Source organism: Acidovorax sp. GW821-FHT10A04 (assembly GCF_059415825.1).
The window spans coordinates 55,461-111,604 of sequence record NZ_JBWKNZ010000008.1; the positions used below are offsets into that span (position 1 = coordinate 55,461).

Consider the following 56,144-nt stretch of genomic DNA (forward strand, 5'->3'; position numbering starts at 1 on the left):
ATTTGCATTGCTGCTATCGACAGTTAGCCAATTGTGTAACGGCGGGCGCGTTTCCACAATCACTCCATCCCTTGATTCCAGGAGCCACCCCATGACGAATGCCGCATCCACCGTCCTCATCCTCGGGGCCCGCGGGCGCCTGGGCCTTGCCGCCGTCCAGGCGTTCGCCCAGGCCGGCTGGCAGGTGCGTGCCCAGTTGCGCCCGGGCGCCACCGGCCCGGCCGTGCCCGGCGTGCAGTGGCTCGCCATTGCGCCAGAGGACACGTCGGCCCTGGCGGCCCATGCGCAGGGGGCCCAGGTGGTGGTGCATGCCATGAACCCGGCATACACCCACAAGGCCTGGCGGACGCAGGCGCCCGCGCTCATGGACGCCGCCATCGAAGTCACCCGCGCGCTGGACGCCACCCTCATGCTGCCCGGCAACGTCTACAACTATGGCCGCGCCATGCCGCCGGTGCTGCGCGAAGACACGCCGCAGACGGCGCTGGACTTCAAGGGCCGCATGCGCGTCCACCTGGAGCAGCGCCTGCAGGCCGCCACCCGCGACGGTGCCCTGCGCGCCATCGTGCTGCGCGCCGGCGACTTCTTCGGCAGCGGTGCGGGCAGCTGGCTGGACCTGGCGATTGCCAAGGACCTTGCCAAGGGCCGCATCACCTGGCCCGGCCCGCTGGACACCAGCCGGCCCTGGGCCTACCTGCCGGACCTGGCCCGCACCCTGGTGAAGGTGGCCGAAGCGCGCCACCGCCTGTCCGCCTTCGACACCCTGCACTTTGCCGGCCAGCAGGTCACGGCCCGGCAGTGGGTGCAGGTGCTCTCCGCCGTGGCAGCCGAGCAGGGCTGGGTGCCCGATGCCGGCGCCGTGCGCGTGGGCCAGCTGCCCTGGCCGCTGCTGCGCGTCGCCGGCCTGGTGCTGCCCACCTATGCAGCCCTGGCCGACGTGCGCTACCTCTGGAGCACCCCGCACCGCCTGGACAACACGCGCCTCGCCGCGCTCATCGGCGCCGAGCCGCACACCCCGTTCGAGCCTGCGGTGCGCCGCGCGCTCCATGACCTGGGGCTGCTGGCCCCGGCCCCTTCCCACGCCGCCCTGGCATGAACCGCAAGGAAAACTCCACCATGCAACGCCGTACCTTCATCCGCCTGGCCGGCGGTGGCACCATCGCCGCCGCGGTCATCACCCCCCTGGCTGCCTGCAGCTCCGGCCCGCACTACCCTGCCCAGGCCATCGAGGCTTGGCAGGGCCCCGTGGGCGAGACCGACCTGCGCCGCCGCGCCGTGGCCTATGCCATCACTGCGCCCAACCCGCACAACCTGCAGCCCTGGGTGGCGGACCTGCGCGAAGAGGGCGTGATCACCCTGCGCACCGACCGCGAACGCGTGCTGCCCGAGACCGACCCGCTGGGCCGCCAGATCCTGATCGGCCACGGTGCCTTCCTGGAGCTGCTGGTGCTGGCGCTGGCCCAGCAGGGCATGGCCAGCGAAGTCACGCTGTGGCCGCAAGGTCCGCTGCCGGCGCAACTGCGCAATTGGGATGAGCGCCCCGTGGCGCGCGTGGTGCTGCGGCCCGGCGGCGAGCCCGATGCCTTGTTCACGCAGGTGCTGCGCCGCCGCACGCCCAAGGTGGACTTCGACCTGGCCCGGCCCGTGGCCCCCGATCTGCTCCAGGCCTTGCTGGCCGGTGCATCCCGGCCGGGCAGCCCGCAGGCCGGTGGCACGGTGGAGCCTGCGCGCCTGGAGGCCTTGCGCGCGCTGTGCTGGCAGTCGGCACAGGTCGAACTGCGCACGCCGCGCACGATGATGGAAAGCATCCGCCTCACGCGCGTCGGCCCCTCCGAGATCCTGGAGCACCGCGACGGCATCTCGCTGAACACGCCGTTCATCCGTGCTGCGGCGGCGCTCGGCTTCTTCGACCGTTCCGCCCCGCCCGAGGAAGGCAGCGCGGGCTACAAGGGCGCCATGGACCGCTTCGAGGGCCACAGCCGCACGGCGATGGGCTTCGTGTGGCTGGCCGGCGGCAACACCCGCGCCGACCAGGTCGCGGCCGGCCGCGCCTACGTGCGCCTGCAGCTCAAGGCCACCGAGCTGGGCCTGGGCATGCACCCCATGAGCCAGGCGCTGCAGGAGTTCGCCGAGATGGCGCCGCACTACGAGCGCGCCCACCAGCTGGTGCTGGGGCGGGGTGCGCCGAAGGAGGCCAGCGATCCCACGGTGCAGATGCTGTGCCGGCTGGGCTATCCGCAGGGCGAGGTGCCCGCCACGCCCCGCCGGCCCATGGCACGGCTGCTGCAGACCTGAGGCTGCCGCGGGCTCAGGCCTGGGGTGCCACGTAGGCGATCAGGCGGCCCATGCGGCGTATCCACTCCGAGGTCACGATGAACTGCGGCTTCTCGCGCTTCACATAAGGGTCGATCTCGGGCGGGTTGTCGGCCGGGTAGGGGGACGTGTCGTAGACATCGCCCACATGCTTGCTGCGGTAGGCCGTGCCCGCGTAGGGCGCCGTGGGTCCATTGCCGCGGTAGGTGTTGACGATCTCGGGCACGGCCGAGGTCCAGTAGTTCTTGGTCCCCAGCTCGGTCAGCAGCGCCTGCGCCTCGCTGTCGGGCACCACCGGCGTGGGCATGGTGGCGCCGGTGAAGAGGTCGGGGAAATCCACCTCGCGGATCGAGAAATAGCGCGGCAGCGCGCGGGTGGCCCCCGTGGACCGCAGTGGGGAGCGCGCCACCATCTCGGCAATCGCCGCGTCGCCCATGCGGGCGAGCGACTGGTAGGTCGATTCCAGCCCGGCGATGTCGATCTGCCGGCCCGCCGAGTAGTGGCTGATGGTGTTGGTGTAGTCCTTGTCCGCGTAGTAGGCGCCGTTGTGGATGTTGGAGCCGTAGCGGTGCATGTACAGGCCGTCGTTGGTGCCCAGCTCCACGAAGGTGGGGTGGGTGCGCCCGCCGCCGAGCAGCGGATTGACCGTGGCCGCGTCCGCAGGCAGCGGGCAGGACTTGAGCCAGGCGATCGCCTCCGGGATGCGCGCCAGGTACTTCTTGTCGCCCGTGAGCTGGAAATAGTTGAACAGCTGGCGGATGTTGGTCTGCGTGGTGTGTGTCGCCAGTGAGCGCGGCTCGTAGCTGCGCGCGCCGGCGGGCGCACCCGCCGGCCGCCCCGCCGTGGGGCGCGAGAGGTGCTGCAGGCTCCAGCCGGCCTGGGGCCCGGGTTGCTGCATGAGGCGCATGCATTCCATGGCGCGCTGGATGTTGCCGATCAGGCGCGTCTCCCCCAGCGCCGTCACGCACAGGGTGAGGAACTTGATGTTCTCGCCCATCACGTCGTCGTTGAAGGTGACGTGCAGCGTGTAGTCGCCATCGGCCATGCCCACGCGCGCGCCTGCAGGCACCTGCTGCGGGTTGGGCAGCGGCATGCTGCTCACGGCCCCCGGGAAATGCGGGAAGCGCTGCGGCCAGCCCCCGTCGGCAATACCGTACTCGGGGCCGAACTGCGACTGCACCACGAAGTCGATGGCGCGCAGCAGCGGGCCGGAGAAGCGCACATCGCGCTTTTCCACGAACATTCGCAGCAGCAGCTGCGAGGCCACGGCCGTGCCCGCGTCGTCGAAGGTGGCGTTGCCGTAGTAGTGCTGGAACTCCTCGAGCCGCCAGCCGTTCTTGCCGATGGTGTCGTACCAGCGCTTGAGCGAGTCCTCGCCCGCGAAGTCATGGATGTAATTCCAACCGCCCGAGCGGTGCTGCGCCGCGACGATGGCCAGCGCCGTGCGCTCGGCCGCCTGGTAGTAGCGTTCATCGCCGGTGGCGTGGTAAGCATCGAGGTAGACATGGCCGACGGAGGGCGTGCCGGGCGGCTGGATCCAGCACATGGTGCGGTAGGCCTCCATTTCGCCAAAGGTCTGCTTGAGGTCGGGCGAATACGACCAGACGTAGCCGCCCTGGTAGGACACCACTTCGTCCATGTACTGGGCCGCGCGCTTGAGGCCGGCTGCGGCTTCGGCCCGGGTGCCGGTCAGGGGCGCCGGCCCGGAGTCGCCACCGCCGCACGCGGACAACAGCAGCGGGGTCAGGGTGGTGGCAATGGCAAAGTCTCTGCGCTTCATCGGTTGTCTCCTCGAAGGTTGGGAACAGGGGCTGGCTGGCACCTCGTGTGCCGCCGTCGCAGGCCGGCCCATGGGCTCTTGTCCTGCTGTTGTGGCGCATCCATGACAGATGATGTCGTACAACTAGGACGTGATTCTCTGCAGCGCAATCCGGCAGCGTGCTGGCGTTTACCCGAACCTCTTGTGTGTAGATGTTGCAGCAGAATGCGGTTGCCAGAGCCCGCTTGGCCGGGGATGGGTGCTTTTTCAGGCATTGAAAAAGCAAATGTTATATGACGTCGTATGAATTGGCGCATAACGGCCAGTGTCGAAGCCCTGGGGTTCGAACTGCCAGGCACCTGCAACCCAAGGAGGAGACCTGTGAACCGATGGACCCGATCCGGCATGGCGTGGCTGGGTGCCCTGTGCCTGGCCCTGCTGTGCGCCGAGGCCAGCCATGCGCAGGCACCCACGCGGCTGCGCGCATGGAACATCCACCCCGACGGTTACCCGGTGACCGAGGCCATGAAAGGCTTTGCCGCCCAGGTGGCGCGGGCCACGCAGGGCCGCTACCAGATCGAGGTGTTCTCCAACGCCACGCTGGGCGACCAGCCCAAGGCGGTGCAGATGCTCAAGAGCGGCGAGATCGATATTGCCGAGTTCAGCTCCGGCCCGCTGTCCGATGCGGTGCCCGGCATCAAGGTGCTGAACCTGCCGTTCCTGTTCACCGACTCAGCCCATATGTTCCGCCACCTCGATGGCGCGCTGGGGCAGCGCTTTGCCGCCAACCTGCAGTCCGCCGGCTTCGTGGTGCTGGGCTGGTACGACGGGGGCGGGCGCTCCTTCTATTGCGCCAACCGCGCGCTGGCCAGCATCCGCGACCTGGCGGGGGCGTCGATCCGCGTGCAGCAGTCCGAGGTGTTCATGGAGATGATCCGGCTGCTCGACGCCAAGCCGGTGGCCCTGCCCTTCAAGGAGGTGCTGGGGGGCTTCCAGCAGGGCGCCATCGACTGCGCGGAGAACAACATGCCCTCCTACGAGTCCACCGGGCACTTCAAGGTGGCCAAGAGTGTGTACGTGACCAACCATGTGATCTCCCCTGAGGCACTGGTGGTGTCCAGCGCGCTGTGGGCCAGGCTCTCGCCCGAAGACCGCAAGGCCTTCGCGGATGCGGGCGCCCAGTCGGCCCTCCTGATGCGCGAGCTGTGGAACAAGCGCGTGGCCCAGGCGCTGGAGAACACGGCCCGGCAAGGGGCTCAATTCGTGCGGGTCAAGGACGTATCGCCCTTCGTGCGGCGCATGGCGCCGCTGTACAACAAGTACATGACCGATCCGACCACGCGCGAAGAACTGCTGACCATCATTGCCAAGTGACGGTGCACCGTGGCGAGTGCGCCGGGGTCAGTGCGCCAGGCGCCGCCGGCACAGGGCCACGAATTCCTGCACCGCGCGCGACTGGGCCTGGCGCGGCTTGAAAGCCAGCAAGGCCCGAAAGAACAGGCCGTCGCCGGCCAGGGGCACGCTGCGCAGGCCCAAGGGCGCATGCTCGGCGGCCACCAACGGGTTGGTCACGGCCAGCCCCGCGCCCGCCAGTACCAGCGCGCACTGGGTCGCGCTGTACGGGGTCTCGACCACGAAGCGCGGCGTGATCCCCGCGCCGGCGAAGAGCCTCTCCAGCCGCTGCTGGGCCGGGTCGGTGGCCGACAGGCCGATGAGCGGCGCATCGCGCAGGTCCGTCAGGTCCAGCACGGCCTTGCGCGCCAGCGGGTGGCCGGCGGGCACCACGCACACGGCAGGCAGCTCGTAGAACGTGGAGGACACCAGTCCGCTGGTGTCCGCCTCGTCACCGAGGAAAGCCAGGTCCACGGCACCCTGGAACAGTGCCTCGCGCAGCACCTTGGAGCTGTCGACCATCAGCAGGCAGCGGGTGCGCGGGTAGTGGCGCTGGAACCCGGCCAGCACCCCGGGCATGATGCTCGCGGCCAGCGCGTGCAGGCAGCCGATGCGCAACACCGTATCCTCCAGCGACTGCAGCGCCACGATCTTGCGCTGCACCGCCTCCAGCCCTTCGTACACACGCTCGACCTCTTCCATCAGCGCATGCGCCTCGGGCGTGGGCACCAGGCGGCCCTTGGGTCGGTCGAACAAGGTGAGCTGGGCGCGCGCTTCCAGCTGCTGCAGCAGCTGTGTCACGGCGGGTTGGCTCACGTGCAGGGCCGCCGCTGCGCGGTTGGCCGAGCCCAGGCGCATGACCATTCGGAACACCTCGATCTGGCGCGTGCTGACCTCTTTGGCATCGTGCATGGGCAGGCTCATGATATAAGTTCTACTTAATTGAAGCGGCTGCCGGATGGTACTGCCCGCAGCCTGGGCTGGCTACGATGCAGCCATGAATACCGACATGCCCTTCGGCGCGGTGCCCTATCGCGGTGCTGCTCAGGAAGCCCCCGCGGGCATCCGCCAGAACCCTCGGCTGCGGGGACTGCGCTGCATCCACTGCGGTGCGCAGTACGCGCTGCAAGACCTGACCACGGGCTGCCCCGTGTGCCTGGCCCAGGGCACGCCTGCGAGCGTGGAGGCGGTCTACGGCGACCTGCCGCGCACCTTGGCAAGCGGCAGCCCGGGTTATAGCTTTGGTGAATGGCTGCCCTACACGCACGGGGTCTCGCTGGGCGAGGGCGGTACGCCCTGCCTGGCGCTGCCGCGGCTGGCCCGGTCCCTGTGCATTGGCGAGCTAACGGCCAAGCACGAGGGCATGAACCCCACCGGTTCGCACAAGGACCGCATGTCGGCCCAGGCCGTGGCGCGGGCCCTCGCGGTGGGTGCGCAGCAGGTGGTGCTGGCTTCCAGCGGCAACGCTGCCGTCTCGGCGGCGGCCTACTGTGCGGCCGCCGGGCTGCCCTGCGAGGTGGCCACCTACCGTGACATGCCAGCGCCCTATGCGCGCGCGCTGGACCGTCTCGGTGCCCGCCGCGTCGCCTTCGGGCCGGGACCGGGCCGCTGGGACCATGTGCGCCGGCGGGTGCAGGAGGAGGGCGCCTTCGCGCTGACCAACTTCCATGTGCCGGCGGTGGGCAGCCCGGCCTTCGGGGTGGAGGGCTACCGTGCGGTGGCGCTCGAATGCGTGGCCCAGGGCTGCGTTCCCGACCATGTGCTCGTGCCCACGGCCCGTGGCGACCTGCTGTGGGGCCTGTACAGCGGCCTGCGCGACCTGCTGGCTGCAGGGCTCATCAAGCGCATGCCGCGCCTGTGGGCGGTGGAGCCGTTCGCACGGCTCAGCCAGGTGCTGGGCGGCACGCCGGCCCAGGCCGAGTTCAGCGGCAGCACCGCGCAGTTCTCGATCGCGGGCAACACCGTCACCCTGCAGCAGCAGATCGCCGTGCAGCGCTCCGGGGGCGGCGCCGTCGTCGTGGGCGATGCGGCCGCGGCCTGGGGCGTGGCCCAGCTCGGCGCCCAGGGCCTGTGGGTCGAGCTGTGCACGGGCGCCTGCGTGGACGCGGCGGCACAGCTGCGCCAGCAGGGGCGCATTGCGCCGTCCGAGCACGTGCTGCTGCTGCTCACGGCCAAGGGCGACCGCGACGCCTGAACGCCCCTCCTCGATCCCGTTGCCTGACCAAGGACCCCTGCCATGAAGCCTGTGTTTCGCCGTACCCTTCTGCTGGCCTGCGCCTGCCTGCTGGGCAGCCCTGCCTTCGCCGCCTACCCCGACAAGCCCGTGCGTCTCATCGTGCCCTGGGCGCCGGGCGGCAGCACCGACGCGATTGCCCGCGCCATCGCGCAGCGCATGGGCGAGTCGCTGGGGCAGAGCGTCATCGTGGACAACCGTTCGGGTGCGTCCGGCCGCATCGGCACCGAGGCGGCTGCCAAGGCGGCGCCCGACGGCTACACCATTGCCATCGTGGAACTGCCCCACGCCATCGCCCCGGCCGTCACGGCCAAGTTGCCGTACGACCTGCTCAAGGACTTCACGCCGATCTCGATGGTCGGCACTTCGCCACTGCTGCTGTTCGTCAACGGCCGCAGGTACAAGACGGGCGACATCAAGGGCTTCCTGAAAGACGGGCGTGCCAGCGCCACACCGGTCACGCTGGCCCACAGCGGCAACGGCTCCATCAGCCACCTCTCGTCCGAGTTGCTGGCGGGGACCAGTGGGCTCAAGGTCAATGCCATTCCCTACCGGGGCTCGGCCCCGGCGCTCACCGACGTGGCGGCCGAGCAGGTGGCGGGCCACTTCGCCACGCTGGCCAGCGGCGCATCGCTGCTGTCCGCTGGCAAGATCTCGGTGCTCATGACCACCGGGCCCACGCGCCTGGCGTCCATGCCCCAGGTGCCCACGGCGCGCGAGGCGGGTCTGGCGGGCATGCAGTTCAACCAGTGGTGGGCTTTGGTGGCGCCGGCCACCACGCCCATCGAGGTGATCGAGCGGCTGCGCAAGGAGGCTATCGCGGCGCTGGAGCACCCTGCCACGCGCGAGCGCCTGACCACGTTGGGCATCGATCTCAAGGGCTCCACGCGCGACGAACTGCGCGGCCTCCTGCGCGACGAGGTGGGCCACTGGGGTGCGGTGGTGCGCAAGATCGGCCTGCAGCCGGAGTGAGCTCTCCTGGGGCTGTGTGGATCAGCCGGGCTGCGCGGGCGCCAGGTATTCCCGCACCAGGCTGCGCGCGCGGTGCAGCCGGCTCTTGGCCGCCTCGCGCGTGCTGCCAAGGCGCTGGGCCATCTCCTCGATGGTGAGCTCCTCGAAATCGCGCAGCAGCAAAGCCTCGCGGTACAGGGGCGGCAGCGAGTCGATGGCCAGGGCCAGGTCGTGGCGCAGTTCGTGGTCGGGCCGGTGCGACCAGGCCATGCTGTCCTCCACCTGCGCCAGTGGTTCGCCGCGCAGCCAGGTCAGGGCCGGGCGCATGCACAGCCGCTGCACGATGCGCACCACCCAGCCGCCAAAGGCCGCCACCTCGCGCAGCGCGCCCACGCGGCGGTAGACGATGATCAGCGCTTCCTGCACCACATCATCGGTCGCGGTGGTGGCCGCGCAATGGCGCAGCGCATAGCGGCGGATGTCGGGCCGGGCCAGTGCCAGCAGGCGCTCCATGGCCTCGGCATCGCCGGCCCGCGCCGCGGGCAGCAACTGCGCCACCGTGGGCGATGCCACGCCCATCACTCCACCGGCTTTCTGCCCACCATGGCGCAGGCCGGGCAATAGCCGAAGAGACCGGTCACGATGCCCGTGGCGCCCGATGCGGCCAGCACCAGGCCGAGCGGCGTGGCGCCAAGCCAGAAAAGGCTGGCGGCGATGAGGACCACTCCGGCGACGATGCGCAGCAGGCTTTCGGGGCGGGTGATGTTCTTGCGGTACAGCATGGCAAAGCTCCTTGGGGGTTGAAAGAGAAGGCGCCGGCACGGGGCGCCTTCCCTGACAAGAGCGGGCCTTGGAGCCAAAGGATTCATGCTGTGGGAAAAAAAGTTTCAGCCGAAGTGGTCGAACGAGGCATAGCGCTGGTCCACCGGCCGGCCTTGTCCATCCACCAACCGCAGGCCGGTTTCTGCCTCGATCGTGCCGATGCGCGCCACCGGGGTCTGGCTGGCCTGCGCAGCCGCAGCCACCGCCGCGCGCTGCAAGGGTGGTGCGGTGAAGGCCAGTTCATAGTCGTCGCCACCGGCCAGGGTGCACTGGCGCAGGAGCTCTGGGTCCGCCACGGCGCTGCCCTGGGCCATCAGGGCGCCCGCGAGCGAGGTATCGATGCGCGCACCCACACCCGATGCCTTGAGGATGTGGGACAGGTCTCCCAGCAGCCCGTCGCTCACGTCCATCGCGCTGCTGGCCACGCCGCGCAGCGCCAGGCCCAGGGCCACGCGCGGCGTGGGCCGCTCCAGCCGCTGGCGCACGGCAGCCAGCACCCCGGGCGCCAGCGCGGTGTGGCCCAGCAGGGCTTCCAGCGCCAGCCGGGCATCGCCCAGCGTGCCGCTCACATAGAGGTCGTCGCCGGCGCGCGCACCGCTGCGCAACAGGGCCTGGCAGGCAGGCACCTCGCCGAACACGGTGATGCAGATGTTGAGCGGGCCCTGCGTGGTGTCGCCACCGACCAGCTCGCAGCCATGGGCATCGGCCAGGGCCAGCAGCCCTCGTGAAAAGCCGGCCAGCCAGGCCTCGTCCACGCGTGGCAGCGCCAGCGCCAGCGTGAAGGCCAGTGGCCGGGCCCCGCAGGCCGCCAGGTCCGACAGGTTCACGGCCAGCGCCTTGTGGCCCAGGGCCTCGGGGTCTACATCGGCAAAGAAGTGGCGGCCTTCCACCAGCATATCGCTGGAAACGGCCAACTGCATGCCGGCGGCAGGCGCCAGCAGCGCGCAGTCGTCCCCCACGCCCAGGGCTGCGCGGCGCACGGGCCGCGTGAAATAGCGTGCGATCAGATCGAATTCACCCATGGGGGGATTGTGGCGCGTCGCGCCGCACGTCTGCGGGAGGGTGACATACCACTGCAACACAGGCTGCCTAGAGTCAGCGGTTCGCGGCCCGGACTCCTTGTCCGCAGGCCCACTCCTCCTGCGCGGTGAAAAGGACTTTCGCCAGCGCCTCCCCATTGACCTATACACCCGCACGCATGCGGAGGAAACGAGCATGACCACCGTCTACCACGCCCTGTCGACCAGCAATTTCAGCCAGGACTGGACCAATACCGGGCTGATCACCACCGCCAATGACTGGAGCGGTGTTCCCTCCACCATGGGATACCTGGGCAACGGCTTGACGGCGTCGACCGGCGTCGACCCTCAGACCGTGGTGGCGGACGGGGCGGGCGGTACCGTGGGCGTCTTTGCCCAGGCGCTGGTCACCAGCTCGTCTGGCGGGGCCGCCGAATTCGATGGCCTGGCCAATCCTGTGGTCGGGCTGCAGGGCTCCGGTTCGGCCAACGCGCCGCACCTGGTGGTCCACCTGGATGCCTCTGGTCGCAAGGACATCGTGGTGAGCTACACCCTGCGCGACGTGGACACCACCGCCGACAACGCCGTCCAGCCCGTGGCATTGCAGTACCGCGTGGGCAACACGGGCAATTTCGTCAATGTGCCTACCGCCTCCGTGGCGGACGCCTCGAACGGCCCGTCCCTCACCAAAGACACCCCGGTCTCGGTCACATTGCCTGCCGATGCCAATGGTGCGGCCCAGCTGCAGCTGCGCATCATCACCACCAATGCGGTGGGCAACGATGAATGGATCGGCATCGACGACATCGTGGTGAGCTCCACCGCCGCCGGGCCCGTCGGCCCCAGCCTGGCCTACAGCGGCAGCATCAACGAATCCCAGGCCTTCGACGGCCATCTGGCCGCAGGTTCCAAGATTACCATCACGCTCACTGGCGAGACCTTCACCGGCGCCGATGGCGCCAGCCTGCTGTCCGCAGCCACGGTCAGCAATGTGCCCGCAGGCCTCACCGCCGTGCTCACCCGCACCAGCGCCACCACGGCCGAACTGGGCTTCACCGGGACCGCCAACAGCCATGCCAACGCCAACGACGTCAACAACCTGACGGTCACGTTTGCCGATGGCGCCTTCACCGGCGGATCGGCTGCCGGTGTCACCAACGCCACCAAGAGCAACCTCAGGATCGACTTTGCCGACCTGGGCTCGGCCGGCAGCCAGCAGACCTTCAGCCCCAACACCGGCACCACGGCGGGCAGCTCCGACGCCTCGGCCGCGCTGGCGCTTGACGCCAACTGGATGGTGGTGGGCGACGACGAAGCCAGCGTGCTGCGCGTGTACGACCGTGCCGGCGGACCGGCCGTCAAGGAATGGAACTACGGCACCGCCCTGGGCAATGGCGGCGAACTGGACCTGGAAGCCGGCACGCGCATTGGCGACACCTTCTACTTCACCGGCTCGCACAGCAACAACAAGAGCGGTGCGGACCAGGACAGCCGCGAATTCATCGTGGCCGTGCAGATCACCGGCACGGGCGCCGACACCCAGTTCACCTACCTGGGCAAGCACAGCGGTCTGGAAGCCCAGCTCGTGGCCTGGGACCAGGGCAATGCACACGGCAAGGGTGCGAACTACTTCGGCTTCGCGGTGTCTTCGGCCACCGGTGTGATCCCCGAGAACGTCAACGGCTTTTCCATCGAAGGCATGACCGCCTCGCAGGACGGCAGCAAGCTGCTGGTGGCCTTCCGCGCGCCACAGACCGACGCCAACACGCGCGACAAGGCCGTGGTGCTGGAGCTGGCCGTGGCGGGCCTAGTGGATGCCAGTGGCGGCTCCGCACCCAACGTCAGCGCCGTCCACGAACTCAACCTCGGCGGCCGCGGCATCCGTTCCATCGAGAAGGCGGGCGACGGCAGCTACCTGATCCTGGCCGGCCCATCGGGCTCGGCGAGCAACGAAGTCACCCACGACTTCCGTCTGTTCCGCTGGGACGGCGTGGGCACCACGCCCACCGAGCTGGACGTGAACCTCGATACCCTGCGCGACCCTACAGGCGGCAGCTTCGAGACCATCGTCGACGTGCAGAGCACGGCCCAGGGCACCCTGGTGCAGTTGCTGCAGGACAATGGCGACAGCACCTGGGGCGGTTCCACCGCGTCCAAGGACCTGCCCGCAGCACAGCAGAAATTCGTGGGCAACTGGGTGCAGATCGGCGCCGATGTCGCCGACAGCACGGGCCCCACACTGGCCAGCAGCACGCCTGCCGACGATGCCGCCAACTTTGGCAAGAGCGCCGACATCGTGCTGCGCTTCAATGAGGGCGTGGCACGTGGCACGGGCGACTTCGTGATCAAGAAGGTCAGCGACAACAGCGTCGTGGCGACGATCGCCGCCACCGACACGACCCAGGTCACGGTGGCCTTCAATACCGTCACCATCAACCCGACGGCCGACCTGGCTGCGGGCACCGCGTACTACGTCGAAGCCGTGTCCGGCACCCTCAAGGACCACTACGGCAACAGCTGGACCGGCCTCACGGGCAATGCGGCGCTGAACTTCACCACCTCGGCCGCCCCTGCGCCCAAGCTGCTGATCACCGAAGTCAACTCCAACGCCACGCCCGGCGACTTCTTCGAGCTGTACAACTACGGCAGCACGGAGATCGACCTAACTGGCTGGAAGTGGACCGACTCCGCAGGCGTTTCCGGCACGATGGGCAGCTTTGCCAGCGGCACCAAGATCGCCGCCGGCGGCAAGCTGGTGGTGGCCGGTGAGACGGCGGACCCCACCGCACTGAAGACCGCCTGGGGCCTGGACGCCGGCACCAATGTCGTCGCCGTCGGCGGCCCCGGCCTGGGCAAGGGCGATGGCGTGGTCATCCTGGACGGCAGCGGCCAGGTGGCGACGGCCCTCAACTACGGCGGCGCCGCGTTCACCAATGGCAGCACGACGGTGAACCCGCTGGCCGAGAGCGGCGGGGGCGTGGTCAGCGTGACAGAGCACGCGGGCGTGGCCGTGGGTGGCACGGCCACCGCATCCGCCGTGTGGGACGGCGTCTCCACCACCAACCCGACCTACAAGGCCGCTGTGGTGGGCGAACTGGGCGCTTTTGCACAGACCGGCATGCCGGCCAACATCGGCTCGCCCGGAACGCTGGTGGTTCAAGCGCCCAAGCTGCTGATCACCGAAGTCAATTCCAACGCCACCCCGGGCGACTTCTTCGAGCTGTTCAACTACGGCACGACCGAGATCGACCTGTCTGGCTGGAAGTGGACCGACTCGGCCGCCGATCCGACCAAGCTGGGCACGTTTGCCAGCGGTACCAAGATCCCTGCCGGCGGCAAGCTGGTGGTGGCCGGTGAAGTCACCGATCCCGCCGCGCTGAAGGCGGCCTGGGGCCTGGATGCCAACACCAGCGTCGTGGCCGTGGGCGGTCCGGGCCTGGGCAAGGGCGACGGCGTGGTGATCCTCGACGCCAACGGCCAAGTGGCCACGGCCATCAACTACAGCGGCGCGGCCTTCACCAATGGCAGCACGGCGGTGGCGCCCATGTCCAAGACCGGTGGCGGCGCGGTGACCGGCTCCGAGCACGCGGGCGTGGCCTTCGGCGGCACGGCCACCACCTCGGCCGTGTGGGACGGCCTGTCCACCACCAACCCGACCTACAAGGCTGCCGTGGCCGGCCAACTGGGCGCCTTCGCGCAGACCGGAACGCCGGCCAACATCGGATCGCCGGGCCTGACCAGTGCCCCGGCCCTTCCACCAGGCGCGGCCCCGAGCTACACGCAGACCTTCGAGAACGCCGCAGGCTTCAGCGAGTTCACGGTGTTCAGCAAGGATGCCGACGCGGCCAGCAGTTGGTACTACAGCGCGGCCACCAAGACCGCCGAGGTCAACGGCTTTGGCGACACCGCCAATGCCAACGACTGGCTGGTCTCCAAGGCCTTCAACCTCGACGGCACGAGCGCCGAGTTCCTGAGCTTCAGCACCTGGACGCGCTTTGCCGACACCGGCATCGCCGACCCCGAGGTCAAGCTCTACTACTCCACCAACTACAGCGGCTCGGGCGACCCCACGGCCGCCACCTGGACGCAGCTGTCCTACACCCATTCGCCGGCAGACAGCCAGACGACCACGCCCTCGGGCCTGATCGACCTCTCGGCCATCCAGGGCGCGAATGTCCACTTCGCGTTCCAGTACCAGGCGTCGGGCACGGGCTCCAACACCGCCTCGAGCTGGCGCGTGGACGACTTCAAGATCGAGAGCTTCACAGGCCCGGTGGTCTCCATTGCCGCCACCAGCGCCGACAAGCCGGAAGGCAACAGCGGCACCACCAACTACACTTTCACCGTGACGCGCGCGGGCGATGCCTCGGCCGCTGCTTCGGTGCAGTGGGCCGTGGCGGGTTCGGGCGGCTCGCCCGTTGCGACCGATGACTTCGTGGGCGGTGCACTGCCCTCGGGCAGCGTGAGCTTCGCGGCCGGCGAGACCAGCAAGACCATCACCATCGGCGTGCAGGGCGACACCCAACTGGAGCAGGACGAAGCCTTCACCGTCACGCTGTCGGGCGCATCGGCGGGCACCACCATCATCGGCGGCGCTGCGCAAGGGCTGGTCCGCACCGACGAAGCCCCGATCACCAAGATCCACGAGATCCAGGGCAGCACCGACACCGCGCTGCTCATGGGCAACACGGTCACCATCGAAGGCATCGTGACCGGCTACGCGCCCAACCTGCAGGGCTTTTACGTGCAGGAAGAGACGGCCGACTACGACGGCAATGCCGGCACCTCCGAAGGCATCTTCGTCTACTACGGCAGCACCCCCATCGCGGGCCTGGATGCGAACAGCGTGGGCGACAAGGTGCGCATCAAGGGCACGGTGGCCGACTTTCGCGGCCAGACACAGCTCACCGCCCCCACGGGCTTCACGCTGGTGCAGGACAACGCCGGCCTGCCCGCTGCGGCGGTGGTCACGCTGCCCGTGGCCAGCGCCGTGGACTGGGAGGCCTACGAAGGCATGCTGGTGACCGTGCAGTCCGGCACCGCCGGAGGCAAGCTGGTGGTCACCGACAACTACAACCTGGGCCAGTACGGCCAGGTCACGCTGACCTCGGACGCCGTGCAGTCGCAGTACACCGAACTGCATGCGCCCAGCGTCAGCGGCAACACCAACTACCTGGCCGAGCTCAAGAAGGACCAGATCATCCTGGACGACCTGAACGGCTCGCAGAACCCCGCGACCCACATCGGCCGCGGCGGCCAGCCGCTGTCGGCCAGCAATACGCTGCGCGCGGGCGACAGCGTGGCCAGCGTGACCGGCATCGTCGACCAACTGGTGGACGCGGCCGCCGCCACGCACGAAACCAGCTACCGCGTGCAGCCCACGCAGGCCGTGAACTTCACGGGCGACGCGCGTCCCACCGTGGCCGACATCCCGGCCAGCATCCGCAATGCCGAGATCAAGGTCGGCTCGGCCAACGTGCTCAACTACTTCACCACGCTGGGCACCGGCAGCTTCACCACACCCGACGGCGCCACGCAATCCGGCCGCGGTGCCACCAACAGCGCCGAACTGGCACGCCAGCAGGCCAAGGTGGTGGAGAACCTGGTGGGCATGGACGCCGATGTGCTGGGCCTGATGGAGGTGCAGAACAACGGCTTCGCCGACGGCAGCAGTGCCCTCGACGCGTTGGTGGATGCGCTCAACGCCAAGGCCGGTGCAGGCACCTATGCCTACATCAAGGCACCCTACAACGATGGCGCCAAGGCCGGAGATGCTGCGACCGCAGGCACCGATGCCATCATGGTGGCCATTGTCTACAAGCCCGGCAAGGTGACCCCGGTGGGCCAGGCCGCCGTGGCCGACCCCACCGTGTACACCGCGTTCTCGGCCGCCTTCGGCAGCCGCGTTCCGGTGGCCCAGACCTTCAAGTCCAACGCCGACAACGAAGAGTTCACCGTGGTGGTGAACCACTTCAAGTCCAAGGGCAGTGTGCTCGATGCCGACATCGGCGATGGCCAGGGCGCCAACAACCTGGCCCGCGTGAAGGCCGCCGAGGACCTGTCCGCCTGGCTGGCCACCAAGCCCACCGGCACCACCGACAGCGATGTGCTGCTGGTCGGCGACTTCAACGCCTATGCCAAGGAAGACCCGATCACCAAGCTGGCCGCCAACGGCTACACCAAGGTCTCCACGGGCAACTCCTATTCGTTCGACGGCCTCTGGGGATCGCTCGACCATGCGCTGGCCAGCGGCAGCCTGGCCGGCCAGGTGAGCGGCACCTACAAGTGGGGCATCAACGCCGAAGAGCCGGCGGTGCTCGACTACAACATGGAGAACAAGAACGACGCGCAGGACGCCAGCTACTTCAATGCCGACCCCTACCGTTCGAGCGACCACAACCCGATCCTGATCGGCCTCAACCTCGGCAGCTCGCCCGCATCCGGTGGCGGTGGCACGCCCACCCCGCCGACCATCCCCGTCATTCCCCCCACGGCGCCTGGCGAGCCGGCCACACTGCAGGGCTCCAGTGGCAACGACACCATCGTCGTGCCGAATCTGCCCCTGACCCGCGTGGTCACCGGCGGCGGCGCCGACACGGTGACGGGCGGCTCGGGCGTGGACACGGTGGTGGTCTCCGCGACGCTGGCCGACGTGCTGCGCCTGGGCATCAGCCAGGACAGCAGCGGCAAGGTAGTGATCAACACCCCCACGGGCCCCGTCACCCTGAGCGGCGTGGAACGCGTGGAGCTGCAAGGCAGCCTGTTTGCCTTCGACGTGGCGCTGCCCAGCGCGACCAGCGAGGGCGGCAAGACCGGCCAGATGCTGGCCCTGGCCTACACCATCTTCGGCCAGAAGCCGGACACCGCAGCCCTGAGCCAGTGGGTGCACAAGGCCGACAGCCTGGCGGGCCTGGACGCGCTGGCCCAGTCCTTCATCGATGCGCTGGCCCCCGGCATCGGCAATGACGGCCTGGTGGGCTTCCTGTTCCAGAGCGTCACGGGCGTGGCCCCCACGGCCCAGCAGGTGCAGGAGTTCGCATCGCTGATCGGCCCTGGTAAGGCCTATGCCACGCAGGGCGCCTTTCTGGCGGCGGTGGCCAAGCTGCCGATCGCCACGGAAGGCCTGGCCGAGCTGGTGGGTGTGGTGCAGCCGCTGGACGCCAGCGCATTCTGAGCGCCGCAGGGGTGCATGCTGGCCTGGCCTGCGTCAGGCTGGCGGGCCCGCGAACCACTGGGCCCAGTGGTCGATGCAGGCCTTGATCTTGGGCAGGCGGTGCCTGCGCGTGAGCGTGATGGCGTGGATCGGCGAGGGCTGCTCGTCCACCCACGCGCGCAGCACGGGCGCCAGCACGCCCTGCTGCACCAGCGGCTCGGCCACCAGCGTGGCCAGCCGTGCAATGCCCAGGCCTTGCAGCGCCAGGCGCGCCGTGATGCCGGTGCTGCCGGAGCGCCAGTGCCCGTCGGCCACCACCACATGCGGTTCACCGTCGACGATGAAGGGCCAGCGGTTGAGCTGGGCCACGGCGCTGTTGGTGATGAGTCGGTGGCGGTGCAGCTCGTCCGGGTGCTGCGGCGTGCCGTGGGCCTGCAGGTAGGCCGGCGTGGCATAGAGCCGGCGCACCAGGGTGCCCAGCGGGCGGGCCACCACCGTGTCGCTGGTCGGAGGGCCGGTGCGGATGGCGATGTCGATGCCATCGCGCGCCATGTCGGCCATGCGGTCGTCCACCACGAGTTCGACGCGCAGCAGCGGGTGCGCCTGCTGCAGGCTGTCGAAGCTGGGGATCAGCAGGTGCTCGGCCACCACCGAGCTGGCGGCCACGCGCACCGAGCCGCTGGCCTGGCCGCTCTGGCTGGCGAACTCGCCTTCGAGCTCGTCCATGGTGCTGGTCAGGCGCCGGCAGTATTCGAGAAAGGTCAGCCCCTCGGCCGTGGGCGTGAGGCCGTGGGTCGAGCGGTGGATCAGCCGCGCATTGCAGGCCTTCTCGATGCGCGCCAGCGTGCGTGACACCTGGCTCACGGGCACGTCGCGCTCGCGTGCCACGGCCGAGAGCGAGCCCAGGTCCGCCACACGGACGAAGAGGTGCATGTCTTCAAAGCGGATATCGCGCATGGGCCAATGGTAGCGGCACCCATCGCAGGCGAGGGCGGCTTTGCAGCTGGCGCAAAGCGCTGTTGCAGCCCGGGGCGTTGCCCCGAGGACTTGCCTTTCCTACAGTCACGGCATCTTGGAAAGGGAGGCCCCCATGCCGCCGCACACTGAATGGAAACTGTCCGATTACCTGCGCTGCAGGCAGGCGGCGGTGCAGCAGGCGAGCAGGCTGCGCAACGAAGCGCTGTGGAGCGCCCCCGGCATGCTGTGGCGTGGCTGGGGCCGGTTGCTGGGCGCAGGCCGGCGCTGGTGGCACCGCCCGCATGGATGGCGCGCCTGAGCGCAGCGCTACCCGGCCTGGGCCGTGCCCGGCGGCTGGGAGAACGCGTGCCCCACGAAATCCACGAAGGCGCGCACCCGCGCCGCCAACTGGTGGCGCTGCGGGTAGATGGCGTAGATGTCCGCATCGGGCGTGAAGTACTGGGGCAGTACCGGCACCAGCCGGCCATTGCGCAGATGGCGCTCGATGTCCCACTGTGCGCGCATCAGGATACCGTGGCCGTCCAGGGCCCAGTTCACGGCGATCTCCCCATCGTTGGTGGTGAGGCTGCCACGCGTCTTGACCGCCTCGACCTGGACGCTGCGGCCCCGGCCGCTGGAGAGCCGCCACACCCCATAGGCCTCCTCGCCCTGGCGGATGCCGATGCAGTTGTGCTTGGTGAGGTCGTTGGGCACCTTGGGAATGCCATGCTGGGCCAGGTAGGCCGGGGACGCGCAGAGGAGCCGGCGGTTCGGCGCCAGGTGCCGCGCGATGACACGCGAGTCCGGCGGTGCGCCAAAACGGATGCAGACGTCGAACGCGTCTTCGGTCAGCGCCGGCGGGTTGACCGACAGCTGCAGCTGCACTTCCAGTTCGGGGTACTTGCGCACGAATTGCGAGATCAGTGGCGCCACATGGCTGCGTCCGAAGCCCAGCGTGGCGTTCACCCGCAGCAGGCCCTTGGGCACCGCCTTGGAAACCCCCAGCAGCTCCTCCATGCCATCGATCTCGCCCAGGATGCGCCGCGCGTTCTCCAGGTACAGCTCGCCCTCGGGCGTGAGGCCCATGCGCCGCGTGGTGCGGTTCACCAGCGCCACCCCGAGCCGAGACTCCATCAGCGCCAGGTGCTTGCTCACGGCCGGCGTAGTGATGCCCATCTCACGCGCGGCAGCGCTCAGGCTGCCGGCGCTGGCCAGCGAGGAGAAGAAGCCCAGGTCCGCGGCTTGGATGCCCTTGCCCATCGTGCCTCCCATTGTTGAATCCAGGTTAACGATGGATTGAATATTAGCGTGAGCGCAGGGCCTGCGGTGTTCCTACAGTGGCGGCATCGATTCACATCCCGCACGGAGACACCCCCATGAAGACCTACCAGATCGCGACCATTCCCGGTGACGGCATCGGCAAGGAGGTCGTGCCCGCGGGCCGGCAGGTGCTGCAGGCCCTGGCCGCCGCCCAGTCCTCCTTCCGCTTCGAGTTCGAGGATTTCGGCTGGGGCGGCGACTACTACCGTACCCATGGCGCGATGATGCCTGCGGACGGGCTCGATGCCCTGCGCGGCAAGGACGCCATCCTGTTCGGCTCGGCCGGCGACCCGCACATCCCCGACCACATCACGCTCTGGGGCCTGCGCCTGAAGATCTGCCAGGGCTTCGATCAGTATGCCAACGTGCGGCCCACGCGCATCCTGCCGGGCATCGACGGTCCGCTCAAGCGCTGCGGGCCCGACGACCTCAACTGGGTCATCGTGCGCGAGAACTCCGAAGGCGAGTACGCCGGTGTCGGCGGGCGCGTGCACCAGGGCCACCCCATCGAGGCCGCCACCGACGTGTCGATGATGACGCGCGCCGGGGTCGAGCGCATCATGCGCTATGCCTTCCGCCTGGCCCAGTCACGGCCGCGCAAGCTGCTCACGGTGGTCACCAAGAGCAACGCCCAGCGCCATGCCATGGTGATGTGGGACGAGATCGCGGTACAGATCGCGAAGGAATTCCCCGACGTGGCATGGGACAAGGAACTGGTCGACGCTGCCACGGCGCGCATGGTCAACCGCCCGGCCACGCTGGACACCATCGTCGCCACCAACCTGCACGCCGACATCCTGAGCGACCTGGCCGCCGCGCTGGCCGGCAGCCTGGGCATCGCGCCCACCGGCAACATCGATCCCGAGCGCCGCTACCCCTCGATGTTCGAGCCCATCCACGGCTCGGCCTTCGACATCATGGGCAAGGGCCTGGCCAACCCGGTGGGCACCTTCTGGTCGGTGGTGATGCTGCTCGAGCACCTGGGCGAGCACGCCGCCGCCGCGCAGGTGATGGCCGCCGTGGAGTCCGTGACCGCCAACCCGGCCCTGCACACGCGGGACCTGGGCGGCAGCGCGACCACCGCCCAGGTGACCGATGCCGTCTGCGCACAACTGGGTGTGCAGGCACAGCGCAAGGCCGCTTGAGGTCCGCACCTCTCCCCGGGGCCCTGCGCGCCCCGCCTGCTTCGCCGCGGGCCGACCGGAATCCGATGATGCATGGGGATACGCCGCAAGCCCTGCTGCGCCGCATGTTCGACGCAGCCATCGCAGCCGCACAGCCGGCGCTGTGCGTGCCACCCCACCTGCCGCTGCCGCCCAGGGGGCGGCTCGTGGTCATTGGTGCGGGCAAGGCCTCGGCTGCCATGGCGCGTGCGGTCGAAGACCACTGGCCCGGTCCGCTGTCGGGCCTGGTGGTCACACGCTACGGCCATGCCGTGCCTTGCCAGCGCATCGAGATCGCCGAGGCTGCACACCCCGTGCCCGATGCGGCGGGTGAGCAGGCGGCACGCCGCATGCGGGCCCTGGTTGCCGGCCTCACGGCCGACGACCTGGTGCTGTGCCTCATCTCCGGCGGAGGCTCCTCGCTGCTGCCGCTGGCCTTGCCGGGCATCACGCTGGCCGACAAGCAGGCCCTCAACCGCAGCCTGCTGGCCAGCGGCGCCAGCATCGCCGAGATGAACTGCGTGCGGCGCCACCTCTCGGCCCTCAAGGGTGGGCGGCTGGCGCTGGCCTGCGCGCCCGCGCGTGTGGTGAACCTGCTGCTCTCCGACGTGCCGGGCGACGATCCGGCCGACATCGCCTCCGGGCCCACCGTGCCGGACCCGAGCACCTGTGCCGACGCGCTCGCCATCCTGCGCCGCCATGGCATCGCGGTGCCGCCGGCCGCGCTCGACCTGCTGGCCAGCGGTGCGGGCGAAACGCCCAAGCCCGGCGCTGCCGGCCTTCCCTCCATCGAGACCCGCCTCGTCTGCACGCCGCAGATGGCACTCGAAGCCGCTGCGGCGGTGGCACGCGAAGCGGGGTGGAACGCCCACATCCTGGGCGATGCGATCGAGGGCGAGTCGCGCGATGTGGCCCAGGTGCTTGCAGGCATCGCGCTGCAGGTGGCACGGCGCGGCCAGCCCTTTGCCAGGCCCTGCGTGCTGCTGTCGGGCGGCGAGACCACGGTGACCCTGCGGGGCCAGGGGCGAGGCGGACGCAACGTGGAATTCCTGCTGGCCCTGGCCATCGCACTCGGCGGCGAGCCCGGCATCCATGCCCTGGCCGGTGATACCGATGGCGTGGATGGCCAGGAGGAAATCGCCGGCGCCACGCTCGCACCCGATACCCTTGCACGGGCACGCGCCCTGGGCCTGCGCGCCCGCGACCGGCTCGACGACAACGACGCCCACGGCTTCTTCGAGGCCCTGGGCGATGCCATCGTCACCGGCCCCACGCTGACCAACGTGAACGACTTCCGCGCGATCCTGATCCCATGAAAAAGGTGCAGGCTCTGCGAGAGCCTGCACCCTGTGGGACAGCGCAGGGCCCGGTCTCCCGGGCGCCACCGCGGGCTTCAGTCGATCGAGACCTTCGCCTCCTTCACCAGGCGGGCGTACTTGGCCGTGTCATTGCGGATCTGGGCCTCCATCTCGGCCGGCGTGTTGCCGATGGGCTCGGCGCCGATCTCCTCCATGCGCTTCCTGAAGTCCGGCGACTGGATGATCTTCACAAGCTCGGTGTTCAGGCGCGTGACCACCTCCTTGGGCGTGCCTGCGGGCGCCATGATGCCGAACCAGGTGCCCTGGTCGAATTCCTTCATGCCCGATTCCGCGAGCGTGGGCACGTCGGGCAAGGTGCTCGAGCGTTTGGCCGTCGTCACCGCCACGGCGCGCAGCTTGCCCGCCTTGATGTGCTGCACCACCGGCGTGAGGGTGTCGAAGGACATGTCGATCTGCCCGCCCAGCAGGTCGGTGGTCAGCGGCGCGCTGCCCTTGTAGGGCACGTGCAGCAGGTCCACGCCGGTCAGGCCGGCGAACTGCGTGCCGATCAGGTGCTGCACCGTGCCGTTGCCGTTGGAGCCGTACGAGAACTTGCCCGGCGCGGCCTTGGCCAGCGCGACCACACCCTTCACATCGGTGGCTGTGGACTTGGCATTCACCACCAGCACATTGGGCACCAGCGCCACCGTGGTGATGGGCGCGAAGCTCTTCTCGAAATCGTAGGGCAGCTTGCGGTACACGCTGGTGGCGATGGTGTGGTGCACCGCGCCCATGAGCAGGGTGTAGCCATCGGCCTTGGCCTTGGAAACGTAGTCCGCCCCCAGCGTGGCACCGGCGCCGGGGCGGCTTTCGACGATCACCGCCTGGCCCAGGCTCTGCCCGAGCCGGTCCGTCAGCGCACGCGCCAGCACGTCGGAACTGCCTCCGGGCGGGAACGGCACCACCAGGCTGATGGGCTTGGTGGGCCAGGCCTGCGCGAAGGCGGTGGGGGCGGCAAGGCCCAGGGCGAGCGCGGCGAGAGCCGTCAGCCTTGCGCGAGGTGAATGGGGGGCGTTCATGGTCCTGTCTCCTGATGGTTTTCCCCGGTCGGGGAAGCCCGCAGTCGGGTGCTGCGGTGCGTGGCACCATCATGCGTGGGCAGGTCTGGAGTGCGCGGGCGCGAAGTTAATTCGCCCTTAACTGCAGGTGAACAATCAGGCCGGTCCCAGTGGCATTGCACTCAGGGCCATGGCCGCCCTGGAGCCGAGCCGCTCAGGCGTGCGCGCCGCGAAAACGCTGCGCGGCCTGGCGGCTGACCTCGGCCAGCAGCTGCTCCTCGCGCTGGCGCTCGCGCAGCCAGCGTGCGTCGTTCTGGCCGGCCTCAGTCTCGGTGCGCAGCATGTGCATGGCATTGGCCGCGCCCTGCATGGCGGCATGGCTGGCGATCTTGTCCATGGTCATCATGATGTGCTCGCGCAGCGGCATGTGGTCGCCGGTGGACGGGTCCACGTACACCGCGTCCATGCCGAAGCGGCAGGCCTGGAAGCGGTTGTAGGTGTAGACCAGGTAGTCGTCCTCTTCGGGCATGAAGGGCTGGTCCGCGAGGAACCAGGCACCGAGCGACTGCACATAGCCCGCCAGGGCCGCGGCGCGCTCGATGGTCAGCGGCGTGTCGAACACGCGGATCTCGATGGTGCCGAACTCCGGCTTGGGGCGGATGTCCCAGTAGAAGTCCTTCATGCTCTTGACCACGCCGGTGCGCGTCATCTTGTCGAAGTAGGCGGTGAAGTCCTCCCAGGTCAGCGCGAACGGTGCCCGGCCCGACAGCGGGAAGGCGAACACCGAATTCAGGCGTGCCGAGTCGAAGGCCGTGTCCTGGCCCTGCACGTAGGGGCTCGATGCCGACAGCGCGATGAAGTGCGGGATGTAGCGTGACATGCGGTGCAGCATGAGCAGCGCGGCATTGGCATCGGGGCAGCCGATGTGCACGTGCTGGCCGAAGATGGTGAACTGCTTGGACAGGTAGCCGTACAGCTCCGACAGCTCGCGAAAGCGCGGCTTGTCGTAGATGCGCCGCTCGTGCCACTGCTGGAACGGATGTGTGCCGCCGCCCACCACGGCGATGTTGAGCTTGTCGGCGCTCTTGACCAGGGCATCGCGGATCGGCGTGAGCTGGCCCAGCACCTCGCTGGCCGAGTGGCAGATGTCGGTGGAGATCTCGATCATGCTGTTCGTCATCTCGGGCACCACACTGCCGGGCAGCGGTGTCTTGTGCATCAGGCGCAGCATGTCCTCGGCGTAGGGCGCGAGATCGTAGTCGTTGGTGTTGACGAGCTGCAGCTCCAGCTCGACGCCCAGCGTCAGCGGTTCGGAATGGTTGAAGGCTTCAAGGCTCACGCGTTGTCTCCGTTGCTGCTGGTGGCGGTGTTCGACAGGGGCGCCCAGGGTTTCGAACTCTCCCCTGCGCGGTAGATGGCCACGGTGGCGATCACCGCGCCCAGCACCTCCATCAGCAGGATGGCGGGCAGGGCAACGCGGGCGATCAGGTGGCCGGTGGAAGGCGAGGCCACGACGAACTGCGAGGCGATCAGCAGGGCGATGGAGGACATGGGCGTCATCGCGCCGCCGACCCACAGCGCCTGGCGCCAGCTGGCACCGCTGCCCACGTTGCCCAGGGCCACGCCCAGCACCTTGGCCACCAGGCGCACGGCGATCAGGGCCAGCACCACGCCGGCCACGGGGCCGCTCCAGTCGGCCTGCGCGGCCACGGTGGAGACCAGCACGAACATCAGCATGGTCAGCAGCGACGAGGCATTGCCCAGCTGGCGCGGCCAGGCCCAGGGGCGTGGGTTCACCTGCTTGAGCAGGATGCCGCCCAGCAGTGCGGCCAGCGGGGCCGATCCGCCCATGTGCGCGGCCACGGCCGTGCCGGCCGCGATCAGCGCCAGCAGCAGCATGGAGGTGTTTTCGCTGGCCGGGCTCATGATGCGCAGCGCCATGCGCATCACCAGCGCCAGCGCGGCCGCCACCACCACCGAGACGCCGAGCACCACCACCACGGGGTACATGGTGTCCAGAAGCGTCAGGCTCTGGCGGTTGATCTGCTCGGCGCGGGCACTGCCCAGGGTCAGCGCGTACAGCGTGGACAGGGTGGCGAGCACGATGGCGCGCTCGGTCACCGGGCCGGCGGCGCGGGTGTCGGCCACCACGCGCGTCAGCACGGCCGGCGAGGCGGCCAGCGCCACCAGGGCCAGCGGGCCGGCCACCTGGGTGGGCTGGTTGAGCCATACCAGCACCCAGTACACGGCGAAGTAGGTCAGCGTGGATTCGGCGATGCTCTGCACCAGCACCATGGGGTTGTGGCGGAACCAGCGCAGCGGAATGCGCCCGCCGCACTCGAACAGCACCAGTGCGATCCCGAGCTCCAGCAGGAACAGGCCGATGCCCTGCAGCGGCCACAGCGCGCCGCTGAAGCCGGCCAGGCCCGCGGCCGTGCCCACCAGCGAATAGCCCACCACCTTGGGCAGGCCGGTATGGCGCTGGCACAGGTAGCCCGCCACGGCGGCCACGGCCAGCAGCAGGGACCATTGCACGGTGGGGAGCCCGGCCGAGGGGCGCAGCCACTGCGCCCAGAAGCTCAGGATTTCATTCATGTAGGTGACCTCTGCATGGCGCGGGCGCGGCAGGCGCCCGCGGGTTGATTCTTCGGCGGCACGGCACCACCGGTGCGGTGGCCCGTGCCGGGCGGTACCGGCCAGATCACATCGGTGCGGCGCGGCATGGTGCACAGCCATGGCCCGGCCGACAGACAGCGGCTGCGCACCGTTACCTTAACGTACCCTGCAGAGACCTCAGGAACCGTTTTGGCTTTGCGCACCGGCCGAGGGCTGCCAGGGTGCGCCTAATTTAACTGTCTCCATCCGTGCTTCTTGTAGGACAGTTTCGAGCTTTGTAAGGGGCTGTGCGCAGTCTGTTGCGGGGTGTTTCAAGGCCCGGGGGCAGCGCGCCCGCGCCCCGGCATGAAGAAGCTCAAGGGGTCAGCACCCAGACGCCGGCGGATGGCGGCATAGATGCGCGAGCGGTCGACGCCACTCACGCTTTGTGCGCGCATGGCCAGGCTGAAGGCCAGGTAGAAACTCACCATGACGTTGAGAGCGCCGATCAGCGGAATGGCGGCCACGGCCCACCAGAAGGCCTGCATGTGCAGCACGGCCACGCCCAGGGTTGCGCAGGCCGCGCCGATCTGCCCGGTGGACAGCGTCACGTGCCGCACGTCCAGGCCCAGGCCGAAGAAGCCTGCGATGGCCGGCACCAGGCCGAGCATGAAGCCGAGCGAGATGTTGGCCGCGAAGCCCGAGAGGTTTTCGCGCAGGAAGCGCGCCCAGCGGGCTGCGCGCGCATGGCCCAGCAGCCCGGTGATGCGCGGGTTGTAGTGCATGGCCGAGTCCAGCCGGTGCAGCACGAACCAGTTCTCTGTCCAGCCCGCGATGATGCTCGACAGGAACAGCAGCACCCCGGTGAAGGCGGCGAAGAACAGCGAGGGCCCGAGCAGGTGCAGCGACTCGAACACATGCTCGGCCTGCTTCTCCGTGATGGCCGGCGCGCCGGTGGCCTGCGCGATCAGCAGGGCGAGGGCCAGCACGGCCGGGAAGACCACGAGCACATTGCCCAGCACTGCGGCCACCTGCGAGCGCACCAGGTGGGTGATCTCGTCGACGAAGGACTCGATGGCATCGCTGGCCCCGAGCTCCTTGAGCTTGGCGGCCATGGCCGGTGCCGTCATCGCCGGCTGCTTGGTGGCCACCGTGAGGTGCAGCAGCTGGATCAACACGAAGGTGACGGCGTAGTTCACGCCCGCCCAGAAGCCGCCCCAGAAGGCCGACAGTGCCAGCGCATACAGGCCGAACTTGGCCAGCGTGGTGAAGGCCATCAGCGCCCCGCCGCCGGCCGCCTTCTTCACCATGGAGCGGTACTCGGCGCCCGTGCGGGTGATGTAGTGCTCGCCCGTCTCGGCACTGCGCTCGGCCACCTTGGCCGCGAGCAGCGAGGAATTGGAGGCGAACAGTGCGCGCAGGCTGCGCCGCTCCTGCCCCACCAGCACCAGGCTGGCCATGAGCTTGGCGGCCGTCAGCGCCGGCTGGGGCGACAGCAGGCAATCGAGCAGCAGGCGCACGCGCAGGATGCGCTCGCGCAGCTGGCGCAGGCGGAACACCAGGCCGACCGAGATGCCGTTGTCCTCGAAATGCGTGTACACAGTCGCGGCCGCCGCGCGGCAGGCCTCGAGCCGCTCGCGCAGGCGCTGCACGGCGGCATCGAGCCGCTCGGGTGTGCGCAGGCCGTGCAGCACTTCCACGCGCAGGCTCTCCACATCGTGGATCAGGGCATGGAAAGGCTGGGACTCGCGCGCCGCCTCGCTCATGCGCAGGCGCAACTCGGGTGCAAAGCCGGTCGAGAGGATCTGCCCTGCGCAGTAGGTGGTGGCATCGAGCAGGGCCTTCTGCCAGCGCGAGGCGCCACCCGTGTCCGTGGGCGCCAGCAGGTGCACCAGGCGCGTGAGCTGGGCTTCCTCCAGCGCGGCCACCCACTGGGCGTCGAACCCGCCCGGCAGGGCCAGCATGAACAGTTCCGAGGCATCGATGGTCTCGGGGCTCGCCGGCAGCAGCTTGGTGCGCAGGCGCTCTGCCACCTCACTGGCCAGTGCCGTGCGCGGCGCAAAGCCGAAATCGGCCAGCAGCGTGGTGATGTCCACCGTGTCCACCAGCACCGCCCACCACGCCTGCAGCTTGGCCTGCACCTCGGGGCGGGTTTCCACCGCATCCAGGAACAGCTGCAGCCGGCCGATGGCGCCCGGCACCGAGTCGCGCTTGCCGCGCACCCAGTCGAGCAGGCCGATCAGCCACAGGTGGCGGTGGGCCAGGTCGGCGGCCGGGTCCAGCTGCGCCAGGATGCTGGCGAGGTCGACGCTGCGGCTCAATGCAGCACCCGGCCGGTCAGGGGCTGCCCCGAAGGGCCCTGGTTGATCGCCTCCAGCATGAACAGGTCCACCTTGGCGTCGAAGGGCTCGCCTTCCTCGCCCACGCAGTGGAAGGTGCCATGCATGGTGCCGCTGGCCGTGCGCAGGCGGCAACCGCTCGTGTACTGGAACGACTCACCGGGCTTGAGCAGGGGTTGGTGCCCCACCACACCCAGGCCCTTGACCTCCTCGGTGTGGCCGCGCGAATCGCTGATGATCCAGTGGCGGGAGATCAGCTGCGCGGGCGCATCCCCGGCATTGGTGATGGTGATCGTGTAGGCGAAGCTGAACACTCCCGTGTCCGGGGCAGACTGCTCCGGCAGGTACTCGGGCTGCACCTGCACGTCAAACTGGTACTTTGGCATGGGCGAATGGTAACTGCGACAATCGGGGCATGAGCCGACCTTTTCGCATAGCCCCCTCGATCCTCTCCGCCGATTTCGCCCGCCTGGGCGAAGAAGTGCGCAATGTCATTGCCGCCGGGGCGGACTGGATCCACTTCGACGTGATGGACAACCATTACGTGCCCAACCTCACTTTCGGCCCCATGGTGTGCCAGGCGCTCAAGCCGCACGCCAAGACGGCCGATGGAACCGCCATTCCGGTGGATGTTCACCTGATGATCGAGCCCGTGGATGCCCTGGCAGCCGCGTTTGCCGATGCCGGCGCCGACTACATCAGCTTCCACCCCGATGCCTCGGGCCATGTTCACCGCAGCATCCAGGCCATCCGCTCCAAGGGCGTCAAGCCCGGCCTGGTGTTCAACCCGGCCTCGCCGCTCGACGTGCTGGACTGGGTGATCGATGACATCGACCTGATCCTGATCATGAGCGTGAACCCCGGTTTCGGAGGCCAGAGCTTCATCGACTCCGCCCTGCGCAAGATCGAGGACGTGCGCCGTCGCATCGACGCTTCCGGCAAGGACATCCGCCTGGAAGTGGATGGCGGCATCAAGACGGACAACATCCGCCGGGTGGCGGATGCAGGGGCCGATACCTTCGTGGCAGGCAGCGCCATCTTCGGCAAGCCGGACTACAAGGGCGTCATCGACGCCATGCGTCTGCAGCTGGGTTGAATTCGCCGCAGGCGATCTTTACTTGGCGGGAACGATGATCGTGGTCGTCGTTGATTCGCGCAGCACGCCGCCGCCAGAGACCGAGCCACTCACGGCACTGCTCTCGACGCGGCGCACACACTCCGAACGCTCCTGCGCGTTCTGGAAGGCATTGCAGCGGTCGGTGCCGTTGGCTGCGGCGATAGGGCCGGGGTCGCTCAGTTGGCCCTTGCGCGATGCATCGAGCGCGTTGGTGGCCTCGCGCATGCAGGTCGCCATGCTGTCCTGGGTGTTGTTGGTCATGCACTTCTGGCGGTCCTGCTCATAGCGGGCAGTGGCCTCCGAAGAAGCTGTCTGGGCCGAAGCGGCGCCAGAAGCCACCAGCAGGGCAGCAGTGAGGACTGGGGCGAAAAAAGCGAAACGTTTCATGGCGAGGGCTCCTTGCGCAGGGCGCAAATGACAGGGGTGCAACCAAGTTGCAAAAGGATGGATGCAGCGTAGCCCCGCATCCCCTGGCACCCTGTCGGACAGCGCCCACCCCGGCCGTGCGCCGTGGCGCCTTCTTCCTGCGGCCTTGCCTAGCCCAGCCGCTGGAACGTCAGAATGAACGCCGCCCCATCGGCCGTGTTGCGCGCATTGATCGTGCCGCCCATCTTGGCCATGTAGGTCTTGGCCACGAACAGCCCCTGGCCCCGGTGCTCGCCTTCGCCCACGGGCGTGGGCAGGTCGGGGTCGGACACACCAAGCTCGAAGATGCGGCCCAGCAGGTCGTCGGCAATCGTGGCCCCCACGTTGTGCAGCGTGGCGCTGGCGGTGGATTCCGACGCCGTGAGCGTGAGCGTGATGGCCGTGCCCGCGGGGCGGTAGCGGTCGGCATTGCGCAGGATGTGCGTCACCACGTCCTCCAGCGCAAACTCGTCGGCGCGCACGATGACTGCGCCGGCGCCTCCGGGGTACACCACGTCCACGATGCCCGCGAAGTGCGCGTTGTCCGCCACATGGCGCAAGAAGGCGTCGAGGTCCAGCCGGCCCTGCGGCACGTCGGCCGCCTGCAGCGCCTCGGCCGGCGAGGCCGTGCCATAGAGCACGTGCACCGCCTGCTGCATGCGCTGCACGTAGCGGTGCCCCGGGTCGCCCGGCCCGCCGTGCAGCACCATCAGCGACTGCAGCGGCGACATGATCTCGTGGCCCACGGCGTGCCACATGTCGCGCTCCTGCTGGGCGCGCAGCTGTTCGCGCTGGATGTCGTCCTTCACGCGCTGCAGCAGGTCGGCCAGGCCGCCCGCAAGAATCCCGAGCTCGTCCGAGCCGCGCAGGTCCGAGACGTCGAGGTCCCCGAGGCGCGGGCCGATGTGCCCGTCCTGCACGTTGTAGGAGACGGCGGCCGCGCGGCGGGTGAGGGCGGTCACGCGGCGCAGCAGCCCCACTTCCACGATCAGCCAGGCCAGCGCGATCGCCGTCAGCATGGCCCCGAGGTACCAGGACATGCGCGTGGCCACCGCCGCCAGGCCCTGCTCCAGCCCGCGCAGGTTGCCGGTGAAGCTGACCACATAGTTGCCCGTGGGCGTATCGAGGATATCCAGGCCCGCCGGCGTGGCGCGCGCATCGGGCGCATCGAGCGGCAGCCAGCTCACCAGGCGGATCAGCCAGGGCGCCGAGGGCTCGGCCTGCACCTCGCTGCCCTTGAGGGTGAGCGCGCGCTCCTCGCCTTCGCCCATCTTGCGCACCTGCACCTTCTCGCCGGGAAGCAGGCTGCGCGTGACTTCCGCCAGCGAGGCGCCGGGTTGCGCACCGGGGGCATTGCTGTCGAACAGGGCCGGGCCCTCACCGGGCGCGAGCATCTCCACGCGCACGCGCATGCTGCCCAGGTCCTCGGGCGGCCACACCAGGCGCTGGTCCTTGCGGAACAGCGCTTCGCGGAACAGCTCCACCGGCAGGCGGATGGAATAGAAGCTGCGGCGCTGGCAGTCGGGCGCTGCACCGGCCAGGTCGCGGCACTGGCCGTTCTGCCACAGCCAGCCGCGGAAATCGCGCACCGGGCGCGCGCGCACATCGAGGGTGTCGCTGCCTGCGTCCACAAAGCCCGTGAGCCGGCCACGCGCTCCGGGGCTGGTGCCGGCCGCCGTGCCGCTGGCCGGCGCCATGGCCTCGAACGGTGCCACCCAGCGGCTGGTGGTGCCGCGCATGTCCAGCGTCACGCGGGCGCGGTGCACGGCCGCCAGGTCCAGCGCACCGCGTTCGCGCGCCGCCAGCTCGCCGGCATAGAAGCTGCCCACGATGTAGATGAAGCCGCCCGCGTACGGGTTGTTGCCGATGGCCGCGCAGACCGAAGACCCATCGGGGTACAGCACCGAGCAGCCGGCCATCTCCACCGCCTGCTGGGCCTTGTTCTGGTCGTCGAAATCGATGGCCGAATAGGGCAGCAGCAGCGGGGCCAGCGGCGTGGCCCCCTGGCCCAGGCTGGCCGAGTTGAGCAGCGCCAGTTGCCCCGAGGGGTGGCGCAGCCGCGCCATCACCTCGGCCTGGCTGCGCTGAAAGCCGTGCTGGTAGCTCTGCCAGGCGCGCTCCTTCTCTTCGCGCAGCAGCACCACGCTGAGCGCCACGGTGGCCACCGCGAGCAGGATGAAGACGCTGCGCACGAGGATGCGCAGGCGAAAGGCCGGCAGCCCCAGGCGCGGCATTTCGAGCCGGGGCATCTCCAGGCCGGGGCGCAGCAGGCGCTTGATCATGTCTTGAGGCGGCCCTGCGCCAGCGGCGAGCCGACCCAGCGAAAGCCGCGCATGGGCACGTTCTCGATGCCCTCGAAGCCCGGGTCCACCTCGCGCAGGGCCTCGCGGATGGTGCTCACGTGCTTGCGCACGTTGTCGCGGTTGCGCCCGCTCTTGACCACCTCGAACAGCTCGTCGTACGACACCACCTCGCCGCTGCGCTGGTGCAGCGTGGCCAGGATGCGCTGCGCCGTGAGCGGCAGGTTGATGCGTTCGCCGCGCCAGGTGGGGCTGCGTTGCCACAGCGGGTCGAGCACCAGCGCATCGCCGGGAGCGACCGCCGCAACGGCGGCGGGTTGCGCCGCCTGCGTGGTGCGCAGGATGTCGAGGAAGGTCTCGATGAAATCGGCCTCCTCGAAGGTCGTCTTCTGCAGGTAGTCCCAGGCGTCCAGCGCCTTCATGATGCTGCGGTAGATGGCCGCCGGCATGGCCGAGACCACCAGCACCGGCGTGCCCTGGCGCAGCTTGTTGATGGCGTTGATCAGCGCCACGCCGGCATGGCGCTCGCGGCCGAGCTCGATGTCCAGCACCACTGCGTCGTAGTGCTCGCGCGCCAGGGCCGCCTCGGCCTCGTCGCGGGTGAACCACTGGTCGATCACGATGCCGCTGCGCGCACTGCGGATCCAGCCGGCCAGCTGGTTGCTGGTGGGCAGGTCGTCTTCGATCACGGCAATGCGGGTCATGGAGGGGCTCTGGAAGTGGTCCTGCGCGGATTATCCCGGCCCCCTGCCGGCAGCGGTGTGAGTTTTTCTTCCGCGGCCGGAACGTTTGCACGGCCGGCGTGAGCGCTTTGGTGGGGGCGCCGCATTGTTGCTTCCGGGGGGAATGCGAAGAATTGGACACCAATGCAGCACAGGAATCCGGCGCTGCAGAACAGCCACCCACCGAACCGAACTGAAGAGGGAAACACCATGAAAGCCACCTGGAACCGTATCGTCCGCGCCCTGCGCCGCACCCCTGCCTCCGCCCCTGCCGTGGAGCCCACCCTGGACGGCGTGCAGGACGACACCGCCGCGATCGCTCCCCTGGCTGCCTCCCGCCCCCTGGCCCTGCCATCGCCCCGGGTCATCGGCTGGCTCGTCGCCGGTACGGCGGTGGTGGCTGCCGGTGCCATGGTCTACAGGAATCCCCCGGTGCAGCACCTGGACCAGGGCGAACTCGGTGTGCGCGTGAACCAGGTCACCGGCTCGGTCAACCAGTGGCGCGACGGCAGCGTCTGGGTGCTGCCTGGCCTGCACAGCGTGCGCGTGTTCTCCCTGCGCGACCAGACCTACCGCCCCGAGCAGATGCGCCAGGCCAATGGCGGCGCACCGCTGCAGTCGGTCGAAGGCCTGTCCTTCGGCCTGGACCTGGGCGTGCGCTATGCGCTCGACCCCGCCAGCGTGGCCTCGCGTTCGGGCAGCCTGCCCGACAACATCGGTGCCGAGATCGTCGAGCCCGCCGTGCAGGGCCTGATCTACAAGGTGTTTGCCCGCTACACGGTGCGCGAGATCTTCTCGACCAAGCGCGCCGAGATCCAGCAGATCATCGAAACCGAGCTGCGCACCCGCCTGGCCGCCGACGGCGTGCTGCTGCGCCACGTGCAGATCGGCAAGGTAGACCTGCCCGCCGAATACCGCCGCGGCATGGACAGCCTGCTGGCCGAGGAACTGGCCTCCGAGAAGATGCGCTACACGCTGGAACTCAAGGACAAGCGCGTGAAGGAAACCGAGCTCGACGCCAGTGCCGACAAGGTGCGTCGCGAGGTGGCCGCCGAGGCCGCCGCGCGCGAGCAGGTGATCGCCGCCCGCGCCCAGGAAGAAGCCATGAAGCATGTGCTGCCCTTCAAGCAGCGCCAGATCGAGCAGCGCCAGCTCGAAGCCGAAGCCGAGAAGGTCTCGCGCATCAAGGCGGCCGAGGGCAGCGCCCAGGCGCGCCGCATCGAAGCCAACGGCGAAGCCGATGCGCGCCAGAAGTTGGCCGAGGCCGAGGCCTACCGCATGGACCGCATCGGCAAGGTCAACGCCGAGCAGATGGCGCGCGAGGGTGCCCTGGTCACGCGCCACCCGCTGCTGATCCAGAAGACGCTGGCCGACAAGCTCTCGGACAAGATCCAGGTCATCATCGCGCCCCCGCCGACCAATGGCGACTTCATTGGTGCCGCGCTGCTGGGCGGCAACCGCAATGCCCAGGCCGTGGCCGCACAAGCCAATGCCGACGACGCAGCCGCCGCCCAAGCCACGGAGCAATGAGCATGAACCGCACCACCCTCACCCTTGTCGCGGCCATTGCCTGTGCCGCCACCATGGTGGCCACCGCCGCCGTGCCCCCTGCGCCCCCAAGTGCCCTGGGCAGCGCCATCGTCGTGCAGGACCAGGCCGTGCTGCGCGCCGCACCGCGCGAATCGGCGCAGCAGCAGTCCGCGCTGTGGCAGGGCGAAGTGCTCGAAGTGCGCGGCGAGCGCCTCGATTACCTGCAGGTCTGGGACCACAAGCGCGAGCGCGGCGGCTTCATCCGCGCCAGTGAAGTGCGCCGTGTGGCGCTCGATGAAGCCGAAGGCCCGGCGCTGCTGTCGGTGCTGCGCTTCGTGCGCGACACCCCGGGTGCCGAAGCCCTGGGCATCGGCATCACCGCCGCCTACCTGCAGGCGGCCCCCGCCAGCGTGCTGGCCGGCGTGCAGGGCGCCCAGGCCTTCGACGCACTCGGCACGCTGGCCGACCGGCTGGCGCGCCGCGCCTCGGTCGCTGCGCCCGGCAAGGCCTCGGGCGCCACCTTGTCGGCGCACCTGGATGTCGCCAACGGCTACGGCGTGCGCTTCACGACCTACGAGGTCGAAGGCCGCATGCAGGTCTGCTACGACGGCGAGGCTTTCCGCCGCGTGCTGGCCATGCCCGTGGCCGATGCCGAGCAGCGCGCCCGCGCCGCCCTGGCCCTCACCCGCCCCGAGTGCGTGAACCCCGACCTGCCGCCGCACGAGCGGGCCCGTGTGCAGGCGTGGCAGTCCGAGGTGCTCGAACGCGTGGACGTGGCCGGCCTGCCCTCCTATGTGCGCAACCGCATCCAGATGCGCCGCGCCAGTGTGTGGAGTGCCCTGGCTTTCCAGCAGGCGCGCAAGGATGCCGCCGGTCCCGCAACGGCCGCCGCCGCATCGCGCGCCCTGGCCGAATTCGCCGGTGTCGCGAAGAACGACCTGCCCGACGAAGACCAGCCTGCGTACAACGATGCCGCCATGCGCGTGAGCGCCGTGCGCTGGGCCCTGGTCCCCACCAGCCTGCCCTCGGCCCAGGGCAACCGCCCGGGCATCGTGACCGAGCCCGGTGCGGCCGGCGAGACCTGCGTGCTGCTGGTGGATGCCCAGAAGGGTGTGAAGGCCCCGCTGGTGCGCCGCTGCACCTACGGCGTGGTCTGGACCGCTTCGGCCAGCGTGAACCGCGAGGGCACGGCCGTGGCACTGGCCGTGCAGCCCCTGGAGGGCTGGCGCGAGCTGTGGGTGATGCGCAAGACGGCCGAGGGCTGGCTGGTCGACGTGCTGCCCCCGGCCGCCACCGCGCCCGAGACCGGCGTGGCCGAGTGGGCCGGCTGGGTGCCCGGCGGCCAGCAGATGCTGGTGGCGCGCGAGGCGCGCGGCCAGGGCCGCTACCGCCGCAGCTTCGAGATCGTGCGCCTGGAAGGCCTGGCCACCGAGCGCGTGACGGGTGATGTGGCCGCACTGCCCTTGTTCCAGCGCTGGCAGGATCCGGCGTGGAAGCGCCAGACCCTCAGCTTGCGGTAAATGAGCCGCTTAAAATCCAGGCAGGCCGGGCACCACGCCCGGCTTTTTTTCATTTGCCTTTCCGAGGAGCCCTTCGCATGCTAGCACCGTCCCCCTTGTCCGCTCTGTTGTCCCGCGTGGACGCCGCCATCGTGGACCTGGACGGCACCATGGTGGACACGCTCGGGGACTTTGCCGAGGCGCTCAACCGCATGCTGCGCGAGCTGGCGCTGCCGGCCATTGGTGCCCAGCACATCGAGCACATGGTGGGCAAGGGGTCGGAGCATCTGCTGCGCTCGGTGCTGGCCCACGTGCTGGCATCGAAGGGCCAGGCTGTCGACGCGGCGCAGGTCGAGTCGCTGTACCCCGCGGCCTGGGCCAGCTACCAGAAGCACTACCTGGCCATCAACGGCCAGTACGCGCAGGTCTACCCCGGTGTGGTGGCGGGCCTGCAGGCGCTGCAGGCCGCGGGCTTGCGCCTGGCCTGCCTGACCAACAAGCCCACCGACTTTGCCGTGCCCCTGCTCCAGGCCAAGGGGCTCGATGGCTATTTTTCACAGGTCTTCGGTGGCGACAGCTTTGCGCGCAAGAAGCCCGATCCGCTGCCCCTGCTCAAGACCTGCGAGGCCCTGGGTACGGCACCCGCGCGCACGCTGATGCTGGGCGATTCGAGCAATGACGCGCAGGCCGCGCGCGCCGCCGGCTGCCCGGTGGTGCTGGTGACCTATGGCTACAACCACGGCCAGCCCGTGCGGGCCGTGGATGCCGATGGCTTTGTGGACGCGCTAGCGGAGTTCGCTGCCGCCGCCTGAGCCTGGCTCAGGCCGCGATGCGGCGCTGACCGTTCGCCGGCAGCAGGCGCGAGGCATTGCTGGCAGCGCGGGGCGCAGCAAGCGGCACAGCCTGCGCCCCACTGGCGTGGCCGGCGCCGAGGCGGAACACCGCCACCGCATCCACCAGCTGCCCGGCCTGGGTCTTCAGGCTGTCGGCCGCGGCCGCGCTCTGCTCCACCAGTGCGGCGTTCTGCTGCGTGGCCCGGTCCATCTGCATGATGGCTTCGCCCACCTGGCCCACGCCCGAGCTCTGCTCGCTGCTGGCGGCGCTGATCTCGCCCATGATGTCGGTCACGCGGCGGATCGATGCCACGACCTCGTTCATGGTGGCACCGGCCCTGTCCACCAGGGCGCTGCCGCGCTCCACGCGTTCCACGCTGGTGCCGATCAGGCCCTTGATCTCCTTGGCGGCCTCGGCGCTGCGCTGGGCCAGATTGCGCACCTCGCTGGCCACCACGGCAAAGCCCCGGCCCTGCTCGCCGGCGCGGGCGGCTTCCACGGCCGCATTGAGTGCCAGGATATTGGTCTGGAAGGCGATGCCGTCGATCACGCTGATGATGTCGGCGATCTTCCTGCTGCTGTCGTTGATGCCCTTCATGGTGTCCACCACCTCGGCCACGACCTGGCCACCCTGGATGGCGACGGTCGATGCGCTCATCGCCAGCTGGTTCGCCTGGCGCGCGTTGTCGGCGTTCTGGCGCACGGTGGAGCCCAGTTCCTCCATCGAGGCGGCGGTCTCTTCGAGCGCGCTGGCCTGCTGCTCGGTGCGCGCCGACAGGTCGTTGTTGCCCGAGGCGATCTCGGCGCTGGCCGTGGCCACGCCCTCGGCGCTGTGGCGCACGTTGCCGACGATGGTGGCCAGGCGCGATTGCATGGCGGCCAGGGCCTGCAACAGCTGGCCGGTCTCGTCGTTGTGCGTGGTGGCGATGGGGTGGGTCAGGTCGCCATCGGCAATGCTTTCGGCGGCCTGCCGGCCCAGTTGCACCGGCCGCACGATGGAGCGCGTGACGGTGAAGGCCAGCAGAGCGCCCAGCGCCACGGCGATCAAGGTGCCCACGCCCAGCAGCACCTGGCTGGCCCGGGCCAGTGCCGCCGTGTCGCTTTGGCTCGCAGCCAGCTGCGTGGCCATGGCCGTGCGCAGGTCATCGAGGGATTTGAGGTACCGGTCCGCCAGGGGGCGCAGGTCCTTGTCCACAAGCGTGGGCACATTCGGCTCGCCACCGCGGTGCAGCTCGCGGATCTCGGCGAGCTTGTCGCCATAGGCCTTGCTGGCCGTGGCGATGGTGGCCAGTTGGGCGCGGTTCTTCTCGCCCTGCACCAGGCCTTCGATGCGCTTGACCTTGGCCTCGATGCCCTGGGCCGTGGCCTGCGTGTCGGCGGTGAGCTTTTCCATGTAGTCGCGGTCGATGGCCTTGAGGAAGGCCTCGGTGCGCACCCAGTTCAGCCGGATGTCGGCAGCCCAGTTCTCCACCAGGGTCTGCTGCTCGATCTCCTGCGTGGCCACGCGTTCGCTCGCGCTGTTCAGGCTGGCGATGCGCCACATGCCGGTGGCTGCAATGAGCGCCGTGATGAGCAGGATGGCGCCAAAGGACAGGCCCAGGCGCAGGCCGACGGAAAGGTTGCTTGGTTTCATGGTGTGCTCAGGCGCGCGAACGGTGGTGCAAGGTCAAAGGGCGAGGGGTTGCGGGCGGATCGCTGCTGGGCGCGGGTGGCGCAAAGAAGGCCCGGCCGCAGCGTGCTGCGGATGGCGGCACGTGCACGCGGCCGGGGCTTGGAACAGGTCTTGGAAGGTTACGCCTGCGGTTTGCAGGCGCGGTGTCTGCCGGGTGACACAAGCGGGTAGGTGCTTTCCCGGGAGGGGTTGCGCGATGGGGCTCAGCCGGGCTGCTTGCCCAGGAGCGCGTCCTTGAGCTTCCAGTCGGCCGGCGCATTGCCCAGCCAGATGCCTAGCAGGGCGTTGAAGAATTCGGGCTCCTTGAACGGTTCGCCCTGGGGCTTGCCCTTGACGGTGATCACCGTGCCGGTGCCGGGAATCCAGTCGACCTGGAACTGGTCGCCGGCCATGAGCTTCTTGTGGTCCGAGAAGATCTGGCTCATGCGCATCACGCCGGGGATCAGCTTGGAGAAGGCCGCGCGGTCCATGTTGTCCTCCATACCCCGCGAGAACAGCTTGCCCAGTTCGGTCGAGTCGATCTCGCGCAGCATGGTGATGCTCATGCGCTTGGGGCCCTTCTGGCTCGCCACTTCCTGCGGCGTGCCGGCCTTCTTCTCCAGGTACAGCCCGGCGGTATAGACCTTGAACACCGCCTTGTAGCGCACGCCCGCACCATTGAGCTGCAAGGTGCTGTCGGCCACCTGGGTGGTCTCGTCGTACTTCACGTTGGACACCGTGATGGGCTGGGCCATGGCGGCCCCGGCCAGAAGGCATGCGGCGGCGAGTGCAGCGCATCGCACCAGGTTTCTCATGCTTGTCTCCTCAAAATAGAACGCTCGTTCGTTTCTAATTGTTGCAAGACCGCGGTGCGGGCGCAACAGGGTTTTCGAGTGGTCCTTCATGGTGATTGCATGGCAAAAAACCGAAAGCTCCAAGACCTTTGCTACACTTTGGCCCATGTTCATTCACCACGTGTTCATCACAGGTTGCAGCGACCGGGGAGCCTGGCCCTGGCGTCAGCCTGTCCGCCTGAACGCCTGATGGCACCTGGGCAGTCCGCCCCAGCGTGCACCCGTGGCCCTTGTCAGGGCCGATTGAATGAACCGCAGCGCCCCCAATGCCCATTGGCGGGGATACGCGCTGTGACAGCTGGGAGCTCTCCCCGTGATCACTGAACTTGAATTCAAAAGCCTGGCCAGCGAAGGCTACAACCGCATTCCGCTCATGGCAGAGGCCTTTGCGGACCTGGAAACCCCGCTCTCGCTCTACCTGAAGCTGGCGCGCGCCAAGGAGGGCGGCAAGCACAGCTTCCTGCTCGAATCCGTGGTGGGCGGCGAGCGCTTCGGGCGCTACAGCTTCATCGGCCTGCCCGCGCGCACCCTGCTGCGTGCCAGCGGCTTCGGCGCCGCGGCGCGCACCGAGGTCGTCACCGATGGCCAGGTGGTCGAGACCGCCGAGGGCAACCCGCTCGACTTCGTCGCGGCCTACCAGAAGCGCTTCAAGGTCGCGCTGCGTCCCGGCCTGCCGCGCTTCTGTGGCGGCCTGGCCGGCTACTTTGGCTACGACGCCGTGCGCTACATCGAGAAGAAGCTCGAAAACTCCTGCCCGCCCGACACGCTGGGCTGCCCCGACATCCTGCTGCTGCAGTGCGAGGAGCTGGCGGTCATCGACAACCTCTCGGGCAAGCTCTACCTCATCGTCTACGCCGACCCCGCGACGCCCGAGGCCTATGCCAAGGCCAAGAAGCGCCTGCGCGAGCTCAAGGAGCAGCTCAAATACTCGGTGAGCGCCCCCGTGGTCAAGCCCACCGAGAGCCACCCGGCCCAGCGCGACTTCGCCAAGGCCGACTACCTGGCCGCCGTGGACCGGGCCAAGGAGCTGATCGCCGCCGGCGACTTCATGCAGGTGCAGGTGGGCCAGCGCATCCACAAGCGCTACACCGAAAGCCCGCTGTCGCTGTACCGCGCGCTGCGCTCGCTCAACCCCTCGCCGTACATGTATTTCTACGACTTCGGCGACTTCCACGTGGTGGGCGCCAGCCCCGAGATCCTGGTGCGCCAGGAGAGCACGCCGGACGGGCAGAAGATCACCATCCGCCCGCTGGCCGGCACCCGCCCGCGCGGTGCCACGCCCGAGAAGGACAAGGCCGCCGAGGTCGAACTCATCAACGACCCCAAGGAGCGCGCCGAGCACGTGATGCTGATCGACCTGGCGCGCAACGACATCGGCCGCATCGCCAAGACCGGCACCGTGAAGGTGACCGAGGCCTTCGCGGTGGAGCGCTACAGCCACGTGATGCACATCGTGAGCAACGTCGAAGGCCTCCTGAACGACGGCATGACCGCCATCGACGTCCTCAAGGCCACCTTCCCGGCGGGCACGCTCACCGGCGCCCCCAAGGTGCATGCCATGGAGCTCATCGACCAGCTCGAACCCACCAAGCGCGGCCTGTACGGCGGCGCCTGCGGCTACCTGAGCTATGCCGGCGACATGGACGTGGCCATCGCCATCCGCACCGGCATCGTCAAGAACGGCACGCTCTACGTGCAGGCCGCGGCCGGCGTGGTGGCCGACTCGGTGCCCGAGCTCGAATGGAAGGAGACCGAGCACAAGGCCCGCGCGCTGCTGCGCGCCGCCGAACTGGTCGAGGAGGGCCTGGAATGAGCCGCGCCATCGAGCAGGTGCAGCACTGCACCACCATGGCCGAGGTGCGCCGCCAGATCGACGCGCTCGACGACATCCTCGTGCCGCTGCTGGTGCAGCGCACGGGCTACATGACGCAGGCCGCGCGCATCAAGCAGGCCGACCACCAGGTGCGCGACGAGGCCCGCATACAGGCCATCGTGGACCGGGTGCGCGAGCGCGCCCTGGCCCAGGGCGGCCAGCCCGACGTCATGGAAACCATCTACCGCGGCATCATGGAAGCCTCCATTGCCCACGAACACCGCGAGTTCGCGCGCCTGCGCGCCGGGCACGCCAGCGAAGCGGGCGCACAGACCGCAGGGAGCGCAGCATGAAACTCTTGATGGTCGACAACTACGACAGCTTCACCTACAACATCGTGCAGTACTTCGGCGAGCTCGGTGCCGAGGTCGAGGTGCACCGCAACGACGAGATCACGGTCGACGAGATCGCCCAGCGCCTGGCCGCCGGCCAGCTCGACCGGCTGGTGATCTCGCCCGGCCCCTGCTCGCCGGCCGAGGCCGGCATCTCGGTGGCCGCGATCCAGCACTTCGCAGGCCAGTTGCCCATCCTGGGCGTGTGCCTTGGCCACCAGGCCATCGGCGCGGCCTTCGGCGGCACCATCGTGCGCGCGCAGCAGCTCATGCACGGCAAGACCAGCGTCATCACCACCACGCAGCAGGGTGTGTTCGCCGGCCTGCCCGAGCAGTTCACCGTCAACCGCTACCACTCGCTGTCCATCGAGCGCGCCAGCTGCCCCGAGGTGCTGGCCGTGACCGCCTGGACCGATGACGGCGAAATCATGGGCGTGCGCCACAAGACGCTGGACATCGAGGGCGTGCAGTTCCACCCCGAGAGCATCCTCACCGAGCACGGCCACGCCATGCTCAAGAACTTCCTGGAGCCCCGGCCATGATCATCGAGACGCACCAACTGCTGATGTTCATCGCGGCCGGCTGGCTGCTCAACCTGACGCCGGGCCCCGACGTGCTCTACATCGTCTCCAACGCGCTGCGTTCGGGCACGCGCGCGGGCATCGTGGCGGGCCTCGGTATCACGGCCGGCTGCTTCGTGCACATCTTCGCGGCTGCCGTCGGCGTGGGCGCGCTGCTGGCCGCGTCGGCCACGGCCTTCACCGTACTCAAGCGGGTGGGCGCGGCCTACCTGCTGTGGATGGGTGTGCGCATGCTGTTCGCCAAGGCCTCGGGCGACGGTGGCAGCGGTGCCGCCATCGCCGCGGCACCGGCCGCGCCCGCTGTGGCCGTGTCGCTGCGCAGCGTGTTCCTGGGCGGCTTCTGGACGAATGTGCTCAACCCCAAGGTGGCCATCTTCTTCCTGGCCTTCGTGCCGCAGTTCATCGCGCCGGGCACGGACAGCAAGGCGCTGGCCTTCGTGCTGCTCGGGGTGCTGTTCAACCTCAACGCCATTCCCGTCAACATCGGCTGGGCCCTGGCCGCCGGCTGGATGGCGCGCCGCGTGGGCGCCGTGCAGCGCGGCATGCACTGGCTCGACCGTATCGCCGGGGCGATGTTCATCGGCTTTGGCCTCAAGCTGGCCTTCTCGGACCGGCCTGCTCCCTAAGAATCACCAGGAGACGGAGATACCATGTCCATCACCCCCCAGGAAGCGCTGCAGCGCACCATCGAACACCGCGAAATCTTCCACGACGAGATGCTGCACCTGATGCGCATGGTCATGAGCGGCGAGCTCTCGCCCGTCATGACCGCGGCCATCATCACCGGCCTGCGCGTGAAGAAGGAAACCATCGGCGAGATCACGGCCGCCGCGCAGGTCATGCGCGAGTTTTCCACCAAGGTCCACGTGCCCGACAGCACGCACCTGGTGGACATCGTGGGCACCGGCGGCGACGGGGCCAACACCTTCAACATCTCCACCTGCTCGATGTTCGTGGCCGCCGCCGCGGGCGCCAAGGTCAGCAAGCACGGTGGCCGTGGCGTGTCGAGCAAGAGCGGCAGCGCCGACGTGATGGAGGCCCTGGGCATCCACATCAACCTCACGCCCGAAGCGATTGCCCAATGCATCGCCGAGGTGGGCATCGGCTTCATGTTCGCGCCCAACCACCACCCGGCCATGAAGAACGTGGCGCCCGTGCGCCGCGAGCTCGGCGTGCGCACCATCTTCAACATCCTGGGCCCGCTGACCAACCCGGCCGGCGCGCCCAACATCCTCATGGGCGTGTTCCACCCCGACCTGGTCGGTATCCAGGTGCGTGCCCTGCAGCGCCTGGGCGCCGAGCATGCGCTCGTGGTGTATGGCCGCGACGGCATGGACGAAGTGAGCCTGGGCGCCGCCACCCTGGTGGGCGAGTTGAAGAACGGCCAGATCACCGAGTACGAGGTGCATCCCGAGGACTTCGGCCTGTCCATGGCCAGCAACCGCGCGCTCAAGGTGGAAACCCCCGAGCAGTCGCGCGAGATGCTGATCGGCGTGCTCAAGGGCGAGCCCGGCGCCGCGCAGGACATCGTCTGCCTGAACGCGGGCGCCGCGCTGTACGCCGCCAACGTGGCCAGCTCCATCGCCGACGGCCTGCACAAGGCGCGCGCCGCGATCGCCTCGGGCGCCGCGCTGGCACGCCTGGAGCAACTGGTGGCGCGCACGCACGCGCTGGCCGTGCCCGCCTGACCGCACGCACCGCCGGGCACCTGTCCGGCGGTTTTTTACTTTCGCTTTTAGCATTGCCCACCATGTCCGACATCCTCAACAAGATCGTTGCCGTCAAGCACGAAGAAGTGGCAGCCGCCGTCAAACGCATGCCTCTGGCCGCGATGCGCGCCGACGCCGAGAGCCGCGTGCTCACGCGCGACTTCGAGGGCGCGCTGCGCGCCAAGATCGCCCGGGGCCATGCGGCCGTGATCGCCGAGGTCAAGAAGGCCAGCCCGAGCAAGGGCGTGCTGCGCGCCGACTTCATCCCGGCCGACATCGCCCAGAGCTATGCCGACGGCGATGGCACGGTGAGCGCGGCCTGCCTATCGGTGCTGACCGACAAGCAGTTCTTCCAGGGCAGCGTGGACTACCTCAAGCAGGCACGCGCCAGCTGCCAGCTGCCCGTGCTGCGCAAGGACTTCATGGTCGATGCCTACCAGATCTACGAATCGCGGGCCATGGGCGCCGATGCCATTTTGCTGATCGCGGCCAGCCTGGACGATGCGCAGATGGCCGACTTCGAGGCCATCGCCCGCAGCCTGGACATGGCGGTGCTGGTGGAAGTGCACGACGCGGCCGAACTGGATCGCGCCCTCAAGCTCAAGACGCGGCTGGTGGGCATCAACAACCGCAACCTGCGCACCTTCGAGGTGTCGCTGCAGACCACGCTGGACCTGCAGAAGAATGTGCCGGCCGACCGCCTGCTGGTCACCGAGTCCGGCATTCTTTCGCCGGCCGACGTGAAGACCATGCGCGATGCGGGCGTGAACGCCTTCCTCGTGGGCGAGGCCTTCATGCGTGCCAAGGAGCCCGGCGAGGCCCTGGCCAAGCTGTTCGGCTGATCCAGTGCGGGGCTAGTGAGTCATGACCGAAGCCACCCAACTGCAAAGCGCCGATCCGGCCGATTGGCCCGTGGCACCGGGCTGGCAGCCGCTGGTCGATGCCTTCTTCGCCGGTGCCCGCGGGCAGGCGCTGCGGGCCTACCTGCAACAACGCCTGGATGCCGGCGCCGCCATCTTCCCGCCCAAGCCGCTGCGTGCGCTGGAGCTGACGCCGCCCGAGCAGGTGCGCGTGGTCATCCTCGGCCAGGACCCGTACCACGGGCGCGGCCAGGCCGAGGGCCTGGCGTTCTCGGTGGCGCCGGGGGTGCAACTGCCGCCCTCGCTGCGCAACATCTTCAAGGAGATGCAGCGCGACCTGGGCACTGCCTTTCCTGCCTGGCCCGAGCCGGGCGGCAGCCTGGTCAAATGGGCGAAGAACGGCGTGCTGCTGCTCAACACCGGCCTCACGGTCGAAGAGGGCCAGGCCGCCAGCCACTCCGGCAAGGGCTGGGAGGAGTTGACCGACGCCGTGATCCGCCACGTGGCCGAGGGCGGGCGCCCGGTGGTGTTCATGCTCTGGGGCTCGCATGCCCAGTCCAAGCGCGCATGGATCCCGGCCGACCGCGGACACCTGGTGCTGACCTCCAACCACCCTTCGCCGCTGTCGGCGCTGCGCCCCCCCGTGCCCTTCATCGGCAACGGCCACTTCGGCAAGGCGCGGGAATTTCGCCAACAGCACGAAGAGCGGGGCTGACGCCCCCTACCAGGGGCCGGGCAGCCTTGCCTTGAGCAAGTCCAGAAAGGCCTGGGCAGCCATGGGCAGGCTGCGGCCTGCGAGGGTCTGCAGTTCCAGGTCGCGCAGGTCCATGCCCTGGTCGCTGATGGGCAGGGCCACGATGGCACCGGCGGCCACCAGGTGGCGTGCCGCGATCTCGCTGGACACCGACAGCCCTCCCCCGTTCGCGACGAAGTTGAGCATGGTCTTGGCGTGGTTGCTCACCAGCACCGGCGCGAGCTGCAGCCCCTGGCGGCTGCAGACGATGTCGATCATCTGGCGGATGGTGGTCTCGGGCGGCGGCAGGGCCAGCGGGTACTGCCCCATGCGTGCCAGGGTCACGCTCGCCGCAGCGGCCAGTGGGTGGCCGGGTGGCACCAGGGCCAGCACCGGCGCCGTCTGGCGGTAAGACACCTCGATGTCCTTGTGCGGTGCGCGGCTGAAGCACAGGCCGATGTCCGCCGCACCGCTGCGCACCGCATCGGGCACCTGGGCCGTGGGCAGGGACTGCACCTCGAACTGGATGCCGGTGTGCGTGCGCTGGAACTCCACGCACAGCCGCGGCACCAGTTCGTTGGCAAACGCATCCGAGGTGGCCAGGCGCACCTGGCCGGCACGCAGGCCCTGCAGCGCGCCGATCTCGCCGAGCGCCCGTTCGGCGTCGAGCACCGTGCGGCGCGCATGCGTGGCCAGGATCTCGCCGGCTGCCGTGAGCACCATGCCGCGCGGATGGCGCTCGAACAGCGGCGTGCCCAGCTGCGCTTCGAGCCCGGCGATCTGCCGGCTCAGGGCCGAGGCGGCCACGTGCAGCCGCGCCGAGGCCTCGGTGAGCGAGCCGCTTTGCGCCACTTCGAGGAAGTAGCGCAGGGCCGTGTCTTGCAGGAGTTGGGCACGCATGGGGTGGGTCGTGGTGAGGTTTGCCGTAGATCATCTCAAAAAGCGAGGCACTTTGCCGTGGCGGCAAACCAATTTGCTGATTTGGTGGTGGTCATACGACCGCCATGTTCCTAAGATGAAGCCCATGGCGGCGCCCGCCCGCGGGTTTCCAGCGGCATGGCGCGCCTGCCCGTTTCTGTTCCCGTCTTTACTGGAGTGCTTCGTATGCGTCTTTTGTCCTGGGGCCGTAGCGTGCTCGGCCTGGCCTGTCTGGTGGCGGTGTGTGCTTGCGCGCACGCGCAGTCCAACTGGCCCGACCGTCCGGTGCGGGTGATCGTGCCCTTCCCGGCCAGCGGTGCCACCGACCTCGTGGCCCGCGTGGTCGCGCAGCGCGTGGCGCAGGACCTGGGCCAGCAGATGGTGGTGGACAACCGCCCCGGCGCGGGCGGCACCATCGGTTCGGCCGAAGCCGCCAAGGCGCAGCCCGACGGCTACACGCTGCTGCTCACCACGAGCAGCACCCACGCCATCTCGCCGCACCTGATGCCGCGCCTGGCCTACGACGCGCGCAAGGACTTCACGCCCGTCGCCCACCTGGCCGACGCGCCCAGCGTGCTGCTGGTGACCAACTCGTTGCCGGTGAAGACCGTGGGCGAGCTCATCACCTACGCCAAGACCCACCCCGGCAAGCTCAACTACGCCACCAGCGGCAATGGCACCATCGTGCACCTGAACGCTGCGGCCTTCAGCGCCCAGGCCGGCGTGGAGATGACCCACGTGCCCTACAAGGGCACGGCCCTGGCCATCCCCGACCTCGTGGCCGGGCAGACGCATGTGCTGTTCGACTCCCTGCCCACCGGCATGCCGCACGTCAAGAACGGCCGCCTGCGCGCCCTGGCCGTGACCAGCGAAAAGCGCAGCGCGCTCGCGCCCGAACTGCCCACCATGGCCGAGTCGGGCCTGCCCGGCTATTCGTCCGTGACCTGGTTCGGCGTCTACCTGCCGGCCGGTGCCAAGCCGGAGCTGGTGGACCGCGTGCACAAGGCCTTCGCCAAGGCCATGCAGTCGGCCGAAGTGGCCGAAGGCCTGGCCAAGCTCGGCGTGGAACCCGCCGCGCCCAGCACGCCCGCCAAGTTCGCGGCCATGGTGCAGGCCGACAGCGCCCGCTGGGCCACGGTGATCCGCCAGCACAAGATTTCTTTGGAGTGAGCTATCCGATGACTGCACCCACCACGGGCCTGGACTGGGCTCTTCCCTACGCATCGAACCGCAGCGCGGTGATGGGCCGCAACGTGGTCTCCACCTCGCAGCCCCTGGCCGCGCAGGCGGGCCTGCGCATGCTGCTGGCCGGCGGCAATGCCGTGGACGCGGCCATCGCTGCCGCCATGGCGCTGACCGTGGTCGAGCCCACGGGCTGCGGCCTGGGCAGCGACGGCTTCGCCATCGTCTGGGACGGCAAGGAGCTGCACGGCCTGAATGCCTCGGGCCGCTCGCCCGCCGCCTGGAACCCTGCCTACTTCGCCGAGCGCGGCGGCCTGCCCGAGACAGGCTGGAATGCCGTCACCGTGCCCGGTGCGGTATCCGCCTGGGTGGCACTGTCCAAGCGCATGGGCAAGCTGCCTTTCGCCAAGCTGGCCGAGCCTGCCATCGACTATGCGCGCAACGGCTTCCCCGTCTCGCCCACCATCGCCCGCCTGTGGGCCCTGGGGGCCGCCAAGCTCGGTGCCCAGCCGGGCTTTGCCGAGTGCTTCATGCCAGGCGGCCGTGCGCCGCGTGCGGGTGAGATCTTCCGCAGCGAGGCCCATGCGCGCACACTGGAGCTGATCGCCCAGACCGAGGGCGAAGCCTTCTACCGTGGCGAGCTCGCACGCCAGATGGTGGCGCACGCCCGCGCCAACGGTGGCGCCATGACCGAGGACGACCTCGCCTCGCACCAGGCCGACTGGGTGGGCACCGTGAGCCAGCGCTTCGGTGATTCGGTGATCCACGAGATCCCGCCCAACGGCCAGGGCATCGCCACGCTGATGGCACTGGGCATGCTCGAATCCCATGGCATCGGCGGCCAGCCGCTGGACCATGTGGACACGGTGCACGCCAGCATCGAGGCCATGAAGCTCGCGCTGGCCGACCTGCACGAGTACAACGCCGACATCGACGCCATGCAGAAGGTGACGCCGCGCGACCTGCTCGACGAGGCTTATCTCCAGCAGCGTGCGCAACTGATCGACGCCGCCCAGGCCGGCGACCCCGGCCACGGCACGCCGCGCCCCGGTGGCACGGTGTACCTGGCGGCCGCCGATGCCTCGGGCATGATGGTCTCCTTCATCCAGTCCAACTACATGGGCTTTGGCTCGGGCGTGGTCGTGCCGGGCACCGGCATCAGCCTGCAGAACCGGGGCCACGGCTTCACCCTGGAGCCCGGCCACGCCAACGAGGTGGGCCCGCGCAAGCGCCCCTCGCACACCATCATTCCGGCGTTTGCCATGCATGCCGACGGCACGCCGCAGATGGCCTTCGGCGTGATGGGCGGCCCCATGCAGTCGCAGGGCCACCTGCAGATGGCCCTGCGCGTGCTGCGCTACGGCCAGAACCCCCAGGCCGCAGCCGACGCGCCGCGCTGGCGCGTGACCGGCGGCAAGGGCGTGGCGGTGGAGCCGGCCTTCGACCCCGCCGTGGTGGCTGCGCTGCGCGCGCGCGGCCACGAGGTCACGGTGGAAGAGGGCAACGGCGTCTTCGCCTTCGGCGGCGCCCAGCTGGTGCTGCGCCAGGGCGAGAGCTATGTGGCGGGTTCCGATCCGCGCAAGGACGGGCACGCGGTCGCATTCTGACCCCCATCGCACGCCGGCCTGTGCCCAGGGCGGGGTGATTGCCTCGATGGATTTCTGTATGGCAGAATATTGTTATTGTTTTACAGAAAAAACGAGGCAATTCCCATGGCATCCATCCAGAGCCCGGCGTTTCGGCGCCTGTCGCGGGGGCTGCACGCGCTGACCCTGCTGTGCGCCCTGGCCGGCGTGTGCTTTTCCGTGGCCCGCTGGCTGCTGCTGGGCCGGGGCGAGCCGGGCGGTTTGGCGCAGATGCTGCTGCCCGCGCAGGCGCTGCAGGTGGGCATCGGCGCCCCGGCTCAGATCGACGCGGCCTGGCGCCTCGTGGGCCTGGCCATCGAGGGCCTGCCGACCGCCGCCATGCTGTTCACCGTCTGGTGCCTGCACCGCATCTGCAGCGCCTTCCTGCGCGGCGAGGTGTTCGGGCCGGCGGTGGTGCGCGGCTTTCGCGGCGTGGGCTGGGGTTTCATCGCCATGTTCGCGGCCTCGCTGGTGCACGGCGCGGCCGTGACTGCGCTGCTGTCCTGGCTGGCCTCGGGCCAGCGTGGCGGGCAGGTGGCGCTGTCGGTGGGCTCGTTCGAGATGAGCGTGCTGATCGTCGGCCTCATGATGCTGCTGCTGGCCCATGTGATGGCCGAAGGTCAGCGCTTGCAGGAGGAATCGAGTGCTTTCGTCTGACCGCGCCGTGATCGGTCTGTCCCATTCCCGAGGCATGCGCCAGAAAGGTGGCCATGCCCATCGTCGTCACGCTCGATGAAATGCTGGTGCGCCGCAAGGTGAAGTCGCGCGACCTGGCGGCGCACGTGGGCATCACCGAGGCCAACCTCTCGCTGCTCAAGAGCGGCAAGGTCAAGGGTGTGCGCTTCGAGACGCTGGCCGCCATCTGCGACTACCTGCAATGCCAGCCGGGTGATCTGCTGGCCTGGGTGGCGCAGGAGGGTGGCGCCGTGGACGATGGGGCCCCCTGACGGCCGCCGCCCGGGCCGCTGGCGCCTGGGGGGCGCCGTAGCGGCCTCGCTGCTGCTGCACGCGGTGCTGCTGTGGCGGCTGGTGCTGCCAGCATCGGCCGTGCGGGCGCCCGAGGCGCCTGCCAGGCAGGCGATGGAGATCCTGTGGATCACGGCCCCACAGACCGCGGCAACCCCACCCCGAACGCCCCCGCCGGAGCCGGTGGCGGCGCAGCGTCCCCGGGCCGCCGAAGCCCAGGCCGGGCCGGTGCGCGAGGCCCGCGGTGTGCGCTCGGCTGCCGCGGTCCTGGCCGTACCGCAAGACACCGGCCCCGGCGTGGTGGCGATGCCGGCGCCTCTGCCCGCCGCATCCGACGCCCGGGATGTGCCCGCCATCCAATGGAGCCCCGAGGGCGTCGCCCGTGCCGCGCGGCAGGAGCGGGAGTGGCAGCGCCGCCACGGCACGCCAGCGGCGGCGGCACTGGCTGCGAACCCGGCAGGCGCGGCGCCACGGGCACTGGGCACGCTCACCGAAAAGGAGTGGCAGAACGCTTACTCCGGCCGTGTCACGCGCGTGGAAAGCGAGGCCGGCGTCTACTGCGTGCGCCTGCCCTCGGCCAACCGCCTGCCGGAGCAGGGAGCCGCACCCCGCATCGCGGCGGTCACGAACTGCTGAGCGTGGCCTGCTGCGAATGCAGGCGTTCCAGCAGCATCGAATCGCCATAGCTGAAAAAGCGGTACTGCTGCGCGATGGCGTGGCGGTAGATGGCCTGGATCTGCTCGTAGCCCGCGAAGGCGCTCACCAGCATCATCAGCGTGCTCTTGGGCAGGTGGAAGTTGGTGAGCAGCAGGTCCACCACCTGGAACGCGAAGCCCGGGGTGATGAAGATGTTGGTATCGCCCGAGGCCTGGCCGCTGCGCGCCCAGGATTCGAGGGTGCGCACGGTGGTCGTGCCCACGGCCACCACGCGGCCGCCGCGCTGGCGGCAGCGCTCCAGCGCCGCCAGCGTGGCCAGCGGCACCTCGTACCACTCGCTGTGCATCTGGTGCTCGGCCAGGTTCTCGGTCTTCACGGGCTGGAAGGTGCCTGCGCCCACGTGCAGGGTGACGCTGGCGCGCTCCACGCCGCGGTCGGCCAGGGCGGCCAGCACGCCTTCGTCAAAATGCAGGGCCGCCGTCGGGGCTGCCACCGCGCCGGGCGCGCGTGCGAACACGGTCTGGTAGCGCTGCGCGTCCTCGGCCGCATCGGGGTCGTGGTCGGCGTTCTGCTGGCGCTCGATGTAGGGCGGCAGCGGCAGGTGGCCGTGGCGCTCCATCAGGTCGTGCGGTGTTTCGCCGGCCGGCCCGTCGAGCGCGAAGCGGAACAGCGGGCCGTCCTCGCCCGGCCAGCGCGAGAGCAGCGTGGCATTGAAACCGCCACCGTGCAGGCCACCCGCCATGTGCACCACGGCGCCAGGCAGGGGCTTCTTGCTGACCTTCATGTGGGCCACGACCTCGTTGCCGAGCAGCACGCGCTCGATCAACAACTCCAGCTTGCCGCCGCTGGCTTTCTCGCCAAAGATGCGCGCCTTGACCACGCGCGTGTCGTTGAACACCAGCAAGTCACCGGGCTGAAGCAGGCCGGGCAGTTCGTGGAAGATGCGGTCCACCGGGGACGCTGCGCGGCCATCGAGCAGGCGCGAGGCGCTGCGTTGCGTGGCGGGGTGCTGGGCAATGAGTTCGGGAGGCAGCGAAAAATCGAAGTCGCTGAGCGTGAAGTGGCGCGGGGCCGGTGGCGTGCTGGAAACGGTCATGTGCTTGAGGGCCGGACGGGCCCGTACCAAGGGGAAAAACAAACAGGGGCGCTATTTTCCCACGCCCGGGCGGCCTACCAGGCCTGCCCGGAAAATCCGGACCACAGTTCGTTGAGGTCCGGGAACTTCCATTTCTCCGGATCTTCGCGCGCCACGATCTTTTCCGTGCAGCCGGGGGCGGCCAGGTCCACCACGTCGGGCGGGATGCGCATGCCCGACTTGGTCGAGAAGAAGACCTTGACCTTGGGCGAGGTCAGCGATGTCTGTACCTGCTCGGTCACCACGCCGATGCGCCCGGAGGTCAGCCGCACCAGCGAGCCCACGGGGTAGATGCCGATGCTCTTGACGAAGGCCTGGAACAGCCGGGGGTCGAAATGGCCCTTGGTCCATTCGGCCATGCGGCGCAGCGACTCGGCCGGGTCCCAGCCGGACTTGTAGGGGCGGTCGGAGGTGATGGCATCGTAGACGTCGCAGATGGCCGTCATGCGCGCGATCAGGCTGATCTCGTCGCCTTTGAGCTTGTCGGGGTAGCCCGAGCCGTCCATTTTCTCGTGGTGGTGGCGGCAGGCGTCGAGCACCGCGTCCTCCACGGCGCCGCCCTCCTTGAGCATCTCGTACCCTTCGGCGGGATGGCTCTGGACCACAGCGAATTCGGCGTCCGTGAGCTTCCCCGGCTTGTTGAGCACGGCCAGCGGGATGGCCGCCTTGCCCAGGTCGTGCAGCAGCCCGGCCATGCCGGCGCTGCGCGTGTGCTCCTCATTGAGGTTGATCTGCTTGGCCAGTGCCACCATCAGGGCACACACCGCCACCGAGTGCATGTAGGTGTAGTCGTCGGCCGTCTTCAGGCGCGCCAGGCTGATCAGCGCACCCGGGTTGCGCGTGACGGAGTCGGAAATCTCCTCCACCAGGCTGCGGGCGTTGTCCGGATTCACGGCCTTGCCCATGCGCGCTTCCCGGAACATGGAAACCATGGCCTGCTTGGCTTCGCCGCAGATCGAGGCGGCGGCCAGCAGCTCGTTGTGCATGCTGGCGGGGGCCTTGCCGCGTGCCTGGCGCCGGACGGGGGCTGGCGGCGGGGGAGGGTCCACCACCAGGGGCGGCAGGTTCTCCAGCAGGCTGAAGTCGGTTTCCACCTGGATGTCCGCCTCCTCGCGCGAGACGGAGCGCACGCCGGCCGCCACGTCCAGGCCCTTGGAGATGTCGATCCACACCTCCTCGATGCTGGTGCCCTTGATGCGAGCCAGGTCCTTGGGGTCCTTGAGGACGAACTTGGCGCGCCAGAATGGATGGTCCATCCACGAGCCGCAGAAGTCGTGCAGGTACATGCCCAACGTGAGATGCTGAATACTGATGCGCTTGAGCATGGAAACTGTCCAGATCGCCAGGGCCTGCCAAAACCAGGTAATAAACAGTAACCATGTTAGCCTTTTTGGCCCATGAATCCCTCGTCTTGCTGGATAACCCTTGAATACCACGCCCGCCGCTCCTAGGGCAGCCTCCACCGCCAGTGTTGCGCAAAAGGCACTGCACAAGCTCGGCCTGAAGCGCGACATCGATCTGGCCCTGCACCTGCCCCTGCGCTACGAGGATGAAACCCGCATCACGCCGCTGTCCAGCGCGCGCGATGGCCAGATGGTGCAGATCGAAGCCACCGTGACCGCCTGCGAGGTGCAGTTGCGCCCGCGCCGCCAGCTGCTGGTGCAGGTGGAGGACGAGTCCGGCTCTTGCGAACTGCGTTTCTTCAGCTTCTACCCTTCGCACCAGAAGACGATGTCAGTGGGTGCTCGCTTGCGCATCCGCGGCGAGGTCAAGGGCGGATTCTGGGGGCGCCAGATGCTGCACCCGGCCTTTCGCCAGGCCGGCGGCGAGCTGCCCGCCGCGCTGACCCCCGTCTACCCGACCACGGCCGGCCTGCCGCAGGCCTACCTGCGCCGGGCCGTGGTCGGCGCGCTCGGCCGGGTGGACCTGTCGGAAACCCTGCCTGCCGGCACCGAGCCGCCCTACGCCGTCTTCCGGCATGACGGCGGCAGTTACCGCGCATTCAACCTGCGCGAGGCGCTCGTCTTTTTGCACCACCCCACGCCCGACGTGTCGCTGTCCACGCTGGAGGACCACAGCCACCCGGCCTGGCAGCGCCTGAAGGCCGAGGAGCTGCTGGCCCAGCAGCTCTCGCAGCAGCAGTCGCGCCGCGAACGCGACCAGTTGCGTGCACCGGTGCTGCGCCCGCGCAAGGTGGTGGACGGCGCACTGCCCCTGCACGAGCAACTCATGGCCGTGCTGCCCTTTTCGCTGACCGCCGCCCAGCGGCGGGTCGGGGTGGAGATTGCCAAAGACCTGGCCCACCGGGTGCCCATGCACCGCCTGCTGCAGGGCGACGTGGGTTCGGGCAAGACGGTGGTGGCCGCGCTGGCCGCCACCATCGCCATGGACGCCGGCTGGCAGTGCGCGCTGATGGCGCCCACTGAAATCCTGGCCGAGCAGCACTTCGCCAAGATGATCGGCTGGCTGGAGCCGCTGCTGGCGGCACACGGCCGCCGGGTGGCCTGGCTGGTGGGCGGGCAGAAGAAGAAGGACCGCACGGCCATGCTGGCCCTGGTCGAGAGCGGCGAAGCCGCGCTGGTGGTGGGCACGCATGCCGTGATCCAGGACCAGGTGCGCTTCAAGAACCTGGCGCTGGCCATCATCGACGAGCAGCATCGCTTCGGGGTGGCGCAGCGTCTGTCCCTGCGCCAGAAATTGGCGGCCCAGGGCATGGAGCCGCACATGCTGATGATGAGCGCCACCCCGATTCCACGCACCCTGGCCATGAGCTACTACGCCGACCTCGATGTCTCGGTGATCGACGAACTGCCACCCGGGCGCACGCCCATCGTCACCAAGCTCATTGCCGACAGCCGCAAGGACGAAGTGATCGCTCGCATCGGCTCGCAGGTCGCCAGCGGCCGGCAGGTCTACTGGGTGTGCCCGCTGATCGAGGAGAGCGAGGCGCTGGACCTGAGCAATGCCACGGCCACCCATGCCGACCTCAGCGAGGCCCTGCCCGGCGTCATGGTCGGCCTGCTGCATTCGCGCATGCCGGCCGCCGAGAAGAAGGCCGTGATGGCGCTCTTCTCCAGCGGCCAGATGGGCGTGCTGGTGAGCACCACGGTGATCGAGGTCGGGGTGGACGTGCCCAATGCCTCGCTGATGGTCATCGAGCATGCCGAGCGCTTCGGCCTGTCGCAGCTGCACCAGCTGCGCGGGCGTGTGGGGCGCGGTGCGGCCGCATCGGCCTGCGTGCTGCTGTACGCCACCAACGACAGCGGCCGGGTGGGCGAGACCGCCAAGGAGCGCCTGCGCGCCATGGCCGAGACCAACGATGGCTTCGAGATCGCCCGGCGCGACTTGGAGATCCGCGGGCCGGGCGAATTCCTCGGCGCCCGGCAATCGGGTGACGCACTGCTGCGCTTTGCCGATCTGGCCACCGACACCCATTTGCTCGAATGGGCGCGCGAGCTGGCACCGGTGATGCTGGACCGCCATGCCGGGCTTGCCGAGCGCCACGTGATGCGCTGGCTGGGCGGAAAATCCGACTACCTGAAAGCGTGAGATGACGTCCCCGGTCCCTGGGGAGCCGCTCCGGTGGTGGACGCACCGCTGCTGCCGCTGGGATCCGGGATCTTCGAGGAGCCGCAGGCTGCCCGCAGCCTTTTAGACCCCTTGCCGCTGGTGTGCGGCATGGCCCTGGCGCTGCCCATCGGCCTGCTCCTGTACCGGGGTTGCATGGCCTGTTGGGTGGTCCGGCGCGCGGCGCTGCACAATGGAGGCTCTATCCGTCTGGAATCTCCATGACCCTCACCGAACTCAAATACATCGTCGCCGTGGCGCGCGAAAAGCACTTCGGCCATGCGGCCGATGCCTGCTATGTGTCGCAGCCCACGCTGTCGGTGGCCATCAAGAAGCTTGAGGAAGAGCTCGATGTGAAGCTTTTCGAGCGCAGCGCCGGCGAGGTCACCGTCACGCCGCTGGGCGAGGAAATCGTGCGCCAGGCGCAAAGCGTGCTGGAGCAGGCCGCCGCCATCAAGGAGATCGCCAAGCGCGGCAAGGACCCGCTGGCCGGCCCGCTGACCCTGGGCGTGATCTACACCATCGGCCCCTACCTGCTGCCCGACCTGGTGCGCCATTCGATTGCGCGCACCCCGCAGATGCCGCTGATGCTGCAGGAGAACTTCACCGTCAAGCTGCTGGAGATGCTGCGCACCGGCGAAATCGACTGCGCCATCCTGGCCGAGCCTTTTCCCGACACCGGCCTGGCCATGGCACCGCTGTACGACGAACCCTTCATGGCGG

48 protein-coding genes (1 of these 48 only partly in view) are annotated in these 56,144 nt (G+C 69.1%); 28 read left to right on the forward strand and 20 right to left on the reverse strand.

The genetic code is table 11. The annotated features are described in order from the left end of the window. The first annotated feature begins 91 nt into the window (after nt 1–91). Nucleotides 92–1,096, forward strand: coding sequence for an NAD-dependent epimerase/dehydratase family protein (locus AC07PF_RS17705; RefSeq protein WP_145697052.1), 1,005 nt, complete (start codon nt 92–94; stop codon nt 1,094–1,096). A gap of 20 nt (nt 1,097–1,116) precedes the next feature. Then, entirely contained in the window at nt 1,117–2,295 is a 1,179-nt protein-coding gene (locus AC07PF_RS17710; protein WP_494612742.1) for an Acg family FMN-binding oxidoreductase, read from the forward strand. 13 nt (nt 2,296–2,308) lie between these two features. Here AC07PF_RS17710 and AC07PF_RS17715 read toward each other — a convergent pair whose 3' ends face one another. Continuing rightward, on the reverse strand, nt 2,309–4,093 hold the full coding sequence (locus AC07PF_RS17715) for a pectate lyase (protein ID WP_494612743.1): 1,785 nt from the start codon (nt 4,091–4,093) through the stop codon (nt 2,309–2,311). Nucleotides 4,094–4,477: 384 nt separating this feature from the next. Here AC07PF_RS17715 and AC07PF_RS17720 point away from each other — a divergent pair, with 384 nt between their 5' ends. After that, nucleotides 4,478–5,446, forward strand: coding sequence for a TRAP transporter substrate-binding protein (locus AC07PF_RS17720; protein WP_494612861.1), 969 nt, complete (start codon nt 4,478–4,480; stop codon nt 5,444–5,446). A gap of 27 nt (nt 5,447–5,473) precedes the next feature. Here AC07PF_RS17720 and AC07PF_RS17725 read toward each other — a convergent pair whose 3' ends face one another. After that, a complete protein-coding gene (locus AC07PF_RS17725; protein WP_494606785.1) occupies nt 5,474–6,376 on the reverse strand; it encodes a LysR substrate-binding domain-containing protein in 903 nt (300 codons plus the stop codon). A gap of 85 nt (nt 6,377–6,461) precedes the next feature. Here AC07PF_RS17725 and AC07PF_RS17730 point away from each other — a divergent pair, with 85 nt between their 5' ends. Together AC07PF_RS17730 and AC07PF_RS17735 are read left to right on the forward strand one after the other, a co-directional pair. After that, nucleotides 6,462–7,658, forward strand: coding sequence for a pyridoxal-phosphate dependent enzyme (locus tag AC07PF_RS17730; RefSeq protein ID WP_494606786.1), 1,197 nt, complete (start codon nt 6,462–6,464; stop codon nt 7,656–7,658). A gap of 42 nt (nt 7,659–7,700) precedes the next feature. Continuing rightward, entirely contained in the window at nt 7,701–8,669 is a 969-nt protein-coding gene (locus tag AC07PF_RS17735) for a tripartite tricarboxylate transporter substrate binding protein (RefSeq protein ID WP_494612744.1), read from the forward strand. A 21-nt stretch (nt 8,670–8,690) separates the two neighbouring features. On the opposite strand, the gene AC07PF_RS17740 is transcribed toward AC07PF_RS17735, so the two are convergent. The 3 genes from AC07PF_RS17740 to thiL form a co-directional block, all read right to left on the reverse strand. Then, entirely contained in the window at nt 8,691–9,227 is a 537-nt protein-coding gene (locus AC07PF_RS17740; RefSeq protein WP_145697057.1) for a sigma-70 family RNA polymerase sigma factor, read from the reverse strand. Continuing rightward, on the reverse strand, nt 9,227–9,430 hold the full coding sequence (locus AC07PF_RS17745) for a YgaP family membrane protein (protein WP_007850919.1): 204 nt from the start codon (nt 9,428–9,430) through the stop codon (nt 9,227–9,229). The genes AC07PF_RS17740 and AC07PF_RS17745 overlap by 1 nt, the downstream gene beginning before the upstream one ends. A gap of 105 nt (nt 9,431–9,535) precedes the next feature. Continuing rightward, nucleotides 9,536–10,492, reverse strand: a complete 957-nt coding sequence (gene thiL, locus AC07PF_RS17750) for a thiamine-phosphate kinase (RefSeq protein ID WP_494612745.1) — start codon at nt 10,490–10,492, stop codon at nt 9,536–9,538. Between the two features lie 193 nt (nt 10,493–10,685). On the opposite strand from thiL, the gene AC07PF_RS17755 reads away from it, so the two are divergent. Next, a complete protein-coding gene (locus tag AC07PF_RS17755; RefSeq protein ID WP_494612746.1) occupies nt 10,686–17,663 on the forward strand; it encodes an ExeM/NucH family extracellular endonuclease in 6,978 nt (2,325 codons plus the stop codon). Between the two features lie 33 nt (nt 17,664–17,696). Here the strand turns inward: AC07PF_RS17755 and AC07PF_RS17760 are convergent, their stop codons facing one another. Next, nucleotides 17,697–18,575, reverse strand: a complete 879-nt coding sequence (locus tag AC07PF_RS17760; protein ID WP_494606792.1) for a LysR family transcriptional regulator — start codon at nt 18,573–18,575, stop codon at nt 17,697–17,699. Between the two features lie 157 nt (nt 18,576–18,732). Between AC07PF_RS17760 and AC07PF_RS17765 the strand changes: the two genes are divergently transcribed. Next, nucleotides 18,733–18,918, forward strand: a complete 186-nt coding sequence (locus AC07PF_RS17765) for a hypothetical protein (protein WP_494612747.1) — start codon at nt 18,733–18,735, stop codon at nt 18,916–18,918. Between the two features lie 8 nt (nt 18,919–18,926). On the opposite strand, the gene AC07PF_RS17770 is transcribed toward AC07PF_RS17765, so the two are convergent. Next, nucleotides 18,927–19,859: a LysR substrate-binding domain-containing protein gene (locus tag AC07PF_RS17770; protein ID WP_494612748.1), complete on the reverse strand. Its 933-nt coding sequence runs from the start codon at nt 19,857–19,859 to the stop codon at nt 18,927–18,929. 116 nt (nt 19,860–19,975) lie between these two features. Here AC07PF_RS17770 and AC07PF_RS17775 point away from each other — a divergent pair, with 116 nt between their 5' ends. Both AC07PF_RS17775 and AC07PF_RS17780 read left to right on the forward strand, forming a co-directional pair. Then, entirely contained in the window at nt 19,976–21,064 is a 1,089-nt protein-coding gene (locus AC07PF_RS17775; protein ID WP_494612749.1) for a tartrate dehydrogenase, read from the forward strand. 65 nt (nt 21,065–21,129) lie between these two features. Continuing rightward, nucleotides 21,130–22,398 (forward strand): glycerate kinase type-2 family protein, encoded by a 1,269-nt coding sequence (locus AC07PF_RS17780; RefSeq protein ID WP_494612750.1) that lies wholly within the window; start codon nt 21,130–21,132, stop codon nt 22,396–22,398. A 77-nt stretch (nt 22,399–22,475) separates the two neighbouring features. Here the strand turns inward: AC07PF_RS17780 and AC07PF_RS17785 are convergent, their stop codons facing one another. From AC07PF_RS17785 to apaG, 5 genes are all read right to left on the reverse strand, one after another. Next, on the reverse strand, nt 22,476–23,459 hold the full coding sequence (locus AC07PF_RS17785) for a Bug family tripartite tricarboxylate transporter substrate binding protein (RefSeq protein ID WP_007850935.1): 984 nt from the start codon (nt 23,457–23,459) through the stop codon (nt 22,476–22,478). A 193-nt stretch (nt 23,460–23,652) separates the two neighbouring features. Beyond that, nucleotides 23,653–24,777, reverse strand: coding sequence for a YbdK family carboxylate-amine ligase (locus AC07PF_RS17790; protein WP_007850937.1), 1,125 nt, complete (start codon nt 24,775–24,777; stop codon nt 23,653–23,655). Continuing rightward, nucleotides 24,774–26,033, reverse strand: a complete 1,260-nt coding sequence (locus tag AC07PF_RS17795) for a cation:proton antiporter (RefSeq protein ID WP_007850939.1) — start codon at nt 26,031–26,033, stop codon at nt 24,774–24,776. Before AC07PF_RS17795 ends, AC07PF_RS17790 begins: the two co-directional genes overlap by 4 nt. A gap of 332 nt (nt 26,034–26,365) precedes the next feature. After that, nucleotides 26,366–28,354 carry a transporter-like protein TlpB gene (tlpB, locus tag AC07PF_RS17800; RefSeq protein WP_494612751.1) on the reverse strand — a complete coding sequence of 663 codons (1,989 nt, stop codon included), beginning with the start codon at nt 28,352–28,354 and terminating at the stop codon, nt 26,366–26,368. Then, a complete protein-coding gene (gene apaG / locus AC07PF_RS17805; RefSeq protein ID WP_007850946.1) occupies nt 28,351–28,758 on the reverse strand; it encodes a Co2+/Mg2+ efflux facilitator ApaG/CorD in 408 nt (135 codons plus the stop codon). Before apaG ends, tlpB begins: the two co-directional genes overlap by 4 nt. A gap of 29 nt (nt 28,759–28,787) precedes the next feature. On the opposite strand from apaG, the gene rpe reads away from it, so the two are divergent. Beyond that, a complete protein-coding gene (rpe, locus tag AC07PF_RS17810) occupies nt 28,788–29,468 on the forward strand; it encodes a ribulose-phosphate 3-epimerase (protein WP_494612752.1) in 681 nt (226 codons plus the stop codon). Between the two features lie 18 nt (nt 29,469–29,486). Here rpe and AC07PF_RS17815 read toward each other — a convergent pair whose 3' ends face one another. From AC07PF_RS17815 to AC07PF_RS17825, 3 genes are all read right to left on the reverse strand, one after another. Further along, complete coding sequence (locus AC07PF_RS17815; RefSeq protein WP_007850950.1) at nt 29,487–29,876, reverse strand: hypothetical protein; 390 nt, start codon at nt 29,874–29,876, stop codon at nt 29,487–29,489. A 149-nt stretch (nt 29,877–30,025) separates the two neighbouring features. After that, nucleotides 30,026–32,176, reverse strand: a complete 2,151-nt coding sequence (locus AC07PF_RS17820) for a sensor histidine kinase (protein ID WP_494612753.1) — start codon at nt 32,174–32,176, stop codon at nt 30,026–30,028. Continuing rightward, nucleotides 32,173–32,898 (reverse strand): response regulator, encoded by a 726-nt coding sequence (locus AC07PF_RS17825; protein WP_145697068.1) that lies wholly within the window; start codon nt 32,896–32,898, stop codon nt 32,173–32,175. Before AC07PF_RS17825 ends, AC07PF_RS17820 begins: the two co-directional genes overlap by 4 nt. 228 nt (nt 32,899–33,126) lie before the next feature. Here AC07PF_RS17825 and AC07PF_RS17830 point away from each other — a divergent pair, with 228 nt between their 5' ends. From AC07PF_RS17830 to AC07PF_RS17840, 3 genes are all read left to right on the forward strand, one after another. Continuing rightward, nucleotides 33,127–34,446, forward strand: coding sequence for an SPFH domain-containing protein (locus AC07PF_RS17830; protein WP_494612754.1), 1,320 nt, complete (start codon nt 33,127–33,129; stop codon nt 34,444–34,446). 53 nt (nt 34,447–34,499) lie between these two features. Next, on the forward strand, nt 34,500–35,966 hold the full coding sequence (locus tag AC07PF_RS17835) for a hypothetical protein (protein WP_494612862.1): 1,467 nt from the start codon (nt 34,500–34,502) through the stop codon (nt 35,964–35,966). Between the two features lie 77 nt (nt 35,967–36,043). Further along, complete coding sequence (locus AC07PF_RS17840; protein WP_494612755.1) at nt 36,044–36,757, forward strand: phosphoglycolate phosphatase; 714 nt, start codon at nt 36,044–36,046, stop codon at nt 36,755–36,757. Between the two features lie 7 nt (nt 36,758–36,764). Here AC07PF_RS17840 and AC07PF_RS17845 read toward each other — a convergent pair whose 3' ends face one another. After that, the gene (locus tag AC07PF_RS17845) at nt 36,765–38,411 is read right to left on the reverse strand and encodes a methyl-accepting chemotaxis protein (RefSeq protein ID WP_494612756.1); all 1,647 of its coding nucleotides are present in this window, start codon (nt 38,409–38,411) and stop codon (nt 36,765–36,767) included. Nucleotides 38,412–38,653: 242 nt separating this feature from the next. After that, nucleotides 38,654–39,244, reverse strand: a complete 591-nt coding sequence (locus AC07PF_RS17850; RefSeq protein ID WP_494606815.1) for a chalcone isomerase family protein — start codon at nt 39,242–39,244, stop codon at nt 38,654–38,656. Between the two features lie 352 nt (nt 39,245–39,596). On the opposite strand from AC07PF_RS17850, the gene trpE reads away from it, so the two are divergent. The 7 genes from trpE to AC07PF_RS17885 all read left to right on the forward strand — a co-directional run bounded on the left by trpE (nt 39,597) and on the right by AC07PF_RS17885 (nt 45,353). After that, nucleotides 39,597–41,096, forward strand: coding sequence for an anthranilate synthase component I (trpE, locus tag AC07PF_RS17855; protein WP_494606817.1), 1,500 nt, complete (start codon nt 39,597–39,599; stop codon nt 41,094–41,096). After that, entirely contained in the window at nt 41,093–41,449 is a 357-nt protein-coding gene (locus AC07PF_RS17860) for a chorismate mutase (protein WP_494612757.1), read from the forward strand. The genes trpE and AC07PF_RS17860 overlap by 4 nt, the downstream gene beginning before the upstream one ends. Next, nucleotides 41,446–42,030 (forward strand): aminodeoxychorismate/anthranilate synthase component II, encoded by a 585-nt coding sequence (locus AC07PF_RS17865; RefSeq protein WP_145697075.1) that lies wholly within the window; start codon nt 41,446–41,448, stop codon nt 42,028–42,030. Before AC07PF_RS17860 ends, AC07PF_RS17865 begins: the two co-directional genes overlap by 4 nt. Continuing rightward, nucleotides 42,027–42,695: a LysE family translocator gene (locus AC07PF_RS17870; protein WP_494612758.1), complete on the forward strand. Its 669-nt coding sequence runs from the start codon at nt 42,027–42,029 to the stop codon at nt 42,693–42,695. The genes AC07PF_RS17865 and AC07PF_RS17870 overlap by 4 nt, the downstream gene beginning before the upstream one ends. 24 nt (nt 42,696–42,719) lie before the next feature. Continuing rightward, nucleotides 42,720–43,757, forward strand: a complete 1,038-nt coding sequence (trpD, locus tag AC07PF_RS17875; protein ID WP_007856678.1) for an anthranilate phosphoribosyltransferase — start codon at nt 42,720–42,722, stop codon at nt 43,755–43,757. A 62-nt stretch (nt 43,758–43,819) separates the two neighbouring features. Next, entirely contained in the window at nt 43,820–44,620 is an 801-nt protein-coding gene (gene trpC / locus AC07PF_RS17880; protein ID WP_494612759.1) for an indole-3-glycerol phosphate synthase TrpC, read from the forward strand. Nucleotides 44,621–44,642: 22 nt separating this feature from the next. Beyond that, a complete protein-coding gene (locus AC07PF_RS17885; protein ID WP_494612760.1) occupies nt 44,643–45,353 on the forward strand; it encodes a uracil-DNA glycosylase in 711 nt (236 codons plus the stop codon). 6 nt (nt 45,354–45,359) lie between these two features. On the opposite strand, the gene AC07PF_RS17890 is transcribed toward AC07PF_RS17885, so the two are convergent. Further along, the gene (locus AC07PF_RS17890) at nt 45,360–46,271 is read right to left on the reverse strand and encodes a LysR family transcriptional regulator (RefSeq protein WP_007860135.1); all 912 of its coding nucleotides are present in this window, start codon (nt 46,269–46,271) and stop codon (nt 45,360–45,362) included. A 204-nt stretch (nt 46,272–46,475) separates the two neighbouring features. Between AC07PF_RS17890 and AC07PF_RS17895 the strand changes: the two genes are divergently transcribed. From AC07PF_RS17895 to AC07PF_RS17915, 5 genes are all read left to right on the forward strand, one after another. Further along, nucleotides 46,476–47,459 (forward strand): Bug family tripartite tricarboxylate transporter substrate binding protein, encoded by a 984-nt coding sequence (locus AC07PF_RS17895; RefSeq protein WP_494606829.1) that lies wholly within the window; start codon nt 46,476–46,478, stop codon nt 47,457–47,459. Nucleotides 47,460–47,467: 8 nt separating this feature from the next. Continuing rightward, nucleotides 47,468–49,078, forward strand: a complete 1,611-nt coding sequence (locus AC07PF_RS17900) for a gamma-glutamyltransferase family protein (RefSeq protein WP_494612761.1) — start codon at nt 47,468–47,470, stop codon at nt 49,076–49,078. 105 nt (nt 49,079–49,183) lie between these two features. Next, complete coding sequence (locus tag AC07PF_RS17905) at nt 49,184–49,753, forward strand: DUF2975 domain-containing protein (RefSeq protein ID WP_494612762.1); 570 nt, start codon at nt 49,184–49,186, stop codon at nt 49,751–49,753. Nucleotides 49,754–49,806: 53 nt separating this feature from the next. After that, nucleotides 49,807–50,043: a helix-turn-helix domain-containing protein gene (locus tag AC07PF_RS17910; protein ID WP_494606832.1), complete on the forward strand. Its 237-nt coding sequence runs from the start codon at nt 49,807–49,809 to the stop codon at nt 50,041–50,043. Beyond that, nucleotides 50,030–50,698, forward strand: a complete 669-nt coding sequence (locus AC07PF_RS17915) for a hypothetical protein (protein WP_494612763.1) — start codon at nt 50,030–50,032, stop codon at nt 50,696–50,698. The genes AC07PF_RS17910 and AC07PF_RS17915 overlap by 14 nt, the downstream gene beginning before the upstream one ends. Here AC07PF_RS17915 and queA read toward each other — a convergent pair. Both queA and AC07PF_RS17925 read right to left on the reverse strand, forming a co-directional pair. Next, nucleotides 50,685–51,815, reverse strand: coding sequence for a tRNA preQ1(34) S-adenosylmethionine ribosyltransferase-isomerase QueA (gene queA / locus AC07PF_RS17920; RefSeq protein WP_494612764.1), 1,131 nt, complete (start codon nt 51,813–51,815; stop codon nt 50,685–50,687). The genes AC07PF_RS17915 and queA overlap by 14 nt on opposite strands. Nucleotides 51,816–51,889: 74 nt before the next feature. Beyond that, the gene (locus AC07PF_RS17925) at nt 51,890–53,179 is read right to left on the reverse strand and encodes an HD-GYP domain-containing protein (RefSeq protein ID WP_494612765.1); all 1,290 of its coding nucleotides are present in this window, start codon (nt 53,177–53,179) and stop codon (nt 51,890–51,892) included. Between the two features lie 100 nt (nt 53,180–53,279). Between AC07PF_RS17925 and recG the strand changes: the two genes are divergently transcribed. The 3 genes in view from recG to AC07PF_RS17940 are tightly spaced (at most 36 nt apart) and all read left to right on the forward strand, a layout consistent with a single transcriptional unit that may run on beyond the window. Further along, on the forward strand, nt 53,280–55,403 hold the full coding sequence (gene recG, locus AC07PF_RS17930) for an ATP-dependent DNA helicase RecG (protein WP_494612766.1): 2,124 nt from the start codon (nt 53,280–53,282) through the stop codon (nt 55,401–55,403). A 36-nt stretch (nt 55,404–55,439) separates the two neighbouring features. Next, complete coding sequence (locus tag AC07PF_RS17935) at nt 55,440–55,646, forward strand: hypothetical protein (RefSeq protein ID WP_494612767.1); 207 nt, start codon at nt 55,440–55,442, stop codon at nt 55,644–55,646. Continuing rightward, nucleotides 55,643–56,144, forward strand: the 5' portion of a protein-coding gene (locus AC07PF_RS17940; RefSeq protein ID WP_007861670.1) for a LysR substrate-binding domain-containing protein. The gene runs 464 nt beyond the window's last position; only the first 502 of its 966 coding nucleotides appear in the window; its start codon is at nt 55,643–55,645; its stop codon lies beyond the right edge, outside the window. The genes AC07PF_RS17935 and AC07PF_RS17940 overlap by 4 nt, the downstream gene beginning before the upstream one ends.

Excerpts from the sequence above, each read along its gene's own strand:
- AC07PF_RS17705 (WP_145697052.1), top strand. The coding sequence starts at position 92 with ATGACGAATGCCGCATCCACCGTCCTCATCCTCGGGGCCCGCGGGCGC.
- AC07PF_RS17710 (WP_494612742.1), top strand. The coding sequence starts at position 1,117 with ATGCAACGCCGTACCTTCATCCGCCTGGCCGGCGGTGGCACCATCGCC.
- AC07PF_RS17715 (WP_494612743.1), bottom strand. The coding sequence starts at position 4,093 with ATGAAGCGCAGAGACTTTGCCATTGCCACCACCCTGACCCCGCTGCTG.
- AC07PF_RS17720 (WP_494612861.1), top strand. The coding sequence starts at position 4,478 with ATGGCGTGGCTGGGTGCCCTGTGCCTGGCCCTGCTGTGCGCCGAGGCC.
- AC07PF_RS17725 (WP_494606785.1), bottom strand. The coding sequence starts at position 6,376 with ATGCACGATGCCAAAGAGGTCAGCACGCGCCAGATCGAGGTGTTCCGA.
- AC07PF_RS17730 (WP_494606786.1), top strand. The coding sequence starts at position 6,462 with ATGAATACCGACATGCCCTTCGGCGCGGTGCCCTATCGCGGTGCTGCT.
- AC07PF_RS17735 (WP_494612744.1), top strand. The coding sequence starts at position 7,701 with ATGAAGCCTGTGTTTCGCCGTACCCTTCTGCTGGCCTGCGCCTGCCTG.
- AC07PF_RS17740 (WP_145697057.1), bottom strand. The coding sequence starts at position 9,227 with ATGGGCGTGGCATCGCCCACGGTGGCGCAGTTGCTGCCCGCGGCGCGG.
- AC07PF_RS17745 (WP_007850919.1), bottom strand. The coding sequence starts at position 9,430 with ATGCTGTACCGCAAGAACATCACCCGCCCCGAAAGCCTGCTGCGCATC.
- thiL (WP_494612745.1), bottom strand. The coding sequence starts at position 10,492 with ATGGGTGAATTCGATCTGATCGCACGCTATTTCACGCGGCCCGTGCGC.
- AC07PF_RS17755 (WP_494612746.1), top strand. The coding sequence starts at position 10,686 with ATGACCACCGTCTACCACGCCCTGTCGACCAGCAATTTCAGCCAGGAC.
- AC07PF_RS17760 (WP_494606792.1), bottom strand. The coding sequence starts at position 18,575 with ATGCACCTCTTCGTCCGTGTGGCGGACCTGGGCTCGCTCTCGGCCGTG.
- AC07PF_RS17765 (WP_494612747.1), top strand. The coding sequence starts at position 18,733 with ATGCCGCCGCACACTGAATGGAAACTGTCCGATTACCTGCGCTGCAGG.
- AC07PF_RS17770 (WP_494612748.1), bottom strand. The coding sequence starts at position 19,859 with ATGGGCAAGGGCATCCAAGCCGCGGACCTGGGCTTCTTCTCCTCGCTG.
- AC07PF_RS17775 (WP_494612749.1), top strand. The coding sequence starts at position 19,976 with ATGAAGACCTACCAGATCGCGACCATTCCCGGTGACGGCATCGGCAAG.
- AC07PF_RS17780 (WP_494612750.1), top strand. The coding sequence starts at position 21,130 with ATGATGCATGGGGATACGCCGCAAGCCCTGCTGCGCCGCATGTTCGAC.
- AC07PF_RS17785 (WP_007850935.1), bottom strand. The coding sequence starts at position 23,459 with ATGAACGCCCCCCATTCACCTCGCGCAAGGCTGACGGCTCTCGCCGCG.
- AC07PF_RS17795 (WP_007850939.1), bottom strand. The coding sequence starts at position 26,033 with ATGAATGAAATCCTGAGCTTCTGGGCGCAGTGGCTGCGCCCCTCGGCC.
- apaG (WP_007850946.1), bottom strand. The coding sequence starts at position 28,758 with ATGCCAAAGTACCAGTTTGACGTGCAGGTGCAGCCCGAGTACCTGCCG.
- rpe (WP_494612752.1), top strand. The coding sequence starts at position 28,788 with ATGAGCCGACCTTTTCGCATAGCCCCCTCGATCCTCTCCGCCGATTTC.
- AC07PF_RS17815 (WP_007850950.1), bottom strand. The coding sequence starts at position 29,876 with ATGAAACGTTTCGCTTTTTTCGCCCCAGTCCTCACTGCTGCCCTGCTG.
- AC07PF_RS17820 (WP_494612753.1), bottom strand. The coding sequence starts at position 32,176 with ATGATCAAGCGCCTGCTGCGCCCCGGCCTGGAGATGCCCCGGCTCGAA.
- AC07PF_RS17825 (WP_145697068.1), bottom strand. The coding sequence starts at position 32,898 with ATGACCCGCATTGCCGTGATCGAAGACGACCTGCCCACCAGCAACCAG.
- AC07PF_RS17830 (WP_494612754.1), top strand. The coding sequence starts at position 33,127 with ATGAAAGCCACCTGGAACCGTATCGTCCGCGCCCTGCGCCGCACCCCT.
- AC07PF_RS17835 (WP_494612862.1), top strand. The coding sequence starts at position 34,500 with ATGGTGGCCACCGCCGCCGTGCCCCCTGCGCCCCCAAGTGCCCTGGGC.
- AC07PF_RS17840 (WP_494612755.1), top strand. The coding sequence starts at position 36,044 with ATGCTAGCACCGTCCCCCTTGTCCGCTCTGTTGTCCCGCGTGGACGCC.
- AC07PF_RS17845 (WP_494612756.1), bottom strand. The coding sequence starts at position 38,411 with ATGAAACCAAGCAACCTTTCCGTCGGCCTGCGCCTGGGCCTGTCCTTT.
- AC07PF_RS17850 (WP_494606815.1), bottom strand. The coding sequence starts at position 39,244 with ATGAGAAACCTGGTGCGATGCGCTGCACTCGCCGCCGCATGCCTTCTG.
- AC07PF_RS17860 (WP_494612757.1), top strand. The coding sequence starts at position 41,093 with ATGAGCCGCGCCATCGAGCAGGTGCAGCACTGCACCACCATGGCCGAG.
- AC07PF_RS17865 (WP_145697075.1), top strand. The coding sequence starts at position 41,446 with ATGAAACTCTTGATGGTCGACAACTACGACAGCTTCACCTACAACATC.
- AC07PF_RS17870 (WP_494612758.1), top strand. The coding sequence starts at position 42,027 with ATGATCATCGAGACGCACCAACTGCTGATGTTCATCGCGGCCGGCTGG.
- trpD (WP_007856678.1), top strand. The coding sequence starts at position 42,720 with ATGTCCATCACCCCCCAGGAAGCGCTGCAGCGCACCATCGAACACCGC.
- trpC (WP_494612759.1), top strand. The coding sequence starts at position 43,820 with ATGTCCGACATCCTCAACAAGATCGTTGCCGTCAAGCACGAAGAAGTG.
- AC07PF_RS17885 (WP_494612760.1), top strand. The coding sequence starts at position 44,643 with ATGACCGAAGCCACCCAACTGCAAAGCGCCGATCCGGCCGATTGGCCC.
- AC07PF_RS17890 (WP_007860135.1), bottom strand. The coding sequence starts at position 46,271 with ATGCGTGCCCAACTCCTGCAAGACACGGCCCTGCGCTACTTCCTCGAA.
- AC07PF_RS17895 (WP_494606829.1), top strand. The coding sequence starts at position 46,476 with ATGCGTCTTTTGTCCTGGGGCCGTAGCGTGCTCGGCCTGGCCTGTCTG.
- AC07PF_RS17900 (WP_494612761.1), top strand. The coding sequence starts at position 47,468 with ATGACTGCACCCACCACGGGCCTGGACTGGGCTCTTCCCTACGCATCG.
- AC07PF_RS17905 (WP_494612762.1), top strand. The coding sequence starts at position 49,184 with ATGGCATCCATCCAGAGCCCGGCGTTTCGGCGCCTGTCGCGGGGGCTG.
- AC07PF_RS17910 (WP_494606832.1), top strand. The coding sequence starts at position 49,807 with ATGCCCATCGTCGTCACGCTCGATGAAATGCTGGTGCGCCGCAAGGTG.
- AC07PF_RS17915 (WP_494612763.1), top strand. The coding sequence starts at position 50,030 with ATGGGGCCCCCTGACGGCCGCCGCCCGGGCCGCTGGCGCCTGGGGGGC.
- queA (WP_494612764.1), bottom strand. The coding sequence starts at position 51,815 with ATGACCGTTTCCAGCACGCCACCGGCCCCGCGCCACTTCACGCTCAGC.
- AC07PF_RS17925 (WP_494612765.1), bottom strand. The coding sequence starts at position 53,179 with ATGCTCAAGCGCATCAGTATTCAGCATCTCACGTTGGGCATGTACCTG.